This is a genomic window from Pseudohaliea sp. (assembly GCF_054552115.1).
Genome location: NZ_JBTOLW010000021.1, coordinates 1 through 57,671 on the forward strand (window position 1 = coordinate 1; position 57,671 = coordinate 57,671).

The window sequence follows — 57,671 nt, forward strand, 5'->3', positions numbered from 1 at the left end:
GAGCCCGCGGGTTGGACCATTTCCGAAAACGGGAAGTAAGAAAAGAGGGAGAAGGGCCCCGCGCCGTGGCGACCCCAGGCGGCCGCGGCGCGCTCCAGGTCCTCGACGACAAACGCCAACTGATAAACACTTTCCGTACCGTGCAACGCGGCCATCTGTCCGGTCCTCCGCGGGGAGCGCTGCACCCCCCCTAGAGGGATGCCTCCAGCTCCAGCGTGTAGAAACGCGGCTGCCCGGGGTAGGCGGGCGCAAAGCCGAGCCCGGAAAAGTCCAGCAGACTGTGGAAATACTCCTCGTCAAAGCAGTTCCGACAGCGCAGCAGCACCTTGTACTTCTGGTTCTCGCTTTCCCAGCCGACGGTGGCGTTGGCAATGTCGTAGGACGACTCGGAAATCGGTGCGTTAGTGATCGTCAGGTAATGATCCCCGATCATGCTGTAGTCGAAGTTGGCAATGAGCGACCCGTTCCCGGAGCCGAGAGGATAGATCGCCGAAACACCCACCTTGCCCTGGAAGCCCGGCAGTCGCTGCAGGTCGTCGCCGAGCACGCTATCCAGCCCCGGGGGCAGGTCGTCGGCATATTCGCCGTCCATGAGCGCGAAGTTCGCATACAGGTCGAGCACGCTGTTGACGCGATAGGTGCCCTCAGCTTCAAGCCCGTAGATTTCCGCGTCGGTCGTCGCACCGGAAAAACCACCGTTGACGTTGGTAAAGGTGTTGAAGAGATCCTGAAAGTCCGTATAGAACATCGCGACGTTTGCTCGCACACGATTGTCGAACAGCTGGCTCTTCAGGCCGACCTCATAGGAATCCACGATTTCCGCGGGAAAGTCGGTCAGCTCCTCCGGATTCGGGAACACGAGGCGGGCAAGCCAGCCGCCCGACTTGAAACCCCGTGAGTAGCTGGCGTAGAGATTCAGGTCATCGCTGGGCGACCAGTCGATGCCGATCCGCGGCGTGAACTCGTCAAACTCGATGTCCGTCGGTGTACCTAGACTTTCGACGACGCCGGTATCGAACAGCTGGATTCGATCGGCGGGAAGCGCCGGGAAGTTGCCCGGTGCCGGGGCCGTGTAGAACTGCACGTCGATGTTCTTCTCTTCGGTCGTGTAGCGTCCACCGAGGAACACCGAGACGTCCGCGCTAAGATTCCAGGTGAGTTCACCGTAAACGGCGTAACTCTCCGAGTCGGTCTGCAGGTGCTGCTCGAAATACAGCGGAGGAGCCGTTACGAAACCACCTTCGCCCGGCACACGAAGATTGAACTCGTTGCCCAGGATCGCATCGCTCTCCTCCTTGAAGTAGAACAGTCCGGAGGTGTACTCGAAGCGACCCTCATCGAAGGAACCGGAGAGGTTGAATTCCTGGCTGATCTGGTCCGAGTCGTTGTCGGTGAAGAGCTCGTAGATCGGCGTCACGCTGTCGGACAGGTCGAGATTGTAGACCTGGATCGTCTCCCGCACCGCGGTAATGGATTTCAGCGTTGTGTCCGGACCGATATCCCAGAAAGCAGTAAGCGAATAGCCTGATGCTTCGCCGAGGTTGCGCTGCTCCGTGTCCGAGTAAAGATCAAACAGCCCGATGAAGGGAGGTTCGGAGGGCAGCGGGGCGAGGTTGGCCGGGTAGACCGAGTCGCTGTCATCCTCCATGTAGTCAGCCGCGGCGATGAAGCGGAGCGTGTCCGACGCCTGCCACAGTGCAGCCACGCGCCAGCCCATGAAATCAGTCTTGTTCACGTCCCGGCCGAGAGTCAGGTTGTCGGAGTAACCATCGTCCTCCTGCTCCATGTAATTCACGCGCACCGCCAGCTTGTCCTCGACGATGGCCGTGTTGAAGCTGCCGCGCGCGAACCACTGACCATAGTTGCCGACACCGGCGCTGATCCGCCCGGTGGTCTCGAACTCGGGCTCCTTGGTGATGACCTTGACCGCACCGGCAGAGGAGTTACGCCCGTAGAGCGTGCCCTGGGGCCCGCGCAGGACCTCGATACGCTCCAGGTCATAAAGAGCGAAGTTGTTCACGCCCTGGCGCGCGATGTACACGTCATCGACATACACACCGACAGCGGGGTCCACGGTGACGATCGACTCGGTCGTACCGATACCACGGAGGAAGAAAGTGACGGCGGTGTTCTGGCCGACGTTGTTGGAGCCGATGAGACCGGGTACCTCGGTGAAGATATCCTCTGTGGAGAGGATCTGGCGGCGCTCCATACTCGCTTCGTCGAGCGCGGTTACCGCGATGGGAACCTGCTGCAGGTCCCCCGAGCGCCGCTGTGCCGTGACGACCAGTTCCTCGAGAACAGCAGGCTTGTCCCCGCCGGCCGCTTGCGCCAGGGCCTGGGGATTGAAGGCGGGCAGAGCAACAGCCGCTGCGACGGAACTAGCGAGGATATGCTTGGCTTTCATGGTGATTCTCCGACTGGTTACCACGGTGACTGTTCTTCTCAGGTGGCTCTGGCAGCCCTGGCACTGCGTCGCATTGTTCCGGAATGCCGACGGTCGAGATTGTCTCGGTGACGCGGTGCCATGGTCCCCCCTGCGAGCAACCATACTACTGGATACAGGTATGTAAACGGGTCTTTCATGTATATGAACCACGATTCGCCATCCAGCGACGCAATACCTACACTGCCAACCTTTTCAGGAAGCGGGGCTTTTCATGGAACTGGACAACGACAACGCAGCACTGGTGGTAATCGACATGCAGGTCAGCTTCTGTAAACCGGAGGGAAAGGTCGCGGCTATCGGTCTCGACACGAGCGCCTGCCAGGCGGCCATCACGCCCTGCGCGGAAGTGCTGGAGGCGGCGCGGCAGGCTGGCCTGCCCATTTTCTTCACCCGCTACGTATACGCAGACGACTACGCCGACGGCGGCGTGATGATCGAGCACCTGATGCCGGAGCTCGCGGAAGTCAATGCCCTGCAGGCGGGCTCGGCCGACGCCGAGATCGTCCCGGAACTCGCACCCCTGGCCGGCGAACAGGTTATCGACAAGAACCGTCCCAGCGCCTTCTACGGGACGGATTTCGCATCCCGGCTGGCCGCAGCGGGCGCTGAACAGCTCGTTGTCTGCGGCGTTACCACCAACTGCTGTGTTGAAAGCACGGTCCGCGATGCCAGCCACCGGGACATGCAGGTGTTCGTAGTGGCCGATGGCTGCGCCGAGCTCGATCCGGAGCGGCATGCCGTCTCCCTGCGAACCATGGACATGCTCTTCGCCGACGTGATCAGCATCGACGCCTTCCGGAACGGCCTCTCGTGAGCGAGGCGGCCGCGGGCGAGCAGCATGGCAGCGATTATCCTCCCGCGGGTATCGCCTGGTACTCCATCGGCATCCTGCTCGTGGCGTACACGATTGCGTTCATCGACCGCACGATCCTGGCCTTGCTCGTCGGCCCCATCCAGCGGGATCTCGGCATTTCCGACACGCTCATGGGGCTCCTCCACGGTATTGCCTTTGCCCTGTTTTATGCGGCCCTCGGGATACCGATCGCCCGCCTCTCGGACCGCTACTCGCGACGCTGGATAATCCTGACCGGCATGGTGCTTTGGAGCTTCATGACCGCAGCCTGCGGGGTCGCGCGCAATTTCTGGCACCTGTTCCTGGCCCGTGTGGGCGTCGGTATCGGCGAGGCGGCCCTGTCGCCGGCCGCCTACTCCATGATCGCCGACATGTTTCCGCCACGGAGCCTCGGACGCGCACTGGGCGTTTACTCCTCCGGGGTTTTCTTCGGCGCGGGCATCGCGTTCATGCTCGGCGGCGCCATCATCGGCGCCCTGGACAGCGTTCGCTCCCTGGAACTGCCGCTAGTGGGCGCTATCCGCTCCTGGCAGGCGGTGTTCTTCATGGTCGGTATTCCCGGCGCCCTCTTCGCCCTGCTCATGCTCACGGTCCCCGAGCCCCGGCGGAAGTCACTCGTACCGGGCGCGAAACCCGGCGTGCTACCGGGGCTGTGGCGCTACATGGTCGAGAACCGGCGGGTCGTCGGGGGGCACTTCCTGGGCTTCTCCCTCCTTGCTGTTGTCTTCAATGGCTACGTTGCGTGGGCGCCAACCCAGCTCATTCGGGACTTTGCTGTCGGTGCAGGAGAGGCGGGGCGGGCACTCGGGCTGGTCATCTTTCTCTTCGGGGGCACCGGCATCATCGTCGGAGGCATGGTCGCCGACCGACTGGCCCGGCGTGGCTATGCCGACGCCAACATGCGCGCCGGGGTCATTGCGGCCGCAGGCCTGCTCCCGGCCTGCGTCCTGGCACCGCAGATGCCGGGCTTCGGTACCAGTATTGCCATGTACGCGGTCTTTTTCTTCTTTTCGAGCTTCCCTTACGGGGCCGCCGCCGCGGCACTTCAGGTCATGGCTCCCCATGATCTGCGCGCCCGCCTGTCGGCCATCTACCTATTGACCCTGAACCTGATCGGAATCGGCCTCGGCCCCCTGGCCATTGCCGCTGTCAGCGACCATCTCCTGGGCGGCAAGGCGTTCCTCGGCAACGCAATGAGCATCGTCTCCCTCGTGGTCGTTCCCCTGGGCGCGGCAATCCTCGCCTTGACGCTACCGCGTTTCCGGCAGCTGGTGGGCCGGGCCACAGCCACAGCAGGATAGCCGCCGGCGTCACAACGGCTCCCAGCGCCGCAGGGTGAGGCCAAGGCGGGTGACGCTCAGGAGCCGGAAGGTTCCCCCGGGGGACCGCCGGCGCGCAGGAGAAGCCGGATGTCATCCATCAGCGCCGTCGCTGCCGGGCTGAGACGCCGCCCCCGGACTGTCATCAGTCCCGCGCGGCGGGTGGTGGTAGGCTGACCCACCCTTACACGTTTCAGCATCGGATGGGTTATGCCATCGTAGCTGCGGGTGGCCATGGCAGGAGAAATCATGAACAGAAAGTCGTCCGATAGCATCAACTGAGCACCCACCATGGCCGCGTCAGTTCGAATGATCTTGGTCGGTGGATCAAGGCCTTCGGCAATGAACGCTTCCCTGATGATCTGCCAGTCACTGGGCCGGCGCCGGGCGACCAGCCAGGTGTAGGGTTGCAGATCTTTCAGCGTTGGTCGCTTGAGTTTGACCGCAGGGTGTTGGGCGCGGGCAACGACAATGTCATTGAGGCTGTAGAGGAACTCGCTGACGACACCGCGCGGAGAGGCCTCAGCTGGCCCGATTGCCCCAAGTACAAAGTCGAGCTCACCCTCGATCAGCTGATTCAACAGCGTCTCGGAATAGTCTTCGAGTAGCGAGATCTCTACATCAGGCCGCTGATGGTGGAAATGGCGCACCGCTGCTGCAACCACACCGATGTCGCAGATCTCACCAATACCGATGGCGACCTTGCCCGCCCGCGCGCCCTGTAGCGCCTGCACGTGATGCACTGCCAGTTCAATGCCATTCAGCTGGCTTCTCGCATACTGCAGGAAAGCATCACCATAAATCGTCGGGGTCGTCTGGCTTCCCTGCCCTCGATTCACGAGTTTGACCCCTACAATCTGCTCGAGCTTGGTGATACTCCGACCAAGGGCCTGCTGGGTGATGCCGAGAACTTTCGACGCCTCGGCCAGGCCACCACGCTCAAGCACCGCTACGAAACGCTCCAGTTCCTTGTAACTGATATCCAGCGTGGGATTCCGTTCCTTCCTGTTTATCTCCCGTCCCCCACAATGCTCATTTCGCGCCTCGACCATCCCGGGCGAGGTGCCTTAGTCTACCCAAAGCGGTCCTGCATACAATAAGAGAATATACTCGACGAGCCGACCCGCAAACTGACTCGCAGGCGCGGAGGCGTTAGCAGTCAATAGGGAACCGGAGGGTCATAGCCGCTCAATGCCCGGGCGACCCGTGGCGGCAGTTCGACGCTGCGCTCCGGCGTGCGGTCAAGGGTCACCTCCCGATCCGTCCAGTTGTTCTCCAGGACTCCGCCCAGGGTGCGGATAAATGACAGGTTCCCCCCACGCGTGCCATAAGGGCCATGCAGGATATGCGGCGGCCGCCAGAAATAGGCGCCCGCCCGCATGATCCCGATCGGGCTCAGGAAGTCACCCGATAGGACAAATGCTTCCTCGAAACAGTCATGTTGTTCCTGCGGACCCGACCAGTGCGGCGGCACAAGGTGTGGCGGTGCCATGACCAGCATCGACAGGTCTTCTGTTTCAGGATCGTGACGGAGAATCTTCCAGCGCATGCCGGCATCGCCATAGACCGGGTCCATTCCTTCACTGGACCAGGGCATCGCGAAAGCATCCAGAACTCGTGGCCGGCCATGCGGCGAACGTTCTCCTGCCAGGGGCATCCCCGAGTAGAAGGCGAGAATTACCGCCCCTTCTGCGCTAGCCATGGTTTCGCGGTGTGACCCTCCCGGCAACCAGGCATAGCAATCCTGTGCCAAGTCATAGTCACCCAGGGTAATGGCGCCATCCAGCACCAGCAGCTCCTCGTCGACCGAAAGTGCCCGCAGAGGGCTTTGCCAGCCTGCCGGGAGCCGCAGCAGGACGCTGCACGCGCCCGTCTCATCATCTTGAGACAGAACCTTTACATCGGCTGCCATGCCTGGGTAGGGCCATTCACAGCTTCGCCATATGAGTTCCTGGGACTGGATATATTCGATATGTTCACGAGCCATGGTAGCCACTCCTTAACCGGCGGATAGCTCACCAGACCGGCTTCAGCAATCCGCTTATCCCTGCGATCAAAGTGCCCGCATAAATGGCCAGTACGACGGGGTAGACGGGTCTAAGCGTTGATGAGATACGCGCATCCAGTTCCCGGTTGGCGCCTTCTGACGCAAGCTGCTGAAACAGGGCAGCTACCGGTTTGAACATCCTCTCCAGCAGCAGAGCGGCGATTCCGACAAGCACAAAGCCGAGCCATTTTAGGGCCAGCCACAATGGAATGGCGCCTGAGGAAAGCAACCAAAGGGACCCTGCGCCCATGCCGAAGATGACGACCAGATAAAAGACTGTCTGCCCGATAAGCGCAGTGCGATGTGCGGCCGTATCTGGCGCAAGGAAGATTACCGCCCAGGTGATCAGCAACCAGACAACGGCAAACACGCCAGCCGGAATGAGCGTTATCCCATCGTAGCCAAGACCACGCGACAGGAGCACCCCGGTGAACCAGACGACTGGCACCGCGAAGCGGGGCGCTCGGTCGAGCATCATGCCGACTTCGAGTACGGTTAACCGTGTCTCCACGGAGAGATCGGAACGCTCTGCATAGCGAGCCCCGAGAAAGACACCCACATCGGTACCAAGCCAGAATACCCACCCGAGCACATGTACCACGAGAGCGACATCGTAAAACGTCATTCGCCAGCGCCCGATGCGTGTTCATCGATCTCCGCAGTGCGTTGCCTCGCACCCTGGAAATCGGCACCAATGGCCCGGAATGCATCAGCGAAAAACGCTTCGCGCGCGGCGTGGTTCCGCAAGTTCTCCTCGGCAGTCCAATCCATGGCGTCGAGCTCACCTTCGCCAAGCACACCTTTCTCCACCAGTAACTTTTCCAACGCGCGCGCATAGTCCCGAGTGGCCCAGAGCTGGCTCATGGTCTCAAGGAGCGCCGTCATCATCGCATCAAGGTCAGGGCTGGAGAAAAAAGCAGGGCGTGACCCTCGCGTATCCAGGGCTTGTGTCCTCTCGGTCATGCTCAGTTCTCCTTCCAGGCACCAAATCCGAACCACTGGATTCCCTCGGCGAGTCGGCCAGTCCGGTCGCTGAAGCCGGTCTCTTGCCGCAACGCCTCCGAGTAGGCTTCATCACTGAGCGTAGAGTACTGCGGTGTGATGAACTCGAAATGCGTTTCTGCCGGGAAGCCGGCCTCTTCACGAAGAGCCACGAAATCCTGGTCCCGAAACGTCTTGTAAAAGGGCTCATTGTTGTAATAAGCATCCCAGTCCAGGTAGAAAGCATCGTAGGGGTCGAGGCTGCCATTCGGTGGAAGTTCCATGTGGAGCATGAGTCCGCCTGGGCGCAGGACACGCCGAGCTTCTGCAAAGACGCGCCGAATATCCTTGAGCGAGAGCTCATGTAGAAACATCGACGAGAAAACCACGTCGAAACTGTTATCCTCAAAGGGCAAGGCTGTAGCGTTCGCCTGGCGGAAATGTACCGATACGCCCTGGCGTTCCGCACGAGCATGCCCGTAACGCAGGCAAGCAGGCGCCACGTCGATGCCGGTCACTTCCGCTTCCGGAAAGGTGCGTTTCCAGGCACAGGTGTTGTGCCCGATAGTACAGCCAAGGTCGAGCACCGACGCAGGCGCGAAGTCGGGATAGCTGTGGCGAATGTACTGGGACATGGACTGACCAATATCGTCGTGGTTGTCCCCCATCATTCCAAAGGAAAAGACATTGAAGCCATGATCATAGGCTGCGCCCCCCATCCAGGGCGCATCAGGGTCCTCGCGGTGATACGAGCCCGGGGCCAGGTGAACATCTATCGCGGTGACATTCCGAGGGATTGGCAGCCCATCATCTAGCTCCAAAGTGCCACCGGCCCCTGACGAGGTGGCTGCGTCAATACGCTCTCCCAGGTCATCCCGGTTTTCTGCCAGCGGGCGCAGGACAGAGCGCCAGACCATTTCCTGAGCGTTGTACCGCATACTCGAGTAGAACCGGAATAGCGACTCGTCGCGCATTGCTTCGTGAACATCTGGCCCCGTCTCGGGCACATTTCCGGCTGACGCCAGCCTCGGTGCAACGGCACCGTTGTAGCGTTCACGCATGGCGGTTGCCACGTCATTCAGAATGAATCCGCGCAGCGACGACACGAAGTCCTGCCGTGCGGCCTGCTCGCGCGAGCCTTTAACGAAGAGATCGTGTTTGAGCGGGGTTGGCATAGCTACCTCCTGCCGGATTGACCGTGCTGTGCTGGCTTATGGTAGTGCGATCATACAAAAGAAAAAGTTTGACATCCAGCCTCAAACACTAGTATTTGTTTCATTACTCGGTCCAATTGGAGGCCCTGCGAGGCCCGCGAGTAGCCAGGGAGGATTTCGAATAATGCTAAACCGGTCGACTAACATGGCAGTTTCAGCCACCGCCCGGACTTCCAATAGTCCGACGAGCAAGCCCGTTCCGCTCGTAGCTGGCAGCTGGTCAAAAGGCTCCGTCGCTACCAGTTGTTACCTGCTTTCGTTGTTGGCAGGCACCTCGCTTCTCACAAGCCAGGGTGCCCACGCCCAGGCGCTGGAAGAAGTGGTCGTTACAGCACAGCGCAAGAGCGAAAACCTCCAAGACATTCCCCTGAGCGTCACATCGCTGTCGGAAGACCAGCTGGATTCAATGCAGATGCTCAATAGCATCGATGTATCCCGCTCCGTACCGAACATGGTGGCGGCAAATACGGTCGGCCTTTCAACTTCCGTTCTGTATTTTCTACGCGGTGTCGGCAGCACCGAGTCAATCGCCACCTTTGATCTTCCAGTAGGTACCTACATCGACGAAGTGTACCTCTCCCGCCAGAACGCGAATCAGGTAAACCTTTCTGCGGTGGAGCGGGTCGAAATACTGCGCGGACCGCAGGGTACGCTTTTTGGCCGCAACACTACCGGTGGTGCCATTCACCTTGTGACCAAGAAGCCGACGCAGGACTTCCATGGCAAGGCGGAGGTGGGCTATGGGCGCTTCGACCGAATCAGCGCCAATGGCATGGTCAACATACCGGTCAGCGAAAAATCTGCCGTCATGCTCAGCGCCTTCAAGGTCGAAGATGACGGATTCATGGACAACCAGCTGAACAGCGAAACCTACAATGCCGAAGATGCCTGGGGCACCCGTGCAGCGTTGCGCTGGCGGCCAACCGATTCGCTCACCTGGGACCTTTCCGGGCAGTACATAGATGCGGCGGGCACACTGGTAGGGCCGCCAGGCGTGGTCGATCCGGCGACCTTCCAGCCACTGCCTATCCCGGCCACTGGAGATCTGCAAACGCTCCGTACCATGGAGAACAATTGTGAACCCTCCGGCGAACCGAACAGCTGGCCCGGACAGGGCTGCCAGTTCAACCGTTCGGAGTCGTCCTTGTTCATTTCAAACCTGGCCTGGTCGACGGACGCCGGGACCCTGAACTTCATCACAGGCTATTACGACGTCGATCACAACTTCAACCTCGACATCCTGGGCAATACCGATCAACCCATCTTCGGCGGAGCCTTCGGAGCCAACTTCTATATTTCCAATGGCGGCAATCATGAGCAGTTCAGCCAGGAAGTGAAATGGCAGTCCGAGGCCTTTGATGGACGCTTGAGTTACGTCGCTGGTCTCTACTACATGGACGAAGACAACAAGACCCGGTACGCAGACACGGTCAACCTGCCAGTAGGAGGCGGGGTAACCATTCCCGCGACGCTTGCCTATCGCTCTCCGATGGAAAACACGACCGAGAATGTTGCGGTGTATGTGCAAGGAGATTATGCAATCACGGATCAGCTTACGCTGCAGTTGGGTATGCGCTACACCGACGAGGAGAAGACATTCGCTCTTGATGGCTTCTCGCTGGATTTTGCCACATTCTCACCCGTGCCGTTCAACTCGGCGCAAATGGAGGCCCTCGGCATTCCGCTCGAGCAACAGGTGGATGAGTTTACCCCGCGCGCGGCGCTCTACCTTGATGTACATGATGACCTGATGTTTTATGCCTCCTACACGGAGGGTTTCAAATCTGGTGGCTGGAACGCACGCGGCACGAGTGCGATCGAAATGCAGAACTTCGGCCCGGAGTTTGTCGAGTCCTGGGAAGTCGGCATGCGCAGCGATGCCCTGAATGGCCGTCTGCGCACGAATGCGACCCTTTTCAGGGCGGATTACAGCGAGTTCCAGGTTCCTTCGGTGTTTCCGGGCAGTTCCACCTTCCTGACCCTGAATTCCGGTGATGCCCGGGTCGACGGGCTTGAACTCGAGTCGGTCTTTGCACTCAGCGACCGCTTCGATGTTTTCCTCAACCTGGGACTCATGGATGCAGGTTACGAGGACCTGACCGCCAACGCCGTGGCCGCCGGCATCGGTCCGGAGCTACAACGGACCCCTGACGTGACTGCACAGCTCGGGGTGAACTCAGGCATTCCGCTCCCCGGAGGATCTACGCTAAATTTTACAGCCGATGTGAAGTACACCTCGGACTTCGAAATGTCACCCTCAAATGACCCGGAAGCCTCCATCGACGAGCAGACACTACTGAACGCCCAACTGCGGTGGACCAACGCGGCCGACACGCTGTCATTGATTGCAGAGTGCCGCAACTGCACCGATGAAGTCTGGTTCAACCAGAACCTCTTCAACATGCTCTACCCGGCTCAACCCCTGCGCTGGAATCTGCGAGTGCAGTATCGTTTCTGATACCGATGAGCACCGGGGGGCGCAGGCCCCTCGCTTTCATATCAGCAGCATTGACCAAGGGTTTCACCAATGAAATTGTTCTATTCCCCCTTCCACACATTTATCCACAAGGTTCTCGTCACCGCCCACGAAGCCGGCCTGTGGGATCAGATCACGTTTGTACCCACCTACCCCTACAAGAACCTGCAGGGAGAGGATCAGGGTGAGCGCTACAGCATTGCGGAGCTGAATCCGTTGGACAAGGTGCCAACCCTGGCCCTGGATGATGGCCAGGTCGTGTACGGAAGCCAGGCCATCGTGGAATGCCTCGACAGCCTGGGAAAAAGCGAGTCGCGCCTCTACCCGCCTGAGGGTCCCGAGCGCTGGGATGCGATAACGCGGCTCGCGCTCGGCGATACGATCTTTGAAACCACCGTGGTACTGGTCATGGAAGGCTGGCAACCGGAAGCCGAACAACGTATCGGGGTCTTCGAATGGATCTGGCCAAAAATCATTCGCGGCCTCGACCGCCTGGAAAGCTCATGCGCAAAGGGCTTCAAGCGCTTCGACATCGGTCAGGCCTCTATGCTGCACGCCATCAGCTACATGGACTTCAGGACGAGATTCTACGACGCCAAGGATCCCCTCTACCCCGACTTCGACTGCTTCGAGAACCGCCCCAATCTCCAGAGCTGGTGGAAAGAAGCGCTGGAGAGGCCATCGGTAAAGGCACATTACCAGCGGCCGTTTGAGGGCGACGACTCTGCCGAGTTTCTCCGCAAGAATGTCGAGGAGGTCCTCGCGGCCCAGGGGCGCCAGGGATGATCCACCACTATTACTGGCCAACGCCAAATGGCCACAAGACAGCCATAATGCTGGAAGAGATCGGGATAGCCTACGAAACCCACCCGGTCAACGTTCTTAAAGGTGAGCAGCACGAACCCGCCTTTCTGTCGATCAGCCCGAATAATCGTATTCCAGCGATCGTGGATGACGATGGCCCGGGAGGAAAGCCCTACAGCGTGTTCGAATCGGGCGCCATTCTCATGTACCTCGCCGAAAAAACGGGAAAATTCTGGCCCGATGACACCAGAAAGCGACATGACGTCCTGCAGTGGCTCATGTTCCAGATGGGAAACGTCGGGCCGATGTTCGGGCAGAACGGTTACTTCCAGGGTTACTGCCCTGAGGATGTGCCTTTGGCGCGAGAGCGATACCACAAGATCACTCGGCAGATCTACGGCGTTCTGGACCGTCGCCTTGGTGAGAGGCCTTACCTTGCGGGTGAGAGCTACTCCCTTGCCGATATCGCAACCTACCCCTGGACAATGCCGCGCCAAGTCGAAATGCATCGCATAGACCTAGCGGAATACCCTAACGTGGCGCGCTGGAATCAGGATATTTCCCAGAGGCCTGGCGTGCAGCGAGGCATCGCAGTGCTGAGAGACGACATGCGCATAGGGAATCCAACCCGGGAAACTTACGACAACATGTTCGGCAATAAGCAGTTCAGACAATGACCGCAGTTTGCAAGTACTGCGGACCGGACACCGATGAATGACCATCCCCGGGACGGACGGGGGAACAGAAAGATTCTTGTGGTCAGCTTTCTCGCCTGGACCTTTACAAACATGGACCAGGCGTTCTTCGGCTACGCAATTCCGGGGATCCTCGCTGAATTCGACCTGCCACTGAAGGCCGTCGGGGTCATCATGACCCTGTCATTTCTCTTTGCCTCCATCCTCCTTGTTGCTGCAGGGCACCTCCCCGACCGCTACGGGCGGGCTCCGACGCTTAGTCTTTTCCTGGGCCTGTCAGCGTTTTTCGTCGGTCTACAGGGACTTGCAGGGGGGATTTTTCTCCTGACGCTGTTCAGGTCCCTGGGGTTCGGCCTCAGCGGCTTACTCTCACCGATCACCAATGCCTATGTGGTCGAAAACGTGAGTCCGCGGCGACGCGGGCTCGCCATGGGCGTACTGCAATGCGGCTACCCCCTCGGCTGGTTTCTGGCATCCGGTTTTGCCGCACCGCTGCTGGCTATCCATGGTTGGCGCTCAATGTTCTTCGCCGCCTTTCTTGTCATGCCAGTCGCGGCGGCTTTCTACTGGTTGCTCAGAAACGCTGCCGATGCACCACGTCGGGAGGCAGGTGCCCGGCGAGAGATCCCTATGAGAACACTGTTCACGCCCCAGTACCGCCGTCACAGCCTGGCGAGCATCGGGCTGCATTTCACCTTCGGGGGCGCCTATGCGGGCTCTGCATTCTTCTTTCCAACTTTTTTCACCACCACCCGCGGTTACTCAGAAGCCGATGCAGCCAGCCTGGTGGGACTCTCCAACGGAATCGCCATAGCAGGATACCTGCTCGCTGCCTTCGTGGGAGAGCGTTTGTTGACGCGCCGCACGGTCTTCATGTTTTGGACGGCGAGCGGCGTTGCTTCGCTGCTCGGTCTAACCTGGCTGAGCGGCAGCCGCCTCGGGGATACTGCCTGGTATGCGGCAACCGCCGCTCTACTGTACGGGTCAATGGCCGTACTACCCGTGCTGATTGCCGAACTGTTCCCCGTGCTTGCGCGAGCTCGCGCACTCGCAGTGACCGCTTCCGCCCCCCTGGCTCTGGGCTTTGCGGTCTTTCCAGTGGTGGTGCCTTATGTCGTCGAGGCCCTGGGTTGGGAGTGGACTTTCACGCTGCTTATCGCGCCGCTGCTATGTCTGGCCCTGATCTCTTCCAGTTTCCTACCAAACCGGGCTTCAGGGCTCACGCTGTCCTGAATCCAAGAGCCCCCGGCGGCGTTGCTCAGTGCATTTCCTCGCCGCCGCTGACGTTGAGTGCCTCTCCGGTGATGAAGCCTGCATCGTCCGACGCCAGAAAAGCGGCAGCAGAAGCAGTATCCTCGGGAAGACCAACGCGCCGAAGGGGAATGCGACCGCGCATTGCGTCCATGTACTCATCCACCGTTTGACCGCTATAGCTGGCAAAGTATGCGTTCTGCTTTTCACCGAGCTTCGTGGTGACATGATTCGGACAGATGGCGTTCACGGTGATAGCGAAAGGCGCAAGGTCGATAGCAGCAGAGCGAGTCAGGCCAATGAGCCCATGCTTCGAGGCCACGTAGGGCGCCATATGGGGGAAGCCTGACTTTGCAGCCTGGCTGGCGATATTGATGATTCTTCCGCCGCTACCCGCCTCACGCATAGCCATCGAGACCGCCTGGGTGCAGAGGAAGGCACCGGTCAGATTCACATCGACGACCCGCTGCCACTGCTCCGGATCGAGATCATGCAGGTGGTGCATCTCGAAGCCGATGCCGGCATTGTTCACCAGGATATCGACGCGCCCGAAGGTCTTTAGCGTTTCCTCAACCAGGCGAGCCACCTGGTCGGGCCGGCACACGTCACAGGCAACTGCAAGCACATCAACGCCGCTTTCTCGCAAGCCCTCCGCGACCATCTCCATCTCGTTTGTGGTTCCCAGATGCTCATCGAGGGACGGGTCAGACACCTCTCCGATATCGCTGACAACAAGCCTGCACCCCTCGGCGGCAAAGCGCCGAAGAATTCCCTCGCCCAGTCCACCACGGCGCCCGGCACCGGTCACCAACACCACCTTCCCGGCAAGGCCTTTCATGGCTCACTCCCCTTGTTGAACATACTTTTATGGCATGCGCTCTTCACGCATCACACCGGTCAGGACACCAGCGACTCGGAAAGCATGAAAACCGGGCTGTCGGCAAACGCCTGAAACTCTGCCGCGACCTTCTGCATTTCATCGCCGGCTATAGCTGCCTCAAACGCGGCGAAATCGTTGATCCTGATAATCTCGACATAGGCGCAAGGTGCCTCCCCGCCGGCAAGAGTCCCGACGGTTCGAAACACCTCGAAACCGTCGCAGGATTCCAGCCGTTCCACTGTGGGGATATCCACGCTCCTGGCCCAGTGTTCATACTCTTCCCTGCTACAGCCTGTTTTGAGATTGAACAGAACGATGAGGGTTTTCATAGGCGGTTTCCTAACTTTCTCCTTTGTCCCTTATAAAACTTTTACTTTCTTTTGACAACTCAAACACTATTTTTTTATTCTCCTCACCATCGAGGTAAAAACCTCGATACCACGCCGATCCGGCACCTCTGGCAAAGCCTCCGGCCGGCTCCAATCCGCCCCGAGCAAGACACCTGCCAATGGTCAGCACACCCTACCCCAAGTTGTTCAGCCCTTGTGAAATCGGGGGAATTACCCTGAAGAACCGGCTTGCTCATGCAGCCATCGTTACCCGCTATGTCGAGGGCGGAGAGGCAAGCGAGCGTCTCCTCAATTACTACCAAAGCCGCGCCCGGGGTGGCACCGCGATGATCGTCACCGAGCCGATTGCGATGACCGCCTATAACCGCCTTGGGAGTCGCTTGAGAGCCTGGGACGATGGGGCGCTTGATTCGCTGAAGCGCTGCGCCGAGGTTGTGGAGCGTGAAGATTCCCGTCTTCTTGGACAGGTGCAGGATGGTGGCCGCGGCCGCCATGAGGTCGGTCGCAATGATGGCGCCGTGGGCCCGTCGCCCCTGCCTGACGACCTCAGCTGGACCGTACCTAGAGTGCTTTCGACCGCCGACATACGCCGCATGATCGACGACTGGGCGGCGGGGTGTCTCCGCCTCAAGAACGCTGGGTTCAGTGGGGTCGAGCTATCCGCGGGTCACGGCCACCTGTTCCATCAGTTTCTATCACCCTGGGCCAATCGACGGGACGACGAGTTCGGCGGAGATCTCCCGGGTCGTGCCCGCTTCCTCCGCGAGTTGATCGCCGCTATCCGAGCCAGCTGCGGTCGCCCTTTCATCATCGGACTCAAACTTCCCGGTGACGACGGCGTCCCCGGCAGCATAGGCATCGAGGACGCCCACGCTATCGCGGATCACCTCGCGACGGAGACCGATGACTTCGACTACTGGACCTGGGCATGGGGTGCGCACGCGAACAGCCTATACAGGCACTTGCCCGACGCGCATGGTGAAAGGCACCCCTACCTCGGGGCTATCCGGAAACTCCGCCAGGTCGCGCCCGGCATTGCCACTGGCGCTCTGGGCTACCTCACAGACCCGAACGAATGTGAAACGGCGCTAAACGACGGCACTGCCGATATTGTCTTTCTTGGGCGCCCCCTGATCACGGACCCCGCCTTCGGGCACAAGGCTGCCTCGGGGCGAGAAGCACAGATCCGCTATTGTGTCACTTGCAACACCTGCTGGCGCTCGATCATCGAGGGGAACGCTTTGGCATGTGACAACAACCCGCGCGTGGGTTCGCCGAGGGAAGACAGGCCGGAATCGTCACGTGCAACGTACCGGAAGCACATCGTGGTAGTCGGCGGCGGCATTGCCGGTCTGGAGGCAGCACATACCGCAGCCGAGCGGGGCCACCGGGTGACGCTGCTGGGCGCCTCTCCTGAGGTAGGTGGGAAAACGCGCTTGCACGCCCAGTTGCCCGGCGGCGAAAACCTGAGTTCGATTTACGATTACCAGCTGCTCACGGCTCATCGCCATGGGGCCGAGCTGCGCCTCGGCGAGCCGGCGAAAACAGACGCCATTCTCGCCCTGGCACCGGATGTGGTCCTTCTGGCCACAGGCGCGACGGCAGCACCCCCTGCGTTCCTTACGGACGAATATTCGGGTCTCGTGCCCGATGCCAGGACCATGGCTGTCGATATGCTGGCGCGCACGGGCCGAGAGCCGGGCCGAGTGGTGCTTTACGACCAGGACCACACCGAGATGACCTACGCGCTGGCGGAGCTGCTGACGGACCGCTTCGAGGTAGTCACCATCGTCACACCGAGAGAACGCATCGCCAGCGATGTATCCCTGATCAATCGGCAGGGCATCTACCAGCGGCTCCACGATCGGGGTGTGGACATCATCACCTGCTCCAGGCCGGCAGATCTGGGCAGACTGGAGGCCGCGGAGCTTGAACTTATCAACGTCTACAACGGCAAATCCCGCATCCTCGAGGATGTCGCCTCGATCACTTATTCGACATCACGGGTCCCGAATGACCGGCTACTCAAGCCTCTGACCGATGCGGGGATTGAAGTCATCACCATTGGTGACTGCAGGGCGCCAAGAACCGTGCTGGCGGCCACCCGGGAGGGGTATGAAGTGGCGAGGGAGCTCTAAGTCATTCAGTGCTCAAGGAGACAATGGTGGTGAAGAAAAGAGTACAGAAGCATGAGCCCGCCAGAATCTCGACCAGCCAGCTTCGCTCTATCCAGACCTACAGCCTGAGCCGGCGTGACCTGCTCCTTGGTGCCGGTGCGACCTCCGGAAGCGCCTACATCAACGGAATCATGGTTACCCCCGCGATAACCTCCGCACAGCTGTTGGGCGAACAAATACTACCCCTGTGAGACGCGCCATTAGGCCGCCATTGCCGCTGTCGGCTGCCACGACTCATCCCGTCCGCACTGCAAGGCCAGCGGCTGACCGAGTGTGAATGAAGGCCAGTCTCGAGAGGCTCAGGCACCTCAACTCCACTAGGAACGCTAGCCCAGCGCGATACCCAGCGCCAGCAGCATCGGCGTCACCAGCGTGAGTGCCACGTGCTGCGCCATGTGCGGCACCAGCGCCGGCACCTCGTCGGCGTGCCGCGCCAGGCCGCGGAAAGCCAGCGCCGCAACGGGTACCGTGAGCAGCGTGAGCAGCACCCACCCGGGCAGCGCGTCGAAGGCCACCGACAGCAGCACGGAGACGTAGGCCGCGGCCAGGAACAGGCCGTAGACGCTGATGCCTGCGCGGTCACCCCAGGCCAGCAACAGGTGGTTGCGCCCGGCCCAGCGGTCCGCCTCGCGGTCCGGGAACTGGTTGATCAACAGCAGGTCGCTGACCAGGAACAGGGGCACCAGGGATGCGGCGGCGGCGGTAGCGCCGTACTGGCCGGTCAGCGCGAAGTACACGCCCATCACCATCAGTGGACCGAAAGCGACACCGGGAGCGAGCAGGCAGAGCAGCGGCGAGCGCGTGAGCCAGCGGGTGTAAAGCACGATCGTCACCACGCCGAGGAGCCCCAGCGGGAGCAGGGCCGCACCGCGAAGCTCCACGAAATAGAGCCCCACCAGGACCACTACGCACAGGCTGACCAGGCCCGTCACCAGCGCGTAATGGGCCTTGTCCGGGTGAGCCGGCAGCGTACCGGTGCCCCCGCTGAAGGGCGTGCGCTCCGTGCGCAGGTCGAGGCCGCTGCGAAAATCCTCGTACTCGTTGAGCGCGTTGACGCTGACGTGTGCGGCCAGGGCGCCGACCGCGGCCAGCAGGAGGTGCGGAAATTCGATGGCGTAGCCGTCATGCACGGCTGCCGCCCAGCCAAGGGAAACGCAGACCGGGACCAGCAGGAGGAACGGTGCGCGCATGGGACCGAGCGTGGCGGCGAGGTGGGCGTTGATCACGGGAAAATCCTTACAGCAAGCAGGACGCGGGCCCTATGATAATGGGTAATGCGCCAGGGCTGCACGCAGCGAGTCGAAGCCCTTGTAGCGCGCAAGAGCCGGCGGCGCCGCAGCAATGGCCGCGCCGAGGGCAGCCAGCGCACCGGGCCGTGAGGCCAGGGTTTCCAGCGGGTGCAGGAATACCCGGATGGTGAAGACAACGGCGCCCGTTTGCGGCAGCCGCACCAGCGTCTGGCGCTCCACACGGTAATACAGCGGCGAGGACGCCGCCTCCGGCGCTTTCCCCGGGCCGGGATGAAAGAGCCCCGGGTCTGCCTGCAGCGTCCAGTTGAAGCGCTCTACGGGGTGCTCCGGCCGGAGGTGGTCGAAGAAGCGGTCGATGCGCGGCGACAGGTCCTCGTGGATCCCGGGAATCGGGTCGTGGATCTCGCGCAGCGGCCGGCCGAGTTTCTCGGCAAGGCGCCAGTGGCTGGGGCTGCACAGGCTGGCGGCCGTGAGCCGATAGCCACCGTCGCCCGGCTCCATGATGACCAGATCCTCGGCGACCAGCAGTGACAGGGACCAGAGCGGGTCGGGCGTGGCCGGCGGCCAGGGCACCGAGAAGCCCGCGGCCGTGCAGTGGATAGCGTCACCCTCGCGGCGGTAGGCATCGCCGTGGGCCTCGAGGAGGTGACGCAGCAACTGCGCCGCGAGTTCTTCCTGGGCGGGCAGCGAGTCCGGCAGCCAGCGGTAGACGGCGGCCTTGTCGTCGGCGGCCAGCGCCTGCTTGTGCGCGTGGAAGCGGCCCAGGCTCGTATCCACCTCGATCCAGCTGCCACCGGCGAGGGGCGACAGGCCCATGGCCAGCAGCTCCGGCCGGGTGCAGTGGGGCAGGTAGCGCGGGGCACTGTCGTCGAGAATCACGGGAGCTCCTTCCCGGCGGGCTGACGGGGCGCTACCGTAGCGGATACTCCCCGCGGACGCGAGAACCGGCCATGCGACTTTTTTTTGGTCTTGACCCCCTTGCCGAAGACAAGCGCGCCATCGACGCCTGGCGGGCCCGGGTCGCCACCGCGGACGGCCGCCCGGTGCCGCCGGCAAACTTCCACCTCACCCTCGCCTTCCTCGGGGAAATCGACGAGCGCCGCCTCGAGGCGCTCTGCGACGCGGTCGACGGGCTCAGCCTGCCCGGCGCCGGGGAGCTCTGCCTGGACCGGGTCGGCTACTGGCCGAAGCCCGGCATTTTCTGGCTCGGCCCGGGCGTTCCACAGCCCGCGCTGGAAACCCTGGTCGCCGACCTTGGCCGGGCGGGACAGCGGGTGGGGGCACGACGGGAGCGCCGGCGTTTCGTGCCCCATATTACGCTCTACCGCGGCTGTCGCGTGCCGCCGCCAGCGCCGGCCGAAGCACCTGCCCTGCCCTTCCGCTATCGCGGAGTCACCCTGTTCGAGTCGCGACGAGGCCGGGACGGTGTGCGCTACGAACCGGTCGCCGCCTGGGATGGCGGGTAACAGCCCTAGGGGCCGGCGCGCAAATGCAGCGGCGGGATCGAGCGTGGCTGGTCAACCGAAAGCGCGGACGAAAGCGGCGTCGAGGTCCGCAATGAGATCGTCCACAGCCTCCAGGCCGGCATGCAGCCGCAGCAGCGTCTCGCCGGGTGCAAGCTGCCCGCCCGGCAGGTCGCGGGCCGGGACCATGGGCAGCGCCAGGCTCTCGAAGCCGCCCCAGGAATAGCCCATGCCGAACAGCTCGAGGCCGTCGAGGAAACGGGCGAGACCCGCCTCGTCGAGGCCGGTGAGCACGACGGCGAAGAGCCCGGAGGCACCGCGGAAATCGCGCCGGAAGATGTCGTGGCCGGGGCAGCCCGGCAGCCCGGGGTGGAGTACCCGCGCCACCTCACGGCGTTCACCCAGCCACCCGGCGAGCGCGTACCCGGCGCGCTCGTGCGCGGCGAGGCGCACCGCGAGGGTGCGCAGCCCGCGGCGCGCCAGCCAGGCATCATCCGGGGCGAGGTGGACGCCATTGCCGAGAACGTAGCCTCGCAGCCGCTCGTACAGTTCCCGGTCCGCCGTCGTGGTGACGCCGAAGAGCACGTCCGCATGGCCGTTCAGGTACTTGGTGCCGCTCTGGATAGCGAGGTCGACGCCGTGCTGCAGCGGGTTGAACAGCAGCGGTGTCGCCCAGGTGTTGTCGATGGCGGTCAGGGCACCGGCCTCCCGTGCCACCGCCGCGATGGCACCCACGTCCTGCACTTCGAAGGTCACCGAGCCCGGCGACTCGAGGAAGACGAGGCGCGTCGCCGGCTCCAGCCAGTCGCGCAGGCCGTCCCCGCAGCAGGGGTCGTAGAAGGTCGTGCGGATACCGAGGTCCGCCAGGCGGCCCTGGCAGAGCTTGCGGGTCGGGCCGTAACAGCTGTCGGGCATGAGCAGGTGGTCGCCGGGGCGCAGGAAGCACTGCAGCACATCGGCAATCGCGCCGAGCCCCGAAGGCGAAAGCACGGCCCCGGCACTGCCGTCGAGCGCGGTAAGGGCGTCTTCAAGGGCGCGCGTGGTCGGGGTACCGAGGCGCCCGTAGTAGAGGCGCCGGCGATCGAGGGGGTCGGCCTCGCCGGCCCGCAGCGCCCCATGATCATCGAAGAGCACAGTGGACGCCCGGTACACCGGTGTGGCGACGATGCCCCAGCCGGTATCGGCGTCGTGCACGAGACGGGTTTCAGGGGCAACGCGGTCGGGCTTCATCGGGGGCCTCCGGCCGGCGTGGCCGTCTGGACGGCACCGGCTTTGTCTGCAAGAGTATCCGCGGGCGCCGGCCAGGTAGCGCCACCGACCTGCCCGTGACCACGCCCGTCATCACAAGAGGCGCATCATGCCCAAAATCATCCTGCACCACTACCCGGAGTCCCCGTTCTCCGAGAAAATCCGCCTGCTGCTCGGCTACAAGCATGCGGGCTACCAGGCCGTAACGGTCCCGGTCATCATGCCCAAGCCCGAGCTCCTGCCGCTCACCGGCGGCTACCGGCGGACTCCGGTGCTGCAGCTCGGGGCCGACATCTACTGCGACACGGCACTCATCGCGCGGGTGATCGACGAACTGCTGCCGGAGGGAACCATCTACCCGCCGGGCAACGAGGCGACGGTCGCGGCGACCGCCCGCTGGACCGACAGCGTATTCTTCCGCAGCTGTGTTTCCCTGGCCTTCCAGCCGCAGGCGCTGGCTGAAAACGAGCTCTTCCAGGACCCGGCCGCAGCGGATGCTTTCTTCCGCGATCGCGCGGCGCTCACCGGCGGCAGCAGCCTCGCCATGGCGGCCCGGACCGCCCTGCCCCTGTTCCACAACCACCTCGGCAACCTGGACCGGCAACTCGCCGGCAGCGCCTTCCTGTTCGGCAACCAGCCGACCGAGGCGGACTTCTCCACCTATCACTGCTGCTGGTTCGTGCACCGCAATGCGGCGCTGGCCGGCGAGTTCGACCCGTACGCGAACCTGCGCCAGTGGATGAGCGTGATGCGCGAGTTCGGGCACGGCGAACAGGAGGCGATCGGCGGTGAGGATGCCCTCGCTGCGGCCGCTGCCGTGTCACCGCGCGTCGCCGAGGGGCAGTCCCTGGAGGCCCTGGACGGCCTGCGGCCTGGTGAGCGGGTCGAGGTGATGCCGACGGACTACGGCTTCGACCCGGTTAAAGGCGTGCTCATGCAATCGAGCGTGGAGCACCTGAGCCTGCTGCGCGAGGACCCGCAGGTAGGCACCGTGGCCGTGCATTTCCCGCGCGTGGGCTACCAGGTGACCCGCGCGGCGGACGACGGCTGACTCAGAGAAAGACGCCCCAGTAGCGGTACACGATCGTCCCCAGGAACGTTCCCAGAGCATAGCCCAGGACTCCTACCAGCACCCCCGGCGTCACCAGGCTGTGCCAGCCCCGCGTGGCTGCCAGCGCCGGCGCCGTGGTGGCACCCAGCACCGCCGCGTTGGAGGCCGTCACCAGCTCGGGCACCGTGAGGCCGAGCAGCCGGCCGAGGCTGAAGGTCACCAGCGCGTGCAGGGAGAGCAGGATCAGCACCAGGGCGATAAGCAGGGGCGCGACGGCGAGCATCGCCGGCACGTCGGCGCCGGCGGCAATCGCCGCGAAGAACACGAAGGAAAGCGCGACACCGAGCTCGAAGCTGCCGGCCAGGCGTTCGTGCAGCCCCGGCAGGGCCGTGGCGAGCACCAGCGCCAGGGCCGAGAGCAACACGTAGCGCCAGCCTTCCAGCGCGAAGGCAGCGACCAGGGCGTCGGTGACCGCGACCAGCACGAGCGAGGTCGCCAGCGCCAGGCAAAGCGTCGCGGCGGTGACCGGTGGCGCCGGCCCGGCCGCCTCGGCGCCGCTCTCCCGATGAGCCGGGAAGCGCCGGGCGAGCCAGCGCCAGCCGGGGGCGAGGGCGAGGAATCCAAGATAGACCGCGCTGAACAGGTTGTCCGCGGCCGTCGCCGCGGAGAAAAAGGAAGCGTCGCGGTTGAGGCCGGTGATCTCCCCGAGCGCCGCGTAGTTGACCGAGCCGCCGATGTAGGTCGAGGTGAACAACCCGGCCACGGCGGGCTCGCGGTCCGCCGGCGCCAGGCCGGCCGCCGCCCCCAGGCCGCCGAGATCCAGGAGCAGCGCAGCCACGGTCACGCCCGCCACCGTGCCCAGGGCGGCAACCCCGAAAGCCACCGTCATCCGGGCACATTCCCGGAACAGGCGCCGGAGATCCGCCTGGAACAGGAACAGCGGGATCAGCACCGGTACCAGGTAGGTGAACACGAAATCGTAGGCGGGCGCGGCGTGCGGGATGAGCCCCAGGTTGGCGGCCGCAATGGCGCCGAGGATCGCGATCACGGCGCCGGTGAGGTGGCCGCCGATACGCGTGCGCTCGAGCAGGAACGCCGCGCCCGCGATGGCGAACAGCCCGGCCATCACCGCCAGGTGCTCGCCGGGAGAGACCAGGCTCACCGGCGGCCACCGCCCGGCGCGCGTACTTCAGCCACCAATGGGTGACCCCGGCGGCAGTTCCCGGGCGGGAGGCGGCGGGGGAAAGCCCTCGCCGGCCTCGGCCGCCTCGATGAGAGCGAGCTGGTAGGCGTAGAAGGCATCGTAGCCCGGCGCCGGCCGCAGCTGCCGGCGGAAGAAACGCGCCGCGCGCTCCAGGGCCGCGTGCGCCTCGGCGCGCACTTCCGGGGCCACCGCATCGGCCGTGAGCAGCGAACGCCAGTGACCGAGGAGTACCGATGCGGCCCGTTGCGTGAGCAGCCGCTCCTCACCGCTGTGCACCGGCGTGACCAGCGCCGCCTCCAGGCTGCGGAAGAGGCCGTCCACCCCGGGCTGCGCCTTGTCGACGGCGTGCTGCCAGGCCATGCGCGCGAGCCGCTCCGGATGCAGGAGCACGCCGAGGGTATGTGCGGCGCTGGCCTCGGCCAGGGAAACAGGATCGGGCAGAGCGCCCTGGTAGCCGTCAGGATTCTCCCGGTTGCGCTCGTAGCCATAGGCCTGCGGTGCCAGCTGCGCCCGCAGTCCGGCGGGCAGGGCGAGCTGCGCCGGGGCCAGGGTCGCCAGCAGCGCCTCCAGGGCACGCCGCTGCTCATCCGGGGGCACCGGCTGCTGGCGGTAGGACTCTCCCGGCTCGCGAACGGCATAGCGGTAATCGACACCGCCGAGCGACTTGCCGACGGCCTCGACCTGGTAGCGATGATAAAAATAGACCGGCACGAGGATGCGCTCGAGTGCCGAGTAGGGGGTGCCCGCCTTCAGGGTCCGCTCGCCGAGACGACCGAGGGCGACGGCGCGCAGCGCCAGCATGCGCTCGAGCTCTGCCACCGCGTCCGCGCCATTGTCCCAGAGATGGCTGCGCGGGTGAAAATCCCGGGCCTCGCGGGAGTCCGGGTCGGAAAGGAACTCGAAGCCGGCTTGCCGGCCCTCGCGCACGTAGGCCGCGAGGGCCGCACGCTCCTTGCTGCCCTTGCCGAAGTAACCGTAGCCGTAGGTGATCGTACGCTTGTCCCAGGCACCGATGCCGGTATCGTAGGCACCGGCCAGCGTCACCTCACCGTTGTCGTCGAGGCGGATCAGCGGCTGCGGATAATCCATGACCGAGGCCCGGTCACGGCCGCTGGCGGCGAAGTTGTGGGCGAGGCCCAGCGTGTGACCCACCTCGTGGGCGGCGAGCTGGCGGATGCGCGCGAGCGCCATGGCCGTCAGTTCCGGTGCCGGCTCCTCGCCGGTCTCGAAGGGCGAGGTCATACCCTGGGCGATGAGCCAGTCCTGGCGCACGCGCAGGGAGCCCAGGGTGACGTGGCCCTTGATGATTTCCCCGGTGCGCGGGTCGAGGACCGAGGAGCCGTAGGACCAGCCCCGGGTGGCCCGGTGCACCCACTGGATCACGTTGTAGCGCACATCCATCGGGTCAGCCTCCGGGGGCAGCAGCTCCACGCGGAAGGCATCCTCGTAGCCGGCGGCCTCGAAGGCCTGGTTCCACCAGCGCGCCCCCTCGAGCAGGGCGCCGCGCACGGGCTCCGGCGTGCCGGGGTCCAGGTAGTAGACGAGGGGTTCGACCGGCGCGCTGCGCTCGGCGCGGGGGTTGCGCTTCTCGAGCCGGTGCCGCGGGATGAAGCGCTGTGTCACCGGTTCATCGATCGGCGTGGCATAGTCGCGGTAGCTGAAAGACCAGAAGCCGGACTCGGGATGATAGGCGCGCGGCTCATAGCCCGGTTCCGGCAGGGCGACGAAGCTGTGGTGCATGCGCACGGAGAAGCTGTGCGGGTCCGGCGCCACGGCCTCGAGAAACTCGCCGGGGTCGTCGCCGGTGAAGGTGATCGTCGCCTCGAACTCGCTGTTGCGCGGAAAGCCCTTTGTCCGCGGCAGGTAAAGGGCGGAGCGATCCGCGTCCACCGTGAAGGTGCCCTGCGCCTTGGACGCCAGGTCGCGGGCGAGGCCGCGGGCGTCGCGGAGCAGGAAGTCCGTCGCATCGACGAGGACGGCGCCGTCGTGGCGCGCCACCACGGGAAAACCCCATAGCACCGAACTGGCGAAGGCTTCCTGCACCGCCGCCCGCTCCTCGGCACTGTCGCTCACCGCGCGGAAAGCGGTGTTGCGCCGGTGCAGGAGCACCCGGTCACCGGCACGCTCGAAACGCACCAGCGCCGCCGGGCCGCTGTCCAGCTCACCCCGGTCGAAGCCGAGGTCATTGGATCCGACGCCCCGGGGCAGGCCGGTCTGGTAGATCATGTCCTCGCCAAAGCGCTCGATGGCGAAGTAGAGGCGGCCGGCCCGGCGGTCCACGTAGAAGGGCAGGAAGCCGGGAACGGCCTCCATATCGCGGGTGTAGTCGGCAATGGCGCCGCCACCGGCCGGCGCCTGCGGATCGCCGCCGCAGCCGGCGACGACCAGCGTGGCGACCAGTACGAGGAACAGGCGCTTCATGCGTCACCTCCCTGGGCGCGCACCAGCCGGGCCGTGGTGGTCGCCGTGGCCGTGAGCCGGCCATCCGCAGTGAACAGCTTGCCGCTCATGAACCCCGTGCTGCGGCCGGCGCGATCGAGGAAACCCACGGCGTGGTAGCGCCCGGCGCGGGAGGGTTCGAGGAAGCTGACCTTGATCTCCAGCGTCGCCACGTTGCTGATGCCGGGGACATGGGCGAAAGCCGCGTGGGACATGGCGGCATCGAGCATCGCGGTGACGAAGCCGCCCTGGATGATATCGACCGAGTGGCAGTAATCCCGGCTGATCTCGAAATGCATCGTGCAGCTTGCCTCGTGGTGGTCCACGGCAGCCACGTGCCCGCAGAGCAGGTCGAGGAAGCCGGGGCGCATCGCGTTCATGCGCTCGATGATGGCCGAACTGTCGGGCGGGCTGCCGGCCCCGTCGGCGGTGTGGTTGTCGGCGGCGTCCATGGCGTGTTCCCCTCCATCCTGGCTGGCCCGCGATCATAGCCCAGGCCGCCCCGTCGGTACCATGGCGGGGAGGAAAGGCAGCGGGTGAAACCCGGCCTGCGGCGCAGCGGCGGGCTTGCATCGGCGCCCCAACGGGTTCAGGATACTGGATCATTTTCCACTATACTGCACAGAAGAGCGAGCATGCCCATGGATGCACTGGTCAAGCGAGAGGCGGGCCCCGGCCTCAGCCTCGAGTCCGTGCCTGAACCGACGGTCGGCATCAACGACGTCCTCATCCGCGTCAAGCGGACGGCCATCTGCGGTACAGACATGCACATCTACAACTGGGATGCCTGGGCACAGAAGACCATCCCGGTGCCCATGGTGGTCGGCCACGAGTTCGTCGGCGAGATCGTCGAGGTCGGCAGCAACGTCAACGATTTCCGCCCCGGGCAGCTCGTGTCCGGGGAGGGGCACGTGGTCTGCGGCCGCTGCCGCAACTGCATGGCCGGGCGCCGCCACCTCTGCGCCCACACCAGCGGTATCGGCGTGAACCGGCCCGGCGCCTTTGCCGAGTACGTGGCACTGCCCATGTCCAACGTCTGGGAGCACAAAGCCGGCATCGACCTGGATGTCGCCGCCCTCTTCGACCCGCTGGGCAACGCCGTGCACACCGCGCTGCAGTACGATCTCCTCGGCGAAGACGTATTGATCACCGGCGCGGGGCCGATCGGCGCGATGGCCGCCGCGGTCTGCCGGCACGCGGGCGCGCGGCACGTGGTGATCACCGACGTCATCGACGAGCGGCTGGCGCTGGCCGCCCGCCTCGGCGCGACGCGGACGGTGAACGTCACCCGGGAGACGCTCGACGCCGTGCAGGCCGAACTCGGCATGCAGGAAGGTTTCGACGTCGGCCTGGAAATGTCCGGCAACGGCACCGCCTTCAACGACCTCATCGCCAGCATGTGCCACGGCGGCAGGATCGCCATGCTCGGCATCCCCGGCGAGAACACCGCCATTGACTGGAACACGGTCATCTTCAACATGCTCACCCTGAAGGGTATCTACGGCCGCGAGATGTACGAGACGTGGTACAAGATGTCGGTGATGGTCGAAAGCGGCCTGGACATCTCGCCGGTGATCACCCACCGCATGGACTACCGGGACTACGAGGCCGGGTTCGCCGCCATGAACGACGGCAAGGCGAGCAAGGTCATCCTCAACTGGGATCGAGGGGAGTAAGGCATGTACGGCAGTTTCCGGGAACACCTGGCCGCCGAGCTCGACGGCATCGAGCAGGCGGGCCTGACCAAGCACGAGCGGCTCATCGCCACACCGCAGGGCGCGCACGTGGGCGTCGCCGGGGACGGTGAGGTGCTCAACCTCTGCGCCAACAACTACCTGGGGCTCGCCCAGCACCCGGCGGTGAACGCCGCGGCGGCGCAGGGCCTCGAGGACTGGGGCTACGGCATGGCCTCCGTACGCTTCATCTGCGGCACGCAGACGCTGCACAAGGAGCTGGAGGATGCGCTGAGCGCCTTCCTCGGCACCGAGGACACGATCCTCTACCCCTCCTGCTTCGATGCCAACGGCGGCCTCTTCGAAACGCTCCTCGGCGCGGAAGACGCGGTGATCTCCGACGAGCTGAACCACGCCAGCATCATCGACGGCGTGCGCCTGTGCAAGGCGAAGCGCTACCGCTACCGCAACAACGACATGGCGGACCTCGAGGCGCAGCTGAAGGCCGCGGACGCCGCCGGCGCACGCTTCAAGCTCATCACCACCGATGGCGTCTTCTCCATGGACGGCTACATCGCGCGCCTGGACGCCATCTGTGATCTCGCCGAGCGCTACGGCGCCCTCGTGCACTTCGACGACTGCCACGCGACGGGCTTTGTCGGTGCCACCGGGCGCGGCACCCACGAACTGACCGGCTGCATGGACCGGGTGGATATCATCACCGGCACGCTCGGCAAGGCCCTCGGCGGCGCCAGCGGCGGCTATACGGCCGCGCGCGGCGAGATCGTCGCCCTCCTGCGCCAGCGCTCGCGCCCCTACCTCTTCTCGAACACCGTCGCACCGCCGGTCGTGGCCGGCGCCATCAAGGCGCTGGCGCTGGTCGATGAGGAACCGGCGTTGCGCGAGCGCCTGGCGAACAACACCGCGCGCTTCCGCGAGGGGCTGGAGCGCCTCGGCTTCGAGCTGCTCCCGGGGGAGCACCCGATCGTCCCGGTGATGCTGCACGACGCGGCGCTCGCCGCGCGCTTCGCCGACGAGATGCTGAAGCTCGGGGTCTACGTGGTGGCCTTCTCCTACCCGGTGGTGCCGAAGGGCAAGGCGCGGATCCGCACGCAGATGTCAGCGGCGCTGTCCGACGACGACATCGACCGGGCCCTGGAGGCCTTCGCGCGGACCCGGGAGAGTCTCGGACTCTAGCGCCGGATCAATTGCGGAAGTCGGTCTCGACCTCGGCGGCGAGGTACAGGAAAGCCGCATAGGCGGCCACGTTCTGCGCCAGCGCGGCCGGGTCGATCTTGTCGAGCGTATCGTCCGGCGTATGGTGCAGGTCAAAGTAGTCCCAGCCGTTCTGGATCAGCCCGGCCACCGGCACGCCGGCCTCACGCAGGTACTTGAGATCGGGCCCGCCGCGGGCCGTGTTGCTGCCCGGACCGATGCCGAGCGGATGCAGCACGGCGCGGATCGCGGCGGTAGTCGCCAGCGCCTCGGGCCCCACCGCCGTGTCGAAGCGCCAGATGCGACCGGCGCCGAAGTCTGATTCCGCGGCAATGACGTGCCGGTCCAGCGCTTCCGCGTGCTGTTCCGCGTAGGCCTTCGCACCGACCAGGCCGACCTCCTCGGCACCGAACAGCACCACGCGCACCGTGCGCCGCGGCGCTTCCGGCAAAGCCTTGAGGAGCCGCGCCGCGGCCACCACGATGCCGACGCCGGCGCCGTCGTCCACCGCCCCGGTGCCGAGATCCCAGGCGTCGAGGTGCGCGCCGGCGAGCACGATGTCCTCCGGTGCCTCCCGCCCGGGAATCTCCGCCACCACGTTGCCGGAGCGCGAGGGCGGCAGCAGCTGCGGGGTCAGCACGAGACGGACCGTGACGCTATCGGCGCGGGCGAGCGCCCGGCGAAGCTGGTCCGCATCCGGGGCGGAGAGCGCTGCCGTCGGCACGCCGCCGCCCTGACCCTCGGTGAGGCGGCGCATCTGGCCCGTGTGCGGGAAGCGGTGCGAATCGGTGCCCACGGAACGGATCAGGGCGCCGACGGCCCCGAGGCGCTCCGCCTCGTAGGCCGTGGCCCGGCGCTTGGCGACCGCGACACCGTAACCGGAGCCATCCTGGGTGCGCGTCATCGGCTCGTCGACGAAAACGATTCGTCCCGCGAGCGACCCGTCAGGTGCCGCCTGCAGCGCCGCCAGGGACGGGAAGGCGACGATTTCGCCGGCCACACCCTTGGGCCCTGTGGACGTGCTGCCGCCGAGGGCCGTGACTGCAAGCGGCTGCGGAAAGGGCTCGAGAATCTCGGCCCGTTCGTCACCGCGCACCCACAGCGGCACCTCGAAAGGCTCGACGCGGACGTTCGCGAAGCCGAGGTCCGTCAGGCGGGCCACGGCCCAGTCGCGGGCACGGGCCTCCTGGGCCGTACCGGCGAGGCGGGGGCCCACCTCGGTGGTGAGCGAGGTCACCAGCTCCATCGCCAGCTCATCGTCGAGGGCCGCGGCGATGAGCCCGTCCGCTGTCGCCCGCACCTGGGGCGCCAGCAGCGCGTCTGCCGCACGGGCGAGTGGCGCGAGGAGCAGGAGGGAACAGGCGAGGACGAGCGGGAAGCGGCGCATGGGGAAATCCTGTGACTCAAACAGGCGCCTATCCTGCCACCCTCGTCCGGGGCGCGCCAGTGCCGGCAGGAAGCGGCGCCCCCTGCACCGCGGCCGGTATGCCAGAACCCGCACGGGCGCCGGCCCGGAACCGCGCAGCCCCACGGTTCAGGCCCGGAAACTGACAGCCGCCAGGGACTCCTCGTCGGTACAGGTAATCGTGCTGGTCTTGAAGTTCAGATCCACGAACAGCTCGCAGAAGTGCTCGCCGCGGCGCCAGGCCATGGCCACGCTGCTGTCGTTCGAGTAGAGCAGTTCGAAGCTGCCGTCAAACGCCGGATGCCGGTTGCGGAAACGCATGAGCGCCAGCAGCCGCTGGACGACCGGCTGCTGCACCGCCCGGTCCACAGCCTCCAGGCTGTAGTAGCTGCGGTTGATGTCCCGCAGCTCCCCGGTGTGCTCCATGAGGCCCGTGTCGTTACACCCGGCGAGAAGCCCGACGTAGTAGACCTGCGGGATGCCCGGCGTGAAGAACTGGATCGCCCGCGCGGCGATGTAGGCATCGTCGTTCTGCATCAGGGCGTCGTAGTAAGTGCAGGTGAGCTGGTAGATGGCGCCGACGCTGTGAATGTTGGCGGCGGACTTGCGCAGGATCGGGTCGGCACTGCGCGCGTCGATGTTGTTGATCAGGACCTTCAGCCTGTCCTCCGGCAGGATGCCTTCCACATCCGGAATGCAGATGCCGTCATGCGTATCCAGCACCGTGACCATGTTGCGCGGGCACATGCGCAGCCACTGCTTGAGATAGGTGCTGTTGGCGTCGAGGAGCGAGTAGAGCAGCAGCGGCGGCAGCGCGAAGCCGTAGGGCCGCATGTCCCGGCGGCTGAGGGCATACTGGTAACTGTAGTGGTCGTGGACCTCCGGCAGGCATTCGGCGCCGTTGGCCCTCGCCACACCGTTCACCCACTCCAGCAGCCGGTAGACATCCGGCTCCACCAGGAAGCAGCTGGTGCCGATGCGCTTCGTGGTATAGCCGAAGGCATCGAGGCGCAACAGCTTCGCACCGCGGGCCGTGAGGAAGGTGATGTAATCCTCCATGAGCTCATAGGCCAGGGGCGCATCGTAGTTGAGGTCGATCTGGTGCTCCGTGAAGGTGCACCAGACCCGCGCACTGCCGCCGCTGGCGAAGGTCACCTCCCGGAACGGCTCCTTCTCCTTGCGGATATGGATCCTGGCGAGGTCGTCGGCCGTGATCTCGCCCAGCCTGTCCACGTCCACGAACAGCTCCGCCCAGGGCGACTCAAAGCCCTTCTCCCGGAAATCGCGGAACTGGGCCGACTCGTCGGAGATATGGTTGATGGTCAGATCCACGCAGAGGTCATAATCGGCGGCGAGGGCCTCGATGTCATCCCAGTCCCCGTAGCGGGGATCGACCTCCTTGTGCGTCAGCGGCGAGAAGCCCGCGTCGGCGTTGGAGGGATAGAAGGGCAGCAGGTGCAAACCGCCGATGGCACCGGCGAAGTGCCGCTCGAGCACGGCGCGCAGGTCCCGGAGGTTCTCGCCCAGCCGGTCGGGATAGCAGATGAGCTGTACCGCGTTGCGCAGGGCCACGGGGAATCAGCGAACGCCGCCGGACGCGTCAGCCACCGCGGGCATGCGCCCGCACGGCGGCCATGAATTCACTGCCCCAGAGGGCGATGTCATAGTGGCGCACCGAGTCGTAGGCTTCCGCCAGGCGGCTGCGGGCCTCGTCGCGGCTCAGGGTCAGGCCGAGGTAGCAGGTGGTGACCAGTTCGTGCGGATCGTGCGGGTTGGTGAGAATCGCCCCGCGCAGCTCCGCTGCGGCACCGGCGAACTCGGAGAGCACCAGCACGCCGCAGCCGCCGGTCTTGCCCTGGGTGGCGACATATTCCTTCGCGACCAGGTTGAGGCCGTCGCGCAGCGGGGTGATCCACATGACGTCGGCGACGGCGTAGTAGGCCACGAGCTGTTCGAAGGGCACGCTGCGGAAGAAGAACTGCAGCGGCATCCAGCCGATCTGCGCGAAGCGGCCGTTGATGCGGCCCACCGTCTGCTCGATCTGCGTCTGCAGCTCGTCGTAGATGGTCATGCCCTGCGCCGCCGGCACACAGATCGTGACCAGCGTGACCTTGCCGCGCAGCTCCGGGTTTTCCTCGAGCAGCGTCTCCCAGGCGATGAGTTTCTCCAGGATGCCCTTGGTGAAATCGAGCCGCTCTACCGAGAGCACCAGCTTCTGCCCCTTCAACTCCTCGCGCAGTTCACCGATGCGCGCCTGCACCGCTTCGTCGTCGAGCGCGCTCTGCACCCGGCCGAGATCCAGGCCCACAGGGTGCGCGCCGAGGCCGATGCGCCGCCCCGCGACCTCGATCTCGGAGGTCATCTCCTCCAGGCCCACGGCACAGCCGTAGGTGAAGAAGCGCGGCGCGCAGTTGACCTTTTCCCGCACCTCGATGGGCATCACGCCCCGGGCCACATCGACGAAGTTCTCCGCCTGCCGCGGGATGTGAAAGCCGATGTAGTCGCACTGCAGCAGGCTGCCGACGATCTGCCGCCGCCAGGGCAGCACGTTGAACACGTCCGCCGAGGGGAAGTAGGTATGGTGGAAGAAGGCGATGGTCAGGTCCGGGCGCAGTTCGCGGAGATAGGCGGGCACCATCCACAGGTTGTAGTCGTGGATCCAGATCACCGCGCCCTCGGCCGCCTCGGCCGCCGCCCGCTCGGCGAAGCGCCGGTTCACCTCCAGGAAGACGTTCCAGTGTTCCTCGTGGAAGCTCGCCCGCTCCCAGAACGTGTGCAGCGTCGGCCAGAAGGCCTCCTTCGAGAAGCGCTTGTAGAAGATCTCGACTTCCGCTTCGGACAGCGCAACCCGCGCGGCGACCAGCTTGGGGTAGCGCTCGAGGTCGACATCCGTATGCACCTCGAAGGGACCGAGGTCCGGGTCGTCGATGGCCCAGGCCACCCAGGAGCCGGCGCGGCCGTCGGCGAAGAAGGACAACAGGGTGGGCAGAATGCCGTTCGGCGACTTGGGCCGTCGCCGCTTGCGTTCACCGTCCTCGACGAATTCCTCGTAGGGCAGGCGATGGTAGACCATGACCAGGTCCGACTTGCCCGTCCGGCTCACGGCCTGCAGCTCCGCATCCACGCCCTCGCTGCCGAGGAAGCCGAAGTAGTGGAAGGCCTCGAGAATGCCGCCGGCGCCGGGTTCGCGCGCGTGGTAGACCCGCGCCAGTTCCTGGGTGGCGAGCAGCAGGCCCTCCTCCGAGTCGCCCACGCACACACCCTTGAAGCCCTGCTCGTACATCGAAAGGTCGTTGAGCGTATCACCCGCGACCATCACCTCTTCCGGGTCGATGCCCAGGTGGGCCACCAGCCGGGTCAGCGTGCGGCCCTTGTTGACCCCCTTCGGCAGCACGTCGAAATACTTGCCGGCCGAGAACAACAGATCACAGCCGAGTTCAGCGACGGTACGGCGCACGGCGTCGTCGATATGGTGCTCCTCGCAGAAATAGGAGCAGCGACGCTCCTGCGGCACCTCCTGGCGCTGCAGTTCCGTAAAGCCCGCCAGCGCTTCGGCGACGACGTGCTCGCCGGGCCATAGCTGGTCGATGGGCTCCTGGAGGGCGAGCACGGGCTGCTGGCTTTCGCCGTGAACCACCGTGGCACCGACATCGCTGATGATGTAATCCGGCGCGGGAATGGTCGGGTCCGCGAGGAGCGGGAGAACGTGCTCGAGACCACGGCCAGTCACGAAGACCAGGTCGATGCCCGGGTGGGCCGCGATGAGCTGGTAGAGCCTGAGGCGACCCTCCTGGTCGCCGCCGAGAAAGGTGCCGTCGAGGTCTGTGGCTAGAAGCATAACGCTTGGCGCCTTCCGGCCGGTCGGTACCGGGGCCGAACCCCGCCACCGCGGCCTGCGCCGCCGGGTCCTCCTTTGGGGAATTGCTGCAGGTTGACGCGTCCGCCATCGACGAACGCCACGAGAAAACCCTACCACAGGCACCGGGGAGCGGCCAGCGGTCCCCCGGGGTGGCCAGCCGGGTGAGGCGGGCGCGGTACGCTAGAGCCGAACGGCCACCGCCCAGGTGCCGCAGGCCAGCAGGCCGAGCTGGCAGAGCATGCCGATGGCCATGCCCGGCCCGCGCTTCGCCGGGTCTTGCACATAGGCGTTGCGGTAGAGGATGCGACCGAGGAAGAAGCCGAGGCCGAGGAGCGGCGCGACGAGGGGTATGCTGAACCAGTAAGCCGTGATCCACAGCGCCGGCAGCACGATCACCAGTTGCTCCAGCGTATTCATCTGCACCCGGTAGGCGCGATCGAAGTCGGGGTGGCCGCTGCAGGCCGGCGCCTCGATGCCGTGGCGTACGCGCTCGCGGCCCACCAGCATGGCGAAGGCGAGGTACTGGGCGAGGAGCAGCAGGGTGACGAGCGCAGTAAACTCCATGGGCGGGCTCCGGTCCGGGTTCGCCAACAGCATAGCGTGCCCGGGCGCGCCCTGCACGGACAGCGACGGAATCCGGGCACAGCGCCGTAGAAGGGGCCAGGCACAGCGGCACGCCGGGCAGCGCAGGAGGACGAACGCCATGGCTGGAAGACTGCTTTGCGGCGGCGCGCTCGCACTGCTGCTACTGCTCGCGGGCTGCGGTGGCGGCGGTGGCGGCGGTGGCGACAGCGCGCCCACCACGGCACCCCCCGCTGCGGACACACCGCCGCCGGCGGGCGATCCGCCGGCCGATGACGAAGAGATCCTCCGTGGACTCTACGGCGCTTCCCGCCTCGCCACCCGCGCGACCTTCGGCATGGACCTGGAGGCCATCCAGGCGATCGAGGCGCGGGGCGAGGACAGCTGGCTGGAAGACCAGTTTGCCCTCCCCATCACCCACCATTCCCCCGTGGTGTCCGAGCTGCTCGCCCGCGAGGCCGCCGGCGACTTCGAGGTACTCCGCGCCGACAACGACAACCTGCAGGCCCTCTACGGCCGCATGGCCTGGTGGCACAGCACGCTCACCGCCGAAGACCAGCTCCGCCAGCGCATGGCCTACGCCCTGAGCCAGCTCTTCGTGGTGTCCGACGGCGTGGATATACTTTTCCTGTACCCCTACGCCACCAGCGACTACTACGACACGCTCCTCGACCACGCCTTCGGCAACTTTCGCGACCTGCTCCTCGCGGTGACGCTGCACCCGGCCATGGGCGTCTACCTGAGCCACCTCAACAACGCGAAGGCGGCCCCGGAGGCCAACGTCTTTCCGGACGAGAACTACGCCCGGGAGGTGATGCAGCTGTTCAGCATCGGCCTGTTCGAACTCAACCCCGACGGCACGGAAAAGCAGGACGCCGGCGGGCAACCGATCCCGACCTACGACAACGACGACATCCGCGAATTCGCGCGGGTCTTTACCGGGCTGTCCTGGGGCGGCAACAATCCGCGCTTCGGCTCGGATCGCGCCACCTTCCGCGAGCCGATGCAGCTCTTCGAGGCCTTCCACGACGACGGTGCCAAGACGCTGTTGCGCGACACGACGCTGCCGGCCGGCCAGGGCGGCATGGCGGACATCGAGGCGGCGGTGGACAACCTCTTCGAGCACCCGAACACCGGGCCCTTCATCGGCCGCCAGCTGATCCAGCGGCTGGTGACCTCCAACCCCTCGCCGGCCTATGTCGAGCGCGTGGCGCGGGCCTTCAACGGCGAAAGCGGCAGCCCGCGGGGCGACCTGAAAGCGGTGCTGCGGGCGATCCTCCTGGACCCGGAGGCGCGGGCCCTGCCCGACCCGGCGGGCACGGCCGGCAAGCTGCGCGAGCCGGTCCTGCGCCTGCTGGCCGCGCTGCGGCAGCTCGGCGCATCCAGCCCGGACGGCTTCTACGCCAACACCGGCTTCTTCGCCCAGCAGCAACTGCAGCAGCACCCGCTGTCGGCACCGAGCGTCTTCAACTTCTACCTGCCCGATTACCAGCCCATCGGCGAGATCGCCGCGGCGGGGCTGGTGGCGCCGGAGTTCCAGATCACCAACGCAAGCTCCATCGTCGCCATGGCCAACGTGCTGCAGGCGGCCGTGCTCGGCGACTTCGTCAACGACCTGCGCGAGCCGCCCTTCAGCGCCGCCACCCTGGACCTGGACCCCTGGGTCGCGGTGGCGGACGACGTGGACGCGCTGCTCGAGCGGATGGATTCGGTGTTCACCTACGGCACCCTCTCCGCCGCCACGCGCAGCGCGATCGGCGACGCCGCCCGGCAGATCGACGACCCGCTGCTGCGCGCGCGGGTCGCCCTCTACCTGCTGCTCATTTCCCCGGACTACGCCGTGGAGCTCTGACCATGCTGACCCGTCGACGCTTCCTCTACCACGGCTGCGCCGCCAGCGCGGCGACCATGGCCGCCGGCAGCGCGCTGCTCCAGCTCGCCGGTGCCCGCCGCGCCGCGGCCCAGCCCGCCGGTGACTATCGCGCCCTGGTCTGCATCCTGCTCGCCGGCGGCAACGACTCCTTCAACATGCTCGTCCCCGACGACAGCGAGAGCTACGCGGGCTACGCCGGGCTGCGCACGGACCTGGCGCTGCCGCGGGACAGCCTGCTGCCGCTGCCGGGCACCGATGCGCTCGGCCGGCGCTACGGGCTTCACCCGGGCATGCCGGGGCTGAAACAGCTCTTCGAGCGCGGCGAGGCCGCCTTCGTCAATAACGTGGGCACGCTGCTCGCCCCGGTGGATTTCGAGGCCATCGCCAGCGGCAGCTGGCCGCTGCCGCTGGGGCTTTTCTCCCACGCGGACCAGATCGAGCAGTGGCAGACGGCGGTTTCCGATACGCGCATCGCCGAGGGCTGGGGCGGCCGCCTGGCAGACCTGTTCCCGGAACGCAACAACGCCAACGGCATCGCGATGAACATCTCCCTCTCCGGCAACAACGTGTTCCAGGGCGGGGCCAGCATCGCGCCCTACGCGGTGACCACAGACGACGCCGGCGCCGTCAGCCTCGCCGGCTACAACGACGGCACGCCGGGCGGTGACTTCACCCGCGCCGTGGTGGACCAGCTGCTGGCCGCACCGCAGGGCGCGCTCCTGCGGCGCGCCTACCGGGACAGCCTCGCCGGAGCGATCGAGGCACAGCAGTTCTTCAGTGCGGCCCTCGCCGATGCACCGCCGCTGGCGACGCCCTTCGCCGGCGACCCCTTTTCGCTCGCCCTGCGGCAGATCGCGCGCATCGTGGCCATCCGCGAGACCCTCGGCGCCTCGCGGCAGACCTTCTTCATTACCGTGGGTGGCTGGGATCACCACGATGACGTGCTGGAGAACCAGGCAGAAATGCTGCCCATGATCGACGGCGGCCTGGCCGCCTTCCGCGACGCCCTGGCGGAGCTCGGCATGCTCGATCGCGTCACCACCTTCACCACCTCCGACTTCGGCCGCACCCTCACCTCCAACGGCAAGGGCTCGGACCACGGCTGGGGTGGCCACCAGGTCGTCATGGGCGGCGCCGTGAACGGGGGCGGGTTTTACGGGGAATACCCGGACATCTACCCGGGCAATCCGCTGGATGTCGGCCGCGGCAGCTTCGTGCCGACACTCTCGGTCGATGAATACTTCGCCGAGCTGGCACTCTGGTTCGGCGTCGCGCCGGCGGACCTCGCCACGGTGCTGCCGAACATCGGCGCCTTCTACAGCCCGACGTCGGGCGCGGCGCCGGTAGGGTTCCTCGCCTAGCGGCCCGGCGGCCGCACCCGCTCAGGCAGCGTGCGGGTTCGCCCGCTCGATGAGGGCGGCGACATCGACGCCCCGGGGCAGCGTGCCGAAGTTGCGGTCGCCGCTGCCGCCGAGGCGGGAGCGAATGAAAGCATCGGCGACGGCGGCGTTCCCCGCCTGCAGCAGCAGGCTGCCCTGGGCCACCAGCGCCAGCCGGTCGACCAGGGACCGCGCGCGGTACTCGAGCTCGTCGCCGTTGCCGAGGGCCACCTCCAGTTCGGCCACAGCGGCATCGAGTACCGGGTGATCGCCCGCCGTCTTTGCCAGCTCCCGGTGCCAGGCATCGAGGGCGTCGGGGCTCTTCGCCACGGCGCGCAGCAGATCCAGCGCCTGGACGTTGCCGGAGCCCTCCCAGATCGCGTTGATCGGCGCATCGCGGTAGAGGCGCGCGAAGATGAAATCCTCGGTGACGCCATTGCCGCCGAAGCATTCCATCGCCTCGTACACGTGGAACGGGGTGCGCTTGCAGATCCAGTACTTGCCCGTGGGCAGGCCGAGGCGCAGGAGCAGCCCCTCGTGCTCGTCGCCGGCCAGGCTCCGGTCCAGGGCCTCACCCATGCGCAGCGTCAGCGCCAGGGCGCCTTCCACCTCCAGCTGCAGGTCGGCGAGCACGTTGCGCATGAGCGGCTGGTCCACCAGCCGCCTGCCGAAGGCACTGCGGCCGAGCGTGTGATTCACGGCCTGCGCCACGGCCTGGCGCTGCGCCGCGCTGGAGCCGATCATGCAGTCGAAGCGGGTCATGGCTACCATCTCGATGATCGCCGGCACGCCGCGACCCTCCTCCCCGACCATCCAGCCGAGAGCGCCGCGCAGCTCGATTTCCGAGGAGGCATTGGCGATGTTGCCCAGCTTGTTCTTGAGGCGCTGCACCTGGATCGGGTTCTTGCTGCCGTCCGGCCGCCAGCGCGGCACCAGGAAGCAGGACAGGCCACCGTCGCTCTGCGCGAGCACCAGGAAGGCATCGCACATGGGCGCGGAGGTGAACCACTTGTGGCCCACGAGCTCATACTCGCCCCCGGGGCCGCCGGCGCCGAGGGCACGCGCGGCCGTGGTATTGGCGCGCACATCGGAACCGCCCTGCTTCTCGGTCATGCCCATGCCGATGGTCAGCGCGCTCTTCTCCGTGTGCGGCACATTGCGCGGGTCGTAGCCCCGCGCGAGCACCTTGGGCAGCCACGCCTCGCCCACGGACGGCGTCAGCCGCAGCGTCGGCACGGAGGCGAAGGTCATGGTCAGCGGGCAGCCGTGCCCGGACTCCACCTGCGCCTGCAGGTAGTACTGCGCGGCGCGGGCCACGTGGGCGCCGGGCCCGGGGTCCGACCACGGCTGGCTGTGCAGCCCCGCCTCGAGGCCCAGCGCCATGAGCCGGTGGTAGGCCTCGTGGTAGCGCACCTGGTCGACCCGGTAGCCCTGGCGGTCGTGGCCGAAGAACTGCGGCTTGTACTCGTTGGCGAGAAAGCCCCACTCGATCACCTCGGCGCTGCCACAGCGCTCGCCGTGAGCGGACAGGGTGTCTTCCGCCCACGCCGAACCGTGGCGCGCAACGCCCTCGCGCAGGGCGGTATCGCCGGTGTAGCTGTTGACGCCCTCGAGGGCTTCGGACTGGTTGAAGACCTCGTGCGTGTGCGCGAGGTGGTCGACGGAGAAAGTGCTGTTATCGGTGGTCATGGCGGGCTCCTGCCGTGGTGCTGTCGCTGGCCATACAGAGAGCCAATCATGGTACCAGAGCGCCCTGCCGCGTGCCCGCAGCCCGGCCGGCGCCGCCTAGCAGCCGTGCCGCGCCGTGCCGCAGTGCCAGCAAAAGTCGAAGGTCGCGGGGCTTTCGCTGCCGCAGCGCGGGCAGGCCCAGTCCGCCTCCTCGATGGCGGCCTGCGCCCGCTCGATGGCCCGGCGCGCACGCTCCGCGTCGCGGCGCCGCCTCACCCAGAGCTCCGGCCAGGTATCGATGGGCGCCAGCTCCCCCGCCGCACCGGCGGCATACTCATTGTGCACGACGCAGGGAATGCCAAGACGCTCGAGGGCGTCCCGGGCCTGGGCGACGATCAGGTGACTGGGGTGGGTGTAGACGAGTTCCAAGAAGAGCTGCACCGGCCGCGTTGGCGCCATTGTAGCGCGCCCGGCGGCCGGCGAAACGGGACACGCTCAATGCCTGGCGTAGGTGGCGACCAGGTAACGCTCGCGCAGGGCTTCCCGGTCTGCCGCGTCCACGCCGAGCCGCTCCTCGAGGTAGCGCTCCAGGGACCCGAAATCCTGCTCCAGCTGGTCGAGGGCAAAGCGCAGGTAGGGCACGCCGTCCCCGGTAAGCAGGGGCTGAGCTGCCTTTACTTCACCGCCTTCACTGTAGCGCAGCATCAGCCTCGCGAAAAAGTTGTCCTCGGCTGCCGCCGCAAGATCGACATCACCCCGCTCGACCGCCGGACGCCGGTACCGCGTTGAGAAGAGGTAATCCTGCAGCACCACCTCCCGGGGGACACCGAGGGCGAGAAGCAGCAGTGCCGAAGTGAAGCCGGTGCGGTCCTGCCCCGCCGAGCAGTTGACGACCAGCGGCACCTGCCCGGCCAGCACCGCGTCAAAAAACAGCTTCAGCTGCGCTTCGAGCTGGTAGGGGAAAGCCCGGTAGAGCTCGCCCATCCCACGGGGCTGGCCGTCCTCGTCGACCATACGTTCGACGATCTCGGCCATGCTGTAGTCGTGGGCGAGCAACTCGATGCCCTGCGCCTCGGCCCACCGGTTCGGGTAGAGCGCCCGCTCCTCAGTGGAGCGCAGGTCAACAACACGCTTGAAGCCGAAACCCTCAAGGTAGGCCTGGTCCTCGGCCGTGAGGCCGGTCATCACGCCGGAGCGGAACAGGAGGCCGCGGCGCACCTGGCGCCCGTCCGCGGTGAAGTACCCCCCCATGTCGCGAAAGTTGGACCCCCCCGCCAGGGGCAAGAGCCGGTCGTAGGCCGCGGTCAGCCCCGCCGGGACGGCCTCGGCCAGTGCCACCGTGTTCCCCAGGGCCATTGCAAACAGCAGGGCCAGTGCCGCAGCGCCGGCGCGCAGGGGAGACAAGCGGCGTTGAAAAGGCTGCATGGTCTGCTCCTCGAAATCCGTTTCAGTAGTTGATGCGCAGGCCGACAAGGTAGTAGCGGCCGAAGCTCTCGGACTGGTTGATGGTGCCGTTGCCCGCAAAGCGCACGTCCGTCTCGTCCGTGATGTTGTTCAGGTTGGCATAGACGGAGGCGCGCGCGCCGGCGAGCTCAAGCGGGAGCTCGTAGGCGATCGTCGCATCGACCCGCTCCATCTCGCCCCAGTACTCGCTCGGGTCCTCGATCGGCGAGATCCACTCGTCGCGATACTGGTAGTTGAGACGCGCGGAGAGACCGTAGTTCTCGTAGAACACTGACGCGTTGTAGATCAGCTCGGAGGTTCCCGGCAGGTCGAGCTGGCGGCCGTCCAGGGTCTCGAACTCACTGTCCACGACGGTCACGTTGGCGCTGAAGCCAAGGCCGCCGAGGGCACCGGGCAGGAAGTCCTGGCCGGAGAACATGAAGTTCGCCTCGACGCCGCTCAGCTTGCCGTTGTCGCCATTGGTGGCGCCGCTGAAGGTCCACTCCTCTCCCGCCGCCGTGGGCAGGTAGGCGCCGCCGTCTACGGTGGTCACAGCCTGGTAGATAACGTTGTCGATCTCGCGGTGGAAAGCGCCCAGCGACAGGATGCTGGCCGTGGCGTAGTACCACTCGAGCGAGACGTCCACGCCGATGGCCTCCTCGGCGTCGAGGAAGGGGTTGCCACCGCTGACTTCCCGCTCCGTGGGGTCGACGGCGGCAGCGGCGCGCCACTCGTTGTAGGTCGGCCGGTTGACGCCGCTCGAGGCCGAGAGACGGAACTTGAGGTCGTCCGCCAGGTCGACGTTCAGATGCGCCGACGGCAGCACATTGATGAAATCGTCCTCGACCTCGAGGGGCTCACCACCCGCGGGGCCGGAGCTGGTGTAATCAGTCTGTTCGACGCGCACACCATAGACGACGTTACCCCAGGTGAAGCGGGTCGTGGCCATGAGGTAGGCAGCGAGAATGTCCTCGTCGATCGCCACCAGCAGGTCATCGGCCGGGTCTACCGGGCCCAGACCGCCGGCCGCCTCCCAGGCTGCGCGCAGGCCCTGGTTGTCGTAATAGGTGCCGCCGATGCTGTTCGTGGTGTTGGAGTCCCAGGGCACGCCGGTGTCGAACGCGCCGATGTCGGGCACCGGAAAGCCGAAGTTGATACCCTGGCTGATGGCATAGCCGCCGGATTCGCGCTGGTCATACTGCACGCCGAGTGCCACCGTGCTATCGCCGAAGAGGGCAGTATCCCGCTCGGCGTCCAGCTTTAACTTCGTCGCCTCGATGTCGAGGTTCTGCGCTACGTCGAGGCCCAGGGTCACCGCGTACTCGAGGGAGGGCAATGGTGCGGCGAGGTCGAGGAGCGGGTCCTCGCGGTCGGCGAGATCGAAGCTCCCGAACGCCGGGGCACCGGTGCTGAAAGGGATCGGCAGGCGGACATCGAACTCGGTCTCGGTGTAATTGAGCCGGGCTTCCAGGCGCCAGCCACCGGCGACGAAGTCCGCACCCAGCGTATTGGTATACGTTGAGTTCTCGTAGCTGCCGTCTTCGAGGAGTCGATCGGCAATCATCAGGACGTCGCTGCGCTGCTCGCCGGGCTGGGGGTCCGCCACCGAGAAGACCCACTGGTTGCGCTCTTCCTCATCCAGGAACTCGCTGTACAGGCTGGACAGAAAGAGAGAGCGCAGCGTGCCTTCCCCGCGGTACTCGATGCGGCCGCCGTAGCCCGTATCCTCGCGATTCACGAAGTAGCTGCGGTAGTCGAGTTCGTTGACCACCAGGTCGCCACCGGCGATGGCTAGGTCATACTCCCGGTTGTCGGTCACCTGCTCGCGGCGGTTCTTCGAATAGAACCCCACGATGCCGAACGTTTCATTCGACCAGGATGCGCGGAAGCTGGTTCGTTCCACGTCGCCGCCGCCGAGATCCTGCTCACCCATGCCGATGTCGCCGGCGAGGGAAAGCCCTTCCGCGTCAAAGGGGCTGAACGTCTGGATGTTGATGTAGCCGGAAACCGATTCACCCGGCATGCTCGGAAGAATCGCCTTGTTAGCGTCGATGCGGCTGGTGATCGTCGCCGGGAAGCTGTCAAAACGCGGAATGCGGCCATTCTCCGCGCCCGGTACATCAATGCCGTCAAAGGCAATGCCCGTGTAACGGAACGGTGCGCCGCGCAGGTTCAGATAGCGCGCCTGGCCCTGGTCCCGCTCCACGGCAACGCCGGGGAGGCGTGAAAGGGAATCGGCAATGTTCTGGTCCGGGAAGCGGCCGATCGTGTCGGCAGACACCACGTCAACGAGGTTATCGGCCATGCGCTTGGCATCGAGGGCCGCCTGCTGCGCGTCGCGGATCGGCGTGGCGACGACATAGACTTCCTCAATACGATCGGCTGGCTGGCTTAGCGCGGAGCCCGCGAGAGCAGACCCCGCGAGAGCGACGGCAATCCGCAGGGGCGTTCGTGCAGACATGGCAATCAGGCTCAGTGAAAATGAGCCTTGAAGCATGTCCGGCACCCATTGCACTTCGGTGACTCGCCGATGAAAGTTGAGTGAAACTTTTGTGTTGACGCGCCGCAAATGCCGGCAAGACAAGCTGCCATGGTTTATCCTGCCGTTTTCGACGCGTTGAGCTGCCATGAAATACCGGCGCACCGGCCTCTTCTTCACCGCACTGCTTGTCGTCCTCCTCGCCCCCACCGTGACCGCTGAAAACACCCTGCGCATCGCCACCTTCAATGCCTCCATGGAAGGCGGCAACTACGTGGCGCGGGGAGAAGCGCCCGTGGGCGGCGAGCTGGCGGCGGCGCTGGCGAGCGGCAACCATCCACAGCTGCGCAATATCGCCGCCATCATCCGCCGGGTGCGGCCGGACATCCTGCTGCTCAACGAGTTCGATTACAGCGGGGCCCCGCAACGCACCATCGACGCGTTTCGCGACAACTACCTCGCCGCGCCCCGTCCCGGGCTCGACCCCATTGCCTACCCCCACGCTTTCACCGCGCCGGTGAACACCGGCATCGACTCGGGCTTCGACCTCGATCGCGACGGTGTCGCCAGCGGCCGCGGCCAGGACGCCTGGGGCTACGGTCTCTACCCCGGCCAGTACGGCATGGTGCTCCTGAGCCGCTATCCCATCGACAGCGCAAACGCCCGCACCTTCCAGCACCTGCCCTGGAAAGCGATGCCCGGCAACCTTCTCGCCGGGCTGCGCGCACCCGACGGCTCGCCCTGGTACCCCGCCGAGGTCCTGGCTCGCTTTCCGCTGTCCTCCAAGTCGCACTGGGACGTGCCGGTTGTCGTGCATGGCGCCACGATCCACGTGCTCGCCAGCCATCCCACGCCACCGGTCTTCGACGGGCCCGAAGACCGGAACGGCCGGCGCAATCACGACGAGATCCGCTTCTGGACCGAGTACCTCTCCGCGGGGGACGCCACCCACTGGATCCGCGACGATGCAGGCGGGCGCGGTGGCCTCCGGGGCGATCGCTTCGTGCTGCTCGGTGACCTGAACAGCTCCCCCGTCGAGGGCGACAGCCGCCGCGCCGCGATCAATGCCCTGCTCGCTCACCCGCGGGTAGACGCCAGCATCGTGCCCGGGAGCGCCGGGGGCGCCGCAGCGCGGCCAGGAAACGCGCACGCGGCAACGCACACGGCGGCCTGGGGCCAGCGCGCGGACTATGTCCTGCCCTCCCGCGCCGGCTGGTCGGTCGTGGGCAGTGGAGTCTTCTGGCCCGCCCCGGGGGAGCAGGACGCGGCGCTGGTAGCAGGGCGGGCGCTGTCATCGGACCACCGCCTGGTCTGGCTGGACCTGGCGCTCGCTGCGCCCTGACGCCGCTGCCCGGCGCCGCAACGGCAACGCGAAGACCTTACTCCGCGACCGAAGGTGTCCAGGCAACGACCCGGTTCCTGCCGGCCGCCTTCGCCTCGTAGAGCGCCTTGTCCGCGCGGGCGACCAGCGACTGCGGCGGCAGCCCCCCCGGGTCCCACGCAACGCCGATACTCGTGGTCACGACCACGCCAGCCGGGTAGGCCGCCGCCTCGATCGCCGCGCGAACCTTCTCGGCAACGGCGCGGGCGCCGGCCTCACCCGTTTCCGGCAGCAGCAGCAGGAACTCCTCACCGCCCCAGCGGCCGACCCGGTCCGTGCTGCGTACGACATCGCCAAGCACCCGGGCGACGGTCACCAGGACCTGGTCGCCGACCGGGTGGCCGTGCCGGTCGTTGATGGCCTTGAAATGATCCAGGTCGAGAAGCGCCACCGCCACCGGCTGCCCCGAACGGGAGGCGAGGGACAGGGCCTGGCGCAACTCGGCATCGAGCTGCTCGCGGTTGAGAAGCCCGGTAAGGCCATCGACCCGCGCGTAGGCGCCCAGCTGCTCGTAGGCCGCCTCGTGGCAGCGTTCGCTGAAGCGGTGGATCAACCAGTGTGCCAGCAGCACCTCGACGATGTTCAGGAAGGCGCCGAGATCGAAAGGCCGGACCGGGAAGCCCGGATGAAAAGCGGCGATGTAGCCCGCCACCATGAGACCGAAGGCGCCGGCGACCCAGCTCCCCGCGCGGCTGCCGAGCAGGAAAAACGCCAGCGGTGGCAGGACCGTCACCCAGACCAGCGAGTAGGCCGCGCCGCGGGCCAGCGCAGTGTAGGCCAGCAGCAGGGCCGCGAGCGTCGCGATGGCCACCCAGCTCGCCGGCTTGAGGCGGCCACTGCGCCGCAGGTAGACCCAGGTTGCAAGCGCAATGCCCATAGTCGCCAGGTCGAAGGCGGCGATCGCCAGGGCATCGAACAACAGGAGGTTGACGAGTCCGATCACGGCGCCGTAGGCCGCCATGAGCGCCAGCATGACGCGCAGCAGCCGGTACTGCTGGTCGCGGCGGATCTGCTCCGCGACCGCGTTACCTCCGGGCATCGCTACGGCTCCGGGCACGCGAAATGAGTGGTGAGGATAACACCGAAGGGGCCCGGCTACAGCCCGTCCGCATCGCTTGCGGTGATGACCGGGCTGCGCCGCCCTGTGGACATCCCGCGGCAAGGTTCCCCGGAGATTCCGGTGATATTACCCAAAATCCTTCCTGCCGGTCGCGGCTTAATCAAAGTGACACAAAGCTCTCCTAGCCTTCCCGCAGTTCCACAAACCACCAGAGGAAGGCATCCCATGCATCCGTCCATCTCGAAACTCTTTGCCCGCAAGGCGCTGGTTCGCGCGATCGCCGGCGCGTCCGTCGTCGGCAGCTTCGGCCTGACCGCGCCGGTCTACGCCCAGGAGACCACTGCCGCGGTCCGCGGTGTTGTGACGTCGGGCGGCCAGCCCGTGGCCGGCGCGACCGTCACCGCCAGGAGCCTGGCGACCGGCCTGTCCCGCTCGGCCACCACCGACGCCGCCGGCAACTACTTTATCCGCCAGCTCCCCGCCGGCGTCGATTACAGCATCCGCGTGACCTCGCCCCAGGGCAGCGCGAGCAGCGAGCGCGTGAAGCTCGCGGTGGGCCAGCAGGCGCAGATGGATTATGCGCTTTCCGCCATCGAGGAAGTCGTGGTCATGGGTACGGCCGTCGAGGTCGCCGATACGGCGATCGGCCCGACCGCCGTCTTCGACATCAGCGACCTGCAGGACTCGCCGGCCATCAACCGGAACATCAACGACGTTATCCAGCAGGACCCGCGGATCTACGTGGACCAGTCGTCGCCGTCTGACGCGATCCAGTGCAACGGCGCCAACCCGCGCTTCAACAGCCTGACCGTAGACGGCATCCGCCTCAACGACGGCTTCGGCCTCAACTCCAACGGCTACCCGACGCAGCGCATGCCCTTCCCCTTCGATGCGATTTCCAGCGTCGCGGTCGAAATGGCGCCGATGAGCGTCATCTACGGCGGCTTCTCCGCCTGTAACATCAACGCCGTCACCAAGTCCGGCAGCAACGAGCTGTTCGGCTCCGTGTTCATGGACTACACGGACGACAACATGCAGGGCGACAAGCTCGAGGGCGACAGCATCCAGGTTACCGACTACGACGAGACCCGCTACGGCTTCGAGCTCGGCGGCGCCATCATCGAGGACAAGCTGTTCTTCTACGGTGCCTATGAGAAGTACGAAGGCGTGGACTTCAACGACCGCGGCGCCCTCGGCAGCGGCGCCGTGAACGAGGTGCTGGTTACCCAGGCGGAGCTGGACGAGATCGCCCAGATTGCCCGCGACGTCTACCAATTCGACCCGGGCACGAGTACGCCCGGCACCATCGACTTCGAGGATGAAAAGTACATCGGCAAGCTCGACTGGTACATCACGGACAGGCAGCGCCTCGCCCTGAGCTACATGTACAACGACTCCGTCAACGCCACGCCTTCCGACGGCGAGAATGTCGAGTTCGAGTTCTCCGATCACTTCTACAACCGCGGCGCGGAGCTGAACTCCTACATCGCCAGCCTCTATTCGGACTGGACGGACAATTTCTCGACCGAGATCCGCGTTGCGCGCACCGAAGTTGACTTCGTGCAGTCACCCCGTGCCGGCAATGACTTCGGCGAGATCCGGGTCGAACTCGAGGATGTGGATGTCTACCTCGGCGGCGACGACAGCCGCCATGCCAACCAGCTCGAATACACCATCGACCAGTTCGTCGCCCGCGGCCGCTACCAGCTCGGCTCGCACACGATCACCGGTGGCTACGAGCGCGAGGCCTATGACATCTTCAACCTGTTCTACCAGCACGTGGATACGGAGATCCGCTTCGACGGCATCGACAACTTCCGCGCGGGCCTGGCGGACCGGGTCTATTACGGCAACGCCATCAGCAACAATCAGGACGATATCGCCGAAGCCTTCGAGTACGCGATCAACTACGTCTACCTGCAGGACGAGTGGCAGGTGAACGACAAGCTGACCGTGACCTACGGGCTACGCTACGACTACTACGAGACCGACGATGCGCCCAACCTGAACCAGGGATTCCTGGCCAGCTACGGTTTCGGCAATAACGAGACCCTCGATGGTCGCGACCTGCTGCAGCCACGTTTCGGCGTCACCTATGACTTTTCCGACGAGCTGTCCTTCCGCGGCGGCATCGGCCTGTTCTCCGGTGGCAACCCTAACGTCTGGCTGTCCAACACCTACAGCAACACCAACACGACGGCGGTGCAGGCACGCATCGACGGCATGGACCTCTTTGCCCAGAACTACGTCAACTGTGAAGAAGGCGTGCCGGTCTGTGGCCCGGGCTACGGCGTCCCGCAGGACATCGCCGACGTGGTTGCCGCCGGCGACGGCTCCAACTTCGAGATTAACTTCCTCGATCCGGACTTCGACATTCCCAGCGAGTGGAAGTACACGGCGGGCCTGACCTGGTACGCCCCGATGGACATCACGTTGACCGCTGACCTGCAGATCAGCCGCGGCGAGGACACGGCGATCTACAAGCGTGCCGACCTCGAGCGTGTGGGCACCAACGACCTCGGTTACCCGGTCTACGAGAGCGTCCGTGAACCCGCTTTTGTGCTGACCAACGCGAGCAATGGAAACGAGTCCGAATCCATCGCCTTCAGTGCCTTCAAGGCCTGGGACAACGGCTTTGACCTCCGCGTCGGCTACGCCTACACGGAAGCCGAGGACGTGAACCCGATGACCTCGTCGATCGCGTTCTCGAACTATATCAACCGTGCCTTTGTCGATCCGCAGGCCGAGGATCTCGCTCCCTCGAACTGGGCGATCGAGCATCGCTTCACGACGGTGCTCAACTATACCGCCGATTTCTTCGGCGGCTACGAGACCCGGATCTCGCTGTTCGGCCAGTACAACTCCGGCATCCCCTACAGCATCACGCTGGACGGGGCCGAGGGGACCATCGATGCCTACGGCTTCCAGCCGTTCCTCGACTTCGAGCGCAACGTGCTGCCGATCGGCGGCAGCCGGAACAGCCAGGAAGGCGACTCCTTCAGCAAGATCGACCTGCGCATCTCGCAGGAGGTTCCGGGCTTCGCGCCGGGGCACCGCGGCAGCGCGTTCATCATCATCGACAACCTGACCAACCTGCTGAATGACGACTGGGGCATCATGAACCAACCGTCCTTCCCCTACGGCGTCACCGCCGAGCAGGAAGCGAACGGCCAGGCACAGCAGCGGATCGGCGACACCTCCCTCTGGAGCATGCGCGTCGGCCTCAACTACCGCTTCTGACCGAACGGGCCGCTCCGGCGGCCCGGGCACGTTCCCCGAGCGACCATGGGATACCCATGGTCGTTTTTTTTGCATAATTCCGGGTTGAGGGCGGGAGTCTTCTCTCAGTCGCTCCCCGATACGCGCTTTGAGAAAGAAGACTCCCGCCCTCACCCCTGCCGCCGGTGGCACACGCGATACATCAGTTTCACGTCCCGCACAGTACCGCTGCGTTCCTGTCCAGGGGCCGCTGCGTTACACTCTGACCTGTCCAACACTTCGGAGACCTGCTATGACCTGGATGATTCTCGGCCTGGTGCTCTTCCTCGGCACCCACTCGCTGCGCATCTACGCCAACGACTGGCGCAGCGCCCGCATCGCGGCCATGGGCGAGAAGCCCTTCAAGGCGGTCTACGGCCTGGTCTCGCTCGCCGGCCTCGCGCTGGCGATCTGGGGCTACGGCGCCATGCGCCAGGACCCGACGATGCTGTGGCATCCCCCCGTGGGCCTGTACCACGCCGTATCCCTGTTCACGCTGCCGGCGTTCATCCTGCTCGTGGCGGCCTACGTGCCCGGCAACCACCTGAAGGCCCGGCTCGGCCACCCGATGGTCATGGCCGTGAAGTTCTGGGCTTTCGGTCACCTGCTGGCGAACGGACGCGTCGGCGACGTGGTCTTCTTCGGCGCGTTCTTTGTCTGGGCGGTGGTGCTCTACATCCGCTCCCGGAAACTGGACCGGGCCGCCGGCGTCACCTATCCGCCCGGGCGCATGCCCGCCACCGTGGCCACGGTACTCATCGGCGGGGTCGCCTGGTTCCTGTTTGCCCGCTACGGACACATGGCCGTTGCCGGGGTGCCGGCGCTGCCCGGAAGCTGACGCACCGTGGCTGAGGACGCGCGCGTACTGACTCGCACGGCGGGCCCGGTCCGCACTATCGTCATCAACCGGCCCGAGGCCCGTAACGCCGTCGACCGGCCGACCGCCGAAGCGCTGCTGGCGGCGTTCCGCGCCTTCGAGGCGGATGACGACCTCCGCGTCGCCGTGCTCACCGGCGCCGGCGGCACTTTCTGCGCCGGGGCCGATCTCAAGGCGCTCGGCGATCCGCAGCGGCGCAACGCGGTCGAGGCCACGGGCCGCGCGGAGGGGCCCATGGGGCCTTCGCGCATGGCCCTCGCCAAGCCGGTCATCGCCGCCGTGCCCGGCCACGCGGTGGCCGGCGGCCTGGAGCTCGCCCTGCTCTGTGACCTGCGCGTGGCGGAAAGCTCCACCATCTTCGGCGTCTTCTGCCGGCGCTGGGGCGTGCCCCTGATCGACGGCGGCACGGTGCGGCTGCCGCGGATCGTCGGCCACGGCCGGGCCATGGACATGATTCTCACCGGCCGGCCGGTCCATGCCGACGAGGCGCTCGCCATAGGCCTCGCGAACCGCGTCGTCGCCGACGGCGAGAGCCTGGCCGCGGCCGAAGCCCTGGCCGCGGAGATCGCGGCCTTTCCCCAGCAGTGCCTGCGTGCCGATCGGGACTCCGCCATCACCCAGTGGGACTATCCGCTCGCCGAGGCGCTGGCCCGCGAGGGCGCGGGCGGCTTCCCGGTTATCGAGGCCGAGGCGGTCCCGGGGGCCGCGCGTTTCGCCGGCGGCGCCGGCCGCCATGGCCGTTTCCATGAGGCTGACTGAGCGGCCCGACCTCGGGCCCGACGCCACGGCGTCCGACGGCGACGACCTCGCCACCTTCCTCTACCGGGAGCGCCTGGAGCTCTACTACCGCTCCCTGCGCGCCTCGCTCATCGCGGTAGTAGTCAACAGCAGCATTCTCTGCTGGCTGCTCTGGGATCCGGCGCGCCCGGCAACACTGCTCGGCTGGCTGCTCGCCACCCTGCTGGTCACGGTGTATCGCGGCGTCCTCGCCTATCGCTTTTCCCGCACGGCACCGGCGGCGCGCAGCGCAAGGGCCTGGTACCGGCATGCGATCCTCGGTGCGCTGCTCTCGGGGTTGACCTGGGGCGCCGCGGGTTTCCTGCTGTTCTCCCCCGACAACATCTACAACCAGTCACTGCTCGCCTTCGTACTGGCCGGCATGTGCGCCGGGGGCGTCGTATCCCTCGCGGCCTTCATCGAAGCCAGCGTGCCCTTTCTCGTCCTGGCCATCGTGCCGTACACCCTGCGGCTGTTCCTCGAGGGAAACCTGGAGGCGATGCAGCTCGGCCTCATGGCGCTCCTGTACCTGGTGCTCATGAGTGTCTTCGCCCGCCGGGTCAACGAGACCGTCGTCGGCGGGTTCAGGATGAGCCACCTGCGCGAGCGCGCCGAGGCCGCCGCCGAACGGCAGGCGCTCTATGACGACCTCACGGGTCTGCCCAACCGTCGCCTGCTCCTGGACCGCCTGCGCCAGGCGAGGGCCCGCGCGCTACGCCATGGCACCGGGGCGGCCGTACTGTTCCTCGACCTGGACCATTTCAAGCGCATCAACGATTCCCTCGGCCACAGCGCGGGGGACGAGGTGCTGGTAGAAGTTTCGCGACGGTTGAAGGCGGAGCTGCGCGCGGAGGACACGGCCTGCCGCCTGGGTGGTGACGAGTTCGTGATCCTGCTCACGGAACTCGACGGCACGGTGGAGCGAGGGGTGCAGACCACGCATCACATCGCGGAGCGCATTCGAGGCGCCGTTACCCGGCCGGTCACGGTCCAGGGCATGCAGCTGCACCTGAGCACGAGCATGGGCGCGAGCCTGCTGCCGTCGGACAGCGACGACATCGAGGATCTGCTGCGCCATGCGGATACGGCCATGTACCGGGCCAAGGACGAGGGCCGTAACACGATTCGCTTCTTCGTCCGCGACATGCAGGAAGCGATCGAGGCCCGCATGTCCCTGGAGCAGGCCCTGCGCGAGGCGCTGGACCAGGGCGAGCTCGAGCTGTACCTGCAGCCCCAGTGCGATGCGCGGGGCGGCATCTTCGGCGCCGAGGCGCTGCTTCGCTGGTACCGTGACGGCCGCTGGGTGCCCCCCGCGGAGTTCATCCCTGTGGCCGAGGAATCGGGGCTGATCTACCGCCTCGGCGATTGGGTAGTGGACGAGGCCTGTCGCCTGCTGGCGGAATTCCGGACCCTGCCCGGTTGCGAGACGCTCATCCTCGCCGTGAACGTGAGTGCCCGGCAGTTTACCCGGGCCGGCTTCGCCGACACCGTGCTCGCAGCCCTCGAGCGGCACGGGGTGCCCGCCGCCCGGCTGGAACTCGAGGTCACGGAAAGCCTGCTCATCGACGAACTGCGCACCACGCTGGAGTGCATGGAGCGGCTGCAAGGGCAGGGGCTGCGCTTTACCATCGATGATTTCGGCACCGGCTATTCCTCCCTGCGCTACCTGCAGACCCTCGCCGTCGATTCACTCAAGATCGATCAGTCCTTCGTGCGCGGCGTCATCGACAGCCACGGCGATGCGAGCATCGTGCGCGCCACGCTCTCCATGGCGCAGGCCCTGAAGCTCACGGTGCTGGCGGAAGGCGTGGAAAGCGCCGAGATCCGGGAGTTCCTGGTCCTGCACGGCTGCCAGCGCTTCCAGGGCTACTTCTTCGGCCGCCCGGTCCCGGTACCGGCCTTCCGCGAACGGCTGCTCTCCGGCGAGCTGTCACTGCCGCCCTAGCCATTGGTCTTGCCGGGGAACGATGCTAGTGTCCCCGCTGATCAGACCCCGGGGAACCGCCATGAAGCTCCGCCTTGCCCTTGCCGCGCTCGTCGTCCTCTTCTGCCCCCTGCTCGGCGCCGAGCCCCTGCGCGTCGGCCTCTCCCCGGACTATCCACCGCTCGCCTATGAAAGCGGGGACCGCATCGTTGGCCTCGAGGCAGACAACGCCCGCGCCGTGGGCGAGATCCTCTCCCGCGAGGTGACGCTGGTGCCCCTCCCCTTCGATGGGCTGATCCCGGCGCTGCTTGCCGGAGACATCGACGTGATCATGTCCGGCCTCAGCGTTACCGCGGAGCGAAGCCGCCGCGTCCGCTTCAGCGAGCCCTACCTCCGGGTCGGCCAGATGGCGATCCTGCACCGGGACAAGGTGCTGCGCTTCGGCCAGCCCTGGGCCATCTACCAGCCCGGGGTGCGCGTGGGCGTGGAACCCGGTACCACCGGCGCTGCCTTCGCCGAGCGCGACCTCCCCGATGCCCGGGTGTCTTTCTTCCCGGATCCCGACAGCGCCTTCGACGCCCTGCGCGAGGACCGCATCGACCTCTATATCCACGACGCACCCACGAGCTGGCGCCTCGCCACCAGCAGCGAGAACGACGACATGATCAGCCTGTACCGACCGCTGACGGAGGAACAGCTCGCCTGGGCCGTCGCACCCGGGAACGCCGACCTCCTCGACGATCTCGACCGGGCCCTGTCCCTGATGCGCGGGGCCGGAACCCTTGCCTATATCATCAACCGCTGGATCCCTGTCGAGGTCACCGTGCAGTGAAGGCCAAACACTCGGGACGCGCGGGCCCCTGCGCCTTTTTCGATGCTCTTGCCGGGGAGGCCCCGGGCGCGGCGTCCTGACGTTGTCCCGGGGGCCGGTACCCTAGGCGAGCTCGCAGGACACGCCCGCCTGGCGGCACGCGGCGACGACGGTGTTGCGCAACAGGCAGGCAATGGTCATCGGCCCGACCCCGCCGGGCACGGGGGTGATGGCCCCGGCGACTTCCCGCGCCTCGGCGAAGGCCACGTCGCCGACCAGCCGCGCCTTTTCTCCGTCCCCGGGAAGCCGGTTGATACCGACGTCGATGACCACGGCGCCCGGCTTCAGCCAGTCGCCGCGCACCATTTCCGGCCGGCCCACGGCGGCGATGACGATATCCGCGTGGCGGCAAAGCGCGGGCAGATCCCGCGTTCGCGAATGGGCAATGGTCACCGTACAGCTCTCCTGGAGCAGCAGCTGCGCCATGGGCTTGCCGACGATATTGCTGCGGCCGATCACCAGCGCATCCTGGCCGGAGAGATCATTGTCGAACTGCTCGCGAAGCAGGAGCAGGCAACCGACCGGCGTACAGGGCGCGAGGGCGTCGGGGTCGCCATTGGCAAGAGCGCCCGTGTTCAGCGGGTGGAAGCCGTCCACATCCTTCGCCGGGTCGATGGCGCGGATCACGCGCTGCTCGTCGATCTGCGGCGGCAGCGGCAGCTGCACCAGGATGCCGTGCACCGTCGGGTCGGTGTTGAGCTCCGCCACCAGCGCCAGCAGTTCCGCCTCGCCCGTATCCCCGGCCAGCCGGTGCGTGTGACTGAGCATCCCGGCTTCCACGGTCTGCCGGCCCTTGTTGCGGACATAGACCTGGCTGGCCGGGTCTTCGCCCACCAGCACCACCGCGAGGCCGGGCTGGAGATCGTGGGCCTCACGCAGCCGGGCCACTTCCCTGGCGACCTGCTCGCGAAGGGCGGCGGCGGCCGCCTTGCCGTCAATGATTGCCGCGGTCATGGCTCCTCCCTGTAGGCATGTGCGCGTAAGCGCATGGGCAGCGGGGTGCGTATGCTAGCAGCAGTCGGCGCTCGCCGCATCGCACCAGTCGCGGAGATAGACCGCGAGGGATCGGCAAGCCAGCACCAGCATGGCGTCGGCCTCGGGCACGAGGAGCACCGGCACGCCGGCGAAGCGGGTAGCCGCGCACTGCCCTGGCGCCAGCGCACCGAGGTCGAGGGTCGTCCCCCGGGCGAGGACCCGCTCCCGTGCCGGGCCCGTGAGCCGCAGCACCACCTGGCCGTCCGTGGCGGGCGTCACGGCCGCGGTGCACGCGGCGAGCGCCTTCTCCAGGGTCTCCGCGAGCGATGCTGATTCACCGGCCGCGGCGATGAACAGCCAGTGCCCCGGTGCACGGCCCGCCACCCGGTAACCCTCTCCCGCCACAACACAGCCGGTGGCCGGCAGGGCCCGGCCGAGGGCCGCTGCGGCGCGGCTCCCGGCGTCCCGGTCCCAGGCCAGCAGTTGCAGGCGAAGCAGCGCCAGGTCCTCTGCCGCCACGAGACGAAAGCCCTCGCGGGCGACGGCACCACCGCGCAGCGGGTCCTGCCAGGCCAGTTCAGTCATGCAGGCGCGCTCCTTCCGGGTCATAGAACGTCGGGGCGACCAGCCGGACGGGCGTGGTCTCCCCGGCGTACCACGCCTTCAACACCTCGCCCCGGCGCGCCCGGGCCCCGGCAACCAGGCCGAGCGCCACCGTGCGGCCCAGGGTCGGGCTGTAGCAGGCCGAGGTGACATAGCCGGCGGAGGCGCCGCCGTCCGGGGTCAGCACGTGGGCCCCGTCCACGAGGCGGGCGGCCGGGTCCAGCGGCTCGAGGCCGGTGAACTGGCGCCGCTCCGGGTCGCGGCCGACGGCCAGCTCCAGGGAGCGGCGCCCGATGAAGTCCGTGTCCTGGCGCTCGATGGCCCGCGCCCAGCCGAGATCCTGGGGCATGGTCGTCCCGTCCGTATCGGTGCCCACGTGCAGGTAGCCCTTCTCGGTGCGCAGCACCATGAGCGCCTCCAGGCCGATGGGCAGCAGCCCGTGGTCGCGGCCCGCCGCCAGCAGCATGTCCCACGCGGCGCGCCCGTAGCCCGCGGGCACGCTGAGCTCGAAGGACACTTCCCCGGTAAAGCTCGCCCGCAGCACCCGGCAGGGTACGCCGGCGAAGTAGCCCGTGCGGAACTGCATGTGGGGGAAGACCTCGGGATCGAGGTCGAGGTCCGTCGGCACCGTGTTCAGCACGGCCCGGGCCGCGGGGCCGCTCAGCATGACCGTCGCCCAGGCCGTGGTTTCATCGGTCACGATCACTTCGCGCCCCCGCCACTCGCACTGCAGCCACTCCTCGAGGTGCTCGTACACGGCGCCGGCACCGCCCGAGGTGGGGTGCAGGAGGAAGTCGTCCTCGGCGAGACAGACCACGACGCCGTCGTCCAGGACGATACCCGCCTCGCTGAGCATGACCCCGTAGCGGGCGCAACCGGGCCGCAGGGTCAGCAGGTTGTTCACGTAGCAGCGGTTCAGGAACGCGCGCGCCTCGGGACCGCGAACCCGGAGCTTGCCCAGCGGCGAGTAGTCGAGGAGCCCCGCCGCCTCGCGCACGGCGCGCACCTCGCGGGTGACCGCCTCCGCCTCGCGCTCGCCGTGACGGGGGTAGCACGCCGGGCGCTGCCAGGCGCCGTAGTCCTCGATGGCCGCCCCCAGGGCGAGGTGCGACTCGTGCGCCGGCAGGCGCCGGAAGGGCTGGTACAGCGCCCCCGTTTCCACCCCCCCGAAGGCGCCCAGCGTCGCCGGGTGGTAGGGCGGCCGGAAGCGGGTGGTCCCGACCTCGGGCACGGGGCGCGCCGAGAGTTCGGCGAGCAGCCCGAGTGCATTGACGTTGCTGGTCTTGCCCTGGTCGATGGCCATGCCGGCCGTGGTGTAGCGCTTGAGATGCTCCACGGAGCGGTAATTCTCGCGCACCGCCAGTTCGATATCCGCGGCGGTCACGTCGTACTGGAAATCCACCCACTGCCGGCTGCTCGCCACCCCCGGCGTGACCCAGAGGGGCTCGGTGTTGAGCGTCTCGCCGAAGTCCCCGGCGGCGCGGCCAACCACCGTCACGGCCTGCGCACAGCCGGAAGGCACGAAACAGTTGTCCCCTTCGCGCCAGTGCAACCGCCCCCCGGCCTGGGAATACAGGTGCACCGTGGGCGTCCAGCCACCGGCCAGGGCCAGCACATCGCAGGACAGGTGCTTGCGGGACGCCAGCAGGCCGCGGCCGTCCGGGGCCAGCGCCCGCAGCGTGATGCCGTCCAGGGCCGGGGCGCCGCGGGTCTCGACCACCGCATGACCGAGATGCTGCACGATGCCCGCGCGGGCGGCCGCCTCGCGCAGCCTGTCATCGACCTCGCGGCGAACATCGACGATATGGGCCACCGGCACACCGTGGCCCGCGAGTGCCAGGGCGCGGCGCCAGGCGCTGTCGTTGTTGCTGTAGATGGCGAGCTCTTCCCCGGGCACGACCCCGTAGCGCAGCGCGTACTCACAGAGGGCCGAGGCCAGCATGATGCCCGGCCGGTCGTTGTCCGGGAACACCAGCGGCCGCTCCAGAGCGCCCGTGGCGAGGATGACCCGCCCCGCAAACAGGCGCCAGAAGCGCTGCCGGGGCCGTGTGGCCGGCGCCGCCGGGCCGAGGTGGTCCGTGCAGCGCTCCAGGGCCGCGAGCACGTTGTGATCATAGTAGCCGTTCACGGTGGTGCGCGTGAGCAGGGTGACATTGTCGCGACCGGCCAGCGTCGCCAGGGCCTCGTCGAGCCAGGCCCGGTCCGCCGGGTCCGGGCT

The 57,671-nt window shown here is 66.3% G+C and carries 45 protein-coding genes (1 of these 45 running past the window's edge); 19 read left to right on the forward strand and 26 right to left on the reverse strand.

Annotated features, from left to right (window positions below):
• Nucleotides 1-190: 190 nt before the first annotated feature.
• Nucleotides 191-2,407 carry a TonB-dependent receptor gene (locus ACX93N_RS10910; protein WP_459428448.1) on the reverse strand — a complete coding sequence of 739 codons (2,217 nt, stop codon included), beginning with the start codon at nt 2,405-2,407 and terminating at the stop codon, nt 191-193.
• A gap of 253 nt (nt 2,408-2,660) precedes the next feature.
• Here ACX93N_RS10910 and ACX93N_RS10915 point away from each other — a divergent pair, with 253 nt between their 5' ends.
• The gene (locus tag ACX93N_RS10915) at nt 2,661-3,263 is read left to right on the forward strand and encodes a cysteine hydrolase family protein (protein ID WP_459428449.1); all 603 of its coding nucleotides are present in this window, start codon (nt 2,661-2,663) and stop codon (nt 3,261-3,263) included.
• Entirely contained in the window at nt 3,260-4,603 is a 1,344-nt protein-coding gene (locus ACX93N_RS10920; RefSeq protein WP_459428450.1) for a spinster family MFS transporter, read from the forward strand. The genes ACX93N_RS10915 and ACX93N_RS10920 overlap by 4 nt, the downstream gene beginning before the upstream one ends.
• A 56-nt stretch (nt 4,604-4,659) precedes the next feature.
• Here ACX93N_RS10920 and ACX93N_RS10925 read toward each other — a convergent pair whose 3' ends face one another.
• From ACX93N_RS10925 to ACX93N_RS10945, 5 genes are all read right to left on the reverse strand, one after another.
• A complete protein-coding gene (locus ACX93N_RS10925; RefSeq protein ID WP_459428451.1) occupies nt 4,660-5,673 on the reverse strand; it encodes a LysR family transcriptional regulator in 1,014 nt (337 codons plus the stop codon).
• A 107-nt stretch (nt 5,674-5,780) separates the two neighbouring features.
• On the reverse strand, nt 5,781-6,608 hold the full coding sequence (locus ACX93N_RS10930; protein ID WP_459428452.1) for a DUF4437 domain-containing protein: 828 nt from the start codon (nt 6,606-6,608) through the stop codon (nt 5,781-5,783).
• A 28-nt stretch (nt 6,609-6,636) separates the two neighbouring features.
• Nucleotides 6,637-7,293, reverse strand: a complete 657-nt coding sequence (locus ACX93N_RS10935) for a hypothetical protein (RefSeq protein WP_459428453.1) — start codon at nt 7,291-7,293, stop codon at nt 6,637-6,639.
• The gene (locus ACX93N_RS10940; protein ID WP_459428454.1) at nt 7,290-7,631 is read right to left on the reverse strand and encodes a hypothetical protein; all 342 of its coding nucleotides are present in this window, start codon (nt 7,629-7,631) and stop codon (nt 7,290-7,292) included. The genes ACX93N_RS10935 and ACX93N_RS10940 overlap by 4 nt, the downstream gene beginning before the upstream one ends.
• 2 nt (nt 7,632-7,633) lie before the next feature.
• Nucleotides 7,634-8,824, reverse strand: coding sequence for a class I SAM-dependent methyltransferase (locus ACX93N_RS10945; protein ID WP_459428455.1), 1,191 nt, complete (start codon nt 8,822-8,824; stop codon nt 7,634-7,636).
• A gap of 184 nt (nt 8,825-9,008) precedes the next feature.
• On the opposite strand from ACX93N_RS10945, the gene ACX93N_RS10950 reads away from it, so the two are divergent.
• From ACX93N_RS10950 to ACX93N_RS10965, 4 genes are all read left to right on the forward strand, one after another.
• Complete coding sequence (locus ACX93N_RS10950; protein ID WP_459428456.1) at nt 9,009-11,321, forward strand: TonB-dependent receptor; 2,313 nt, start codon at nt 9,009-9,011, stop codon at nt 11,319-11,321.
• Nucleotides 11,322-11,390: 69 nt separating this feature from the next.
• Nucleotides 11,391-12,125: a glutathione S-transferase family protein gene (locus tag ACX93N_RS10955; RefSeq protein ID WP_459428457.1), complete on the forward strand. Its 735-nt coding sequence runs from the start codon at nt 11,391-11,393 to the stop codon at nt 12,123-12,125.
• Nucleotides 12,122-12,820, forward strand: coding sequence for a glutathione S-transferase family protein (locus ACX93N_RS10960; protein ID WP_459428458.1), 699 nt, complete (start codon nt 12,122-12,124; stop codon nt 12,818-12,820). Before ACX93N_RS10955 ends, ACX93N_RS10960 begins: the two co-directional genes overlap by 4 nt.
• A 33-nt stretch (nt 12,821-12,853) precedes the next feature.
• A complete protein-coding gene (locus ACX93N_RS10965) occupies nt 12,854-14,071 on the forward strand; it encodes an MFS transporter (protein ID WP_459428459.1) in 1,218 nt (405 codons plus the stop codon).
• A gap of 25 nt (nt 14,072-14,096) precedes the next feature.
• Here ACX93N_RS10965 and ACX93N_RS10970 read toward each other — a convergent pair whose 3' ends face one another.
• Both ACX93N_RS10970 and ACX93N_RS10975 read right to left on the reverse strand, forming a co-directional pair.
• Nucleotides 14,097-14,927 carry an SDR family NAD(P)-dependent oxidoreductase gene (locus ACX93N_RS10970; protein WP_459428460.1) on the reverse strand — a complete coding sequence of 277 codons (831 nt, stop codon included), beginning with the start codon at nt 14,925-14,927 and terminating at the stop codon, nt 14,097-14,099.
• A gap of 59 nt (nt 14,928-14,986) precedes the next feature.
• Complete coding sequence (locus tag ACX93N_RS10975; RefSeq protein WP_459428461.1) at nt 14,987-15,298, reverse strand: EthD family reductase; 312 nt, start codon at nt 15,296-15,298, stop codon at nt 14,987-14,989.
• 179 nt (nt 15,299-15,477) lie between these two features.
• Between ACX93N_RS10975 and ACX93N_RS10980 the strand changes: the two genes are divergently transcribed.
• Nucleotides 15,478-17,457, forward strand: a complete 1,980-nt coding sequence (locus ACX93N_RS10980; RefSeq protein ID WP_459428462.1) for an oxidoreductase — start codon at nt 15,478-15,480, stop codon at nt 17,455-17,457.
• A gap of 365 nt (nt 17,458-17,822) precedes the next feature.
• Here ACX93N_RS10980 and ACX93N_RS10985 read toward each other — a convergent pair whose 3' ends face one another.
• Nucleotides 17,823-18,722, reverse strand: a complete 900-nt coding sequence (locus ACX93N_RS10985) for a prenyltransferase (RefSeq protein WP_459428463.1) — start codon at nt 18,720-18,722, stop codon at nt 17,823-17,825.
• Nucleotides 18,723-18,755: 33 nt separating this feature from the next.
• A complete protein-coding gene (locus ACX93N_RS10990) occupies nt 18,756-19,625 on the reverse strand; it encodes a heme-dependent oxidative N-demethylase family protein (protein WP_459428464.1) in 870 nt (289 codons plus the stop codon).
• 71 nt (nt 19,626-19,696) lie between these two features.
• Between ACX93N_RS10990 and thpR the strand changes: the two genes are divergently transcribed.
• A complete protein-coding gene (thpR, locus tag ACX93N_RS10995) occupies nt 19,697-20,212 on the forward strand; it encodes an RNA 2',3'-cyclic phosphodiesterase (protein ID WP_459428465.1) in 516 nt (171 codons plus the stop codon).
• A gap of 51 nt (nt 20,213-20,263) precedes the next feature.
• Here the strand turns inward: thpR and metC are convergent, their stop codons facing one another.
• Entirely contained in the window at nt 20,264-21,439 is a 1,176-nt protein-coding gene (gene metC, locus ACX93N_RS11000; RefSeq protein ID WP_459428466.1) for a cystathionine beta-lyase, read from the reverse strand.
• A gap of 127 nt (nt 21,440-21,566) precedes the next feature.
• Between metC and ACX93N_RS11005 the strand changes: the two genes are divergently transcribed.
• On the forward strand, nt 21,567-22,508 hold the full coding sequence (locus tag ACX93N_RS11005) for a glutathione S-transferase family protein (protein ID WP_459428467.1): 942 nt from the start codon (nt 21,567-21,569) through the stop codon (nt 22,506-22,508).
• A gap of 1 nt (nt 22,509) precedes the next feature.
• Here ACX93N_RS11005 and ACX93N_RS11010 read toward each other — a convergent pair whose 3' ends face one another.
• From ACX93N_RS11010 to ACX93N_RS11020, 3 genes are read right to left on the reverse strand one after another with little or no spacing between them, the layout of a single operon-like run.
• On the reverse strand, nt 22,510-23,670 hold the full coding sequence (locus tag ACX93N_RS11010; RefSeq protein WP_459428468.1) for a DUF819 family protein: 1,161 nt from the start codon (nt 23,668-23,670) through the stop codon (nt 22,510-22,512).
• Between the two features lie 27 nt (nt 23,671-23,697).
• Complete coding sequence (locus ACX93N_RS11015; RefSeq protein ID WP_459428469.1) at nt 23,698-26,133, reverse strand: zinc-dependent metalloprotease; 2,436 nt, start codon at nt 26,131-26,133, stop codon at nt 23,698-23,700.
• Nucleotides 26,130-26,603, reverse strand: coding sequence for a PaaI family thioesterase (locus ACX93N_RS11020; protein ID WP_459428470.1), 474 nt, complete (start codon nt 26,601-26,603; stop codon nt 26,130-26,132). Before ACX93N_RS11020 ends, ACX93N_RS11015 begins: the two co-directional genes overlap by 4 nt.
• 189 nt (nt 26,604-26,792) lie before the next feature.
• Here ACX93N_RS11020 and tdh point away from each other — a divergent pair, with 189 nt between their 5' ends.
• A complete protein-coding gene (gene tdh / locus ACX93N_RS11025) occupies nt 26,793-27,827 on the forward strand; it encodes an L-threonine 3-dehydrogenase (RefSeq protein ID WP_459428502.1) in 1,035 nt (344 codons plus the stop codon).
• A gap of 3 nt (nt 27,828-27,830) precedes the next feature.
• Nucleotides 27,831-29,021, forward strand: coding sequence for a glycine C-acetyltransferase (kbl, locus tag ACX93N_RS11030; RefSeq protein WP_459428471.1), 1,191 nt, complete (start codon nt 27,831-27,833; stop codon nt 29,019-29,021).
• Between the two features lie 7 nt (nt 29,022-29,028).
• Here kbl and ACX93N_RS11035 read toward each other — a convergent pair whose 3' ends face one another.
• From ACX93N_RS11035 to ACX93N_RS11050, 4 genes are all read right to left on the reverse strand, one after another.
• Entirely contained in the window at nt 29,029-30,426 is a 1,398-nt protein-coding gene (locus ACX93N_RS11035) for a M20/M25/M40 family metallo-hydrolase (protein ID WP_459428472.1), read from the reverse strand.
• 147 nt (nt 30,427-30,573) lie between these two features.
• Entirely contained in the window at nt 30,574-32,016 is a 1,443-nt protein-coding gene (gene gtfA / locus ACX93N_RS11040; RefSeq protein WP_459428473.1) for a sucrose phosphorylase, read from the reverse strand.
• A 28-nt stretch (nt 32,017-32,044) separates the two neighbouring features.
• Nucleotides 32,045-34,282 carry a glucosylglycerol-phosphate synthase gene (gene ggpS, locus ACX93N_RS11045; RefSeq protein WP_459428474.1) on the reverse strand — a complete coding sequence of 746 codons (2,238 nt, stop codon included), beginning with the start codon at nt 34,280-34,282 and terminating at the stop codon, nt 32,045-32,047.
• A gap of 201 nt (nt 34,283-34,483) precedes the next feature.
• Nucleotides 34,484-34,867, reverse strand: a complete 384-nt coding sequence (locus ACX93N_RS11050; RefSeq protein ID WP_459428475.1) for an MAPEG family protein — start codon at nt 34,865-34,867, stop codon at nt 34,484-34,486.
• A gap of 139 nt (nt 34,868-35,006) precedes the next feature.
• Between ACX93N_RS11050 and ACX93N_RS11055 the strand changes: the two genes are divergently transcribed.
• Both ACX93N_RS11055 and ACX93N_RS11060 read left to right on the forward strand, forming a co-directional pair.
• Nucleotides 35,007-36,737 (forward strand): DUF1800 domain-containing protein, encoded by a 1,731-nt coding sequence (locus ACX93N_RS11055; protein WP_459428476.1) that lies wholly within the window; start codon nt 35,007-35,009, stop codon nt 36,735-36,737.
• 2 nt (nt 36,738-36,739) lie between these two features.
• Nucleotides 36,740-38,119 carry a DUF1501 domain-containing protein gene (locus ACX93N_RS11060; RefSeq protein WP_459428477.1) on the forward strand — a complete coding sequence of 460 codons (1,380 nt, stop codon included), beginning with the start codon at nt 36,740-36,742 and terminating at the stop codon, nt 38,117-38,119.
• Nucleotides 38,120-38,140: 21 nt separating this feature from the next.
• On the opposite strand, the gene ACX93N_RS11065 is transcribed toward ACX93N_RS11060, so the two are convergent.
• From ACX93N_RS11065 to ACX93N_RS11080, 4 genes are all read right to left on the reverse strand, one after another.
• Nucleotides 38,141-39,826 (reverse strand): acyl-CoA dehydrogenase family protein, encoded by a 1,686-nt coding sequence (locus ACX93N_RS11065; protein ID WP_459428478.1) that lies wholly within the window; start codon nt 39,824-39,826, stop codon nt 38,141-38,143.
• 96 nt (nt 39,827-39,922) lie between these two features.
• The gene (locus ACX93N_RS11070; protein WP_459428479.1) at nt 39,923-40,264 is read right to left on the reverse strand and encodes a putative signal transducing protein; all 342 of its coding nucleotides are present in this window, start codon (nt 40,262-40,264) and stop codon (nt 39,923-39,925) included.
• 36 nt (nt 40,265-40,300) lie between these two features.
• Nucleotides 40,301-41,230 (reverse strand): tyrosine-protein phosphatase, encoded by a 930-nt coding sequence (locus ACX93N_RS11075; protein WP_459428480.1) that lies wholly within the window; start codon nt 41,228-41,230, stop codon nt 40,301-40,303.
• A 22-nt stretch (nt 41,231-41,252) separates the two neighbouring features.
• Complete coding sequence (locus ACX93N_RS11080) at nt 41,253-43,709, reverse strand: TonB-dependent receptor (protein WP_459428481.1); 2,457 nt, start codon at nt 43,707-43,709, stop codon at nt 41,253-41,255.
• A gap of 166 nt (nt 43,710-43,875) precedes the next feature.
• Between ACX93N_RS11080 and ACX93N_RS11085 the strand changes: the two genes are divergently transcribed.
• Nucleotides 43,876-45,069 (forward strand): endonuclease/exonuclease/phosphatase family protein, encoded by a 1,194-nt coding sequence (locus ACX93N_RS11085; protein WP_459428482.1) that lies wholly within the window; start codon nt 43,876-43,878, stop codon nt 45,067-45,069.
• A 37-nt stretch (nt 45,070-45,106) separates the two neighbouring features.
• Here the strand turns inward: ACX93N_RS11085 and ACX93N_RS11090 are convergent, their stop codons facing one another.
• On the reverse strand, nt 45,107-46,147 hold the full coding sequence (locus ACX93N_RS11090) for a GGDEF domain-containing protein (protein WP_459428483.1): 1,041 nt from the start codon (nt 46,145-46,147) through the stop codon (nt 45,107-45,109).
• Nucleotides 46,148-46,393: 246 nt separating this feature from the next.
• On the opposite strand from ACX93N_RS11090, the gene ACX93N_RS11095 reads away from it, so the two are divergent.
• The 5 genes from ACX93N_RS11095 (at nt 46,394) to ACX93N_RS11115 (ending at nt 53,836) form a co-directional block, all read left to right on the forward strand.
• Nucleotides 46,394-49,408, forward strand: coding sequence for a TonB-dependent receptor (locus ACX93N_RS11095; RefSeq protein WP_459428484.1), 3,015 nt, complete (start codon nt 46,394-46,396; stop codon nt 49,406-49,408).
• Between the two features lie 271 nt (nt 49,409-49,679).
• On the forward strand, nt 49,680-50,264 hold the full coding sequence (locus ACX93N_RS11100) for an NnrU family protein (protein WP_459428485.1): 585 nt from the start codon (nt 49,680-49,682) through the stop codon (nt 50,262-50,264).
• 6 nt (nt 50,265-50,270) lie between these two features.
• Nucleotides 50,271-51,062, forward strand: coding sequence for a crotonase/enoyl-CoA hydratase family protein (locus ACX93N_RS11105; protein WP_459428486.1), 792 nt, complete (start codon nt 50,271-50,273; stop codon nt 51,060-51,062).
• Nucleotides 51,049-53,025 (forward strand): putative bifunctional diguanylate cyclase/phosphodiesterase, encoded by a 1,977-nt coding sequence (locus tag ACX93N_RS11110; RefSeq protein ID WP_459428487.1) that lies wholly within the window; start codon nt 51,049-51,051, stop codon nt 53,023-53,025. Before ACX93N_RS11105 ends, ACX93N_RS11110 begins: the two co-directional genes overlap by 14 nt.
• Nucleotides 53,026-53,086: 61 nt before the next feature.
• Complete coding sequence (locus tag ACX93N_RS11115; protein WP_459428488.1) at nt 53,087-53,836, forward strand: transporter substrate-binding domain-containing protein; 750 nt, start codon at nt 53,087-53,089, stop codon at nt 53,834-53,836.
• Between the two features lie 102 nt (nt 53,837-53,938).
• On the opposite strand, the gene folD is transcribed toward ACX93N_RS11115, so the two are convergent.
• The 3 genes in view from folD to ACX93N_RS11130 are tightly spaced (at most 54 nt apart) and all read right to left on the reverse strand, a layout consistent with a single transcriptional unit that may run on beyond the window.
• Nucleotides 53,939-54,829, reverse strand: a complete 891-nt coding sequence (folD, locus tag ACX93N_RS11120; protein WP_459428489.1) for a bifunctional methylenetetrahydrofolate dehydrogenase/methenyltetrahydrofolate cyclohydrolase FolD — start codon at nt 54,827-54,829, stop codon at nt 53,939-53,941.
• A 54-nt stretch (nt 54,830-54,883) separates the two neighbouring features.
• Nucleotides 54,884-55,435, reverse strand: a complete 552-nt coding sequence (locus tag ACX93N_RS11125; RefSeq protein WP_459428490.1) for a sarcosine oxidase subunit gamma family protein — start codon at nt 55,433-55,435, stop codon at nt 54,884-54,886.
• Nucleotides 55,428-57,671: the 3' portion of a 2Fe-2S iron-sulfur cluster-binding protein gene (locus ACX93N_RS11130; RefSeq protein ID WP_459428491.1), read on the reverse strand. Its footprint extends 624 nt past the window's final position; only the last 2,244 of its 2,868 coding nucleotides appear in the window; the start codon falls outside the window, past its right edge; it ends in the stop codon at nt 55,428-55,430. Before ACX93N_RS11130 ends, ACX93N_RS11125 begins: the two co-directional genes overlap by 8 nt.

Coding starts and splice junctions, on each gene's coding strand:
- ACX93N_RS11100 (WP_459428485.1), top strand. CDS start 49,680: ATGACCTGGATGATTCTCGGCCTGGTGCTCTTCCTCGGCACCCACTCG.
- ACX93N_RS11065 (WP_459428478.1), bottom strand. CDS start 39,826: ATGACCACCGATAACAGCACTTTCTCCGTCGACCACCTCGCGCACACG.
- ACX93N_RS10915 (WP_459428449.1), top strand. CDS start 2,661: ATGGAACTGGACAACGACAACGCAGCACTGGTGGTAATCGACATGCAG.
- folD (WP_459428489.1), bottom strand. CDS start 54,829: ATGACCGCGGCAATCATTGACGGCAAGGCGGCCGCCGCCGCCCTTCGC.
- ACX93N_RS11075 (WP_459428480.1), bottom strand. CDS start 41,230: ATGCAGCCTTTTCAACGCCGCTTGTCTCCCCTGCGCGCCGGCGCTGCG.
- ACX93N_RS10930 (WP_459428452.1), bottom strand. CDS start 6,608: ATGGCTCGTGAACATATCGAATATATCCAGTCCCAGGAACTCATATGG.
- ACX93N_RS10955 (WP_459428457.1), top strand. CDS start 11,391: ATGAAATTGTTCTATTCCCCCTTCCACACATTTATCCACAAGGTTCTC.
- kbl (WP_459428471.1), top strand. CDS start 27,831: ATGTACGGCAGTTTCCGGGAACACCTGGCCGCCGAGCTCGACGGCATC.
- ACX93N_RS10975 (WP_459428461.1), bottom strand. CDS start 15,298: ATGAAAACCCTCATCGTTCTGTTCAATCTCAAAACAGGCTGTAGCAGG.
- ACX93N_RS10925 (WP_459428451.1), bottom strand. CDS start 5,673: ATGGTCGAGGCGCGAAATGAGCATTGTGGGGGACGGGAGATAAACAGG.
- ACX93N_RS11085 (WP_459428482.1), top strand. CDS start 43,876: ATGAAATACCGGCGCACCGGCCTCTTCTTCACCGCACTGCTTGTCGTC.
- ACX93N_RS11090 (WP_459428483.1), bottom strand. CDS start 46,147: ATGCCCGGAGGTAACGCGGTCGCGGAGCAGATCCGCCGCGACCAGCAG.
- ACX93N_RS11050 (WP_459428475.1), bottom strand. CDS start 34,867: ATGGAGTTTACTGCGCTCGTCACCCTGCTGCTCCTCGCCCAGTACCTC.
- ACX93N_RS11060 (WP_459428477.1), top strand. CDS start 36,740: ATGCTGACCCGTCGACGCTTCCTCTACCACGGCTGCGCCGCCAGCGCG.
- ACX93N_RS11035 (WP_459428472.1), bottom strand. CDS start 30,426: ATGCGCCGCTTCCCGCTCGTCCTCGCCTGTTCCCTCCTGCTCCTCGCG.
- ACX93N_RS11110 (WP_459428487.1), top strand. CDS start 51,049: ATGAGGCTGACTGAGCGGCCCGACCTCGGGCCCGACGCCACGGCGTCC.
- ACX93N_RS10945 (WP_459428455.1), bottom strand. CDS start 8,824: ATGCCAACCCCGCTCAAACACGATCTCTTCGTTAAAGGCTCGCGCGAG.
- ACX93N_RS10940 (WP_459428454.1), bottom strand. CDS start 7,631: ATGACCGAGAGGACACAAGCCCTGGATACGCGAGGGTCACGCCCTGCT.
- ACX93N_RS10980 (WP_459428462.1), top strand. CDS start 15,478: ATGGTCAGCACACCCTACCCCAAGTTGTTCAGCCCTTGTGAAATCGGG.
- ACX93N_RS10970 (WP_459428460.1), bottom strand. CDS start 14,927: ATGAAAGGCCTTGCCGGGAAGGTGGTGTTGGTGACCGGTGCCGGGCGC.
- ACX93N_RS11095 (WP_459428484.1), top strand. CDS start 46,394: ATGCATCCGTCCATCTCGAAACTCTTTGCCCGCAAGGCGCTGGTTCGC.
- ACX93N_RS10965 (WP_459428459.1), top strand. CDS start 12,854: ATGAATGACCATCCCCGGGACGGACGGGGGAACAGAAAGATTCTTGTG.
- ACX93N_RS11125 (WP_459428490.1), bottom strand. CDS start 55,435: ATGACTGAACTGGCCTGGCAGGACCCGCTGCGCGGTGGTGCCGTCGCC.
- tdh (WP_459428502.1), top strand. CDS start 26,793: ATGGATGCACTGGTCAAGCGAGAGGCGGGCCCCGGCCTCAGCCTCGAG.
- ACX93N_RS11020 (WP_459428470.1), bottom strand. CDS start 26,603: ATGGACGCCGCCGACAACCACACCGCCGACGGGGCCGGCAGCCCGCCC.
- metC (WP_459428466.1), bottom strand. CDS start 21,439: ATGAAGCCCGACCGCGTTGCCCCTGAAACCCGTCTCGTGCACGACGCC.
- ACX93N_RS10910 (WP_459428448.1), bottom strand. CDS start 2,407: ATGAAAGCCAAGCATATCCTCGCTAGTTCCGTCGCAGCGGCTGTTGCT.
- ACX93N_RS11070 (WP_459428479.1), bottom strand. CDS start 40,264: ATGGCGCCAACGCGGCCGGTGCAGCTCTTCTTGGAACTCGTCTACACC.
- ggpS (WP_459428474.1), bottom strand. CDS start 34,282: ATGCTTCTAGCCACAGACCTCGACGGCACCTTTCTCGGCGGCGACCAG.
- ACX93N_RS11080 (WP_459428481.1), bottom strand. CDS start 43,709: ATGTCTGCACGAACGCCCCTGCGGATTGCCGTCGCTCTCGCGGGGTCT.
- ACX93N_RS11005 (WP_459428467.1), top strand. CDS start 21,567: ATGCCCAAAATCATCCTGCACCACTACCCGGAGTCCCCGTTCTCCGAG.
- ACX93N_RS10935 (WP_459428453.1), bottom strand. CDS start 7,293: ATGACGTTTTACGATGTCGCTCTCGTGGTACATGTGCTCGGGTGGGTA.
- ACX93N_RS10960 (WP_459428458.1), top strand. CDS start 12,122: ATGATCCACCACTATTACTGGCCAACGCCAAATGGCCACAAGACAGCC.
- thpR (WP_459428465.1), top strand. CDS start 19,697: ATGCGACTTTTTTTTGGTCTTGACCCCCTTGCCGAAGACAAGCGCGCC.
- ACX93N_RS11015 (WP_459428469.1), bottom strand. CDS start 26,133: ATGAAGCGCCTGTTCCTCGTACTGGTCGCCACGCTGGTCGTCGCCGGC.
- ACX93N_RS11055 (WP_459428476.1), top strand. CDS start 35,007: ATGGCTGGAAGACTGCTTTGCGGCGGCGCGCTCGCACTGCTGCTACTG.
- ACX93N_RS10950 (WP_459428456.1), top strand. CDS start 9,009: ATGGCAGTTTCAGCCACCGCCCGGACTTCCAATAGTCCGACGAGCAAG.
- ACX93N_RS11115 (WP_459428488.1), top strand. CDS start 53,087: ATGAAGCTCCGCCTTGCCCTTGCCGCGCTCGTCGTCCTCTTCTGCCCC.